The 57,671-nt window shown below is 44.3% G+C and carries 43 protein-coding genes, 1 other RNA gene and 1 pseudogene (1 of these 45 running past the window's edge); 13 read left to right on the top strand and 32 right to left on the bottom strand.

Going from position 1 to position 57,671, the window contains the following annotated elements; genetic code table 11:
- Positions 1-312, top strand: the end of a protein-coding gene (locus ACE1CD_RS06555; RefSeq protein ID WP_374822537.1) for an AAA family ATPase. It extends 1,299 nt beyond the left edge of the window; the window shows 312 of its 1,611 coding nt (coding positions 1,300-1,611); its start codon lies beyond the left edge, outside the window; the stop codon is at positions 310-312.
- An 80-nt stretch (positions 313-392) separates the two neighbouring features.
- On the opposite strand, the gene cbiE is transcribed toward ACE1CD_RS06555, so the two are convergent.
- The 4 genes and pseudogenes from cbiE to ACE1CD_RS06535 form a co-directional block, all read right to left on the bottom strand.
- Positions 393-1,634: a precorrin-6y C5,15-methyltransferase (decarboxylating) subunit CbiE gene (gene cbiE, locus ACE1CD_RS06550; RefSeq protein WP_374822535.1), complete on the bottom strand. Its 1,242-nt coding sequence runs from the start codon at positions 1,632-1,634 to the stop codon at positions 393-395.
- Between the two features lie 58 nt (positions 1,635-1,692).
- Positions 1,693-2,343, bottom strand: coding sequence for a cobalt-precorrin-8X methylmutase (locus ACE1CD_RS06545; protein ID WP_374822532.1), 651 nt, complete (start codon positions 2,341-2,343; stop codon positions 1,693-1,695).
- 31 nt (positions 2,344-2,374) lie between these two features.
- Positions 2,375-2,827, bottom strand: a pseudogene (locus tag ACE1CD_RS06540) (RNA-guided endonuclease InsQ/TnpB family protein); the annotation flags it as partial.
- A gap of 157 nt (positions 2,828-2,984) precedes the next feature.
- Entirely contained in the window at positions 2,985-3,767 is a 783-nt protein-coding gene (locus ACE1CD_RS06535; RefSeq protein WP_374795249.1) for a DUF1868 domain-containing protein, read from the bottom strand.
- 185 nt (positions 3,768-3,952) lie between these two features.
- On the opposite strand from ACE1CD_RS06535, the gene holA reads away from it, so the two are divergent.
- Together holA and ACE1CD_RS06525 are read left to right on the top strand one after the other, a co-directional pair.
- Positions 3,953-4,933, top strand: coding sequence for a DNA polymerase III subunit delta (holA, locus tag ACE1CD_RS06530; RefSeq protein ID WP_374822529.1), 981 nt, complete (start codon positions 3,953-3,955; stop codon positions 4,931-4,933).
- Positions 4,934-5,026: 93 nt separating this feature from the next.
- Positions 5,027-5,512 carry a DUF4168 domain-containing protein gene (locus ACE1CD_RS06525; RefSeq protein ID WP_374822527.1) on the top strand — a complete coding sequence of 162 codons (486 nt, stop codon included), beginning with the start codon at positions 5,027-5,029 and terminating at the stop codon, positions 5,510-5,512.
- A 22-nt stretch (positions 5,513-5,534) separates the two neighbouring features.
- Here ACE1CD_RS06525 and ACE1CD_RS06520 read toward each other — a convergent pair whose 3' ends face one another.
- Positions 5,535-6,149, bottom strand: coding sequence for a helix-turn-helix transcriptional regulator (locus ACE1CD_RS06520; protein WP_374822524.1), 615 nt, complete (start codon positions 6,147-6,149; stop codon positions 5,535-5,537).
- Positions 6,150-6,690: 541 nt separating this feature from the next.
- On the opposite strand from ACE1CD_RS06520, the gene psb32 reads away from it, so the two are divergent.
- A complete protein-coding gene (psb32, locus tag ACE1CD_RS06515; protein WP_374795245.1) occupies positions 6,691-7,416 on the top strand; it encodes a photosystem II repair protein Psb32 in 726 nt (241 codons plus the stop codon).
- Here psb32 and ACE1CD_RS06510 read toward each other — a convergent pair.
- The 4 genes from ACE1CD_RS06510 to ACE1CD_RS06495 form a co-directional block, all read right to left on the bottom strand.
- The gene (locus ACE1CD_RS06510; RefSeq protein ID WP_374795244.1) at positions 7,413-7,796 is read right to left on the bottom strand and encodes a DUF4346 domain-containing protein; all 384 of its coding nucleotides are present in this window, start codon (positions 7,794-7,796) and stop codon (positions 7,413-7,415) included. The two genes, psb32 and ACE1CD_RS06510, sit on opposite strands and share 4 nt — an antisense overlap.
- A 155-nt stretch (positions 7,797-7,951) precedes the next feature.
- On the bottom strand, positions 7,952-9,163 hold the full coding sequence (locus ACE1CD_RS06505; RefSeq protein WP_374822522.1) for a GNAT family N-acetyltransferase: 1,212 nt from the start codon (positions 9,161-9,163) through the stop codon (positions 7,952-7,954).
- A gap of 41 nt (positions 9,164-9,204) precedes the next feature.
- A complete protein-coding gene (locus ACE1CD_RS06500) occupies positions 9,205-9,909 on the bottom strand; it encodes a RibD family protein (protein WP_374822519.1) in 705 nt (234 codons plus the stop codon).
- Positions 9,891-12,110, bottom strand: a complete 2,220-nt coding sequence (locus ACE1CD_RS06495) for a Piwi domain-containing protein (RefSeq protein ID WP_374822516.1) — start codon at positions 12,108-12,110, stop codon at positions 9,891-9,893. Before ACE1CD_RS06495 ends, ACE1CD_RS06500 begins: the two co-directional genes overlap by 19 nt.
- 105 nt (positions 12,111-12,215) lie before the next feature.
- On the opposite strand from ACE1CD_RS06495, the gene ACE1CD_RS06490 reads away from it, so the two are divergent.
- The 4 genes from ACE1CD_RS06490 to ACE1CD_RS06475 all read left to right on the top strand — a co-directional run bounded on the left by ACE1CD_RS06490 (position 12,216) and on the right by ACE1CD_RS06475 (position 21,042).
- On the top strand, positions 12,216-12,401 hold the full coding sequence (locus ACE1CD_RS06490) for a hypothetical protein (RefSeq protein ID WP_374822513.1): 186 nt from the start codon (positions 12,216-12,218) through the stop codon (positions 12,399-12,401).
- Between the two features lie 116 nt (positions 12,402-12,517).
- A complete protein-coding gene (locus ACE1CD_RS06485) occupies positions 12,518-14,527 on the top strand; it encodes an ATP-binding protein (protein ID WP_374822509.1) in 2,010 nt (669 codons plus the stop codon).
- 472 nt (positions 14,528-14,999) lie between these two features.
- A complete protein-coding gene (locus ACE1CD_RS06480; RefSeq protein ID WP_374795238.1) occupies positions 15,000-17,135 on the top strand; it encodes an AAA-like domain-containing protein in 2,136 nt (711 codons plus the stop codon).
- Positions 17,136-17,190: 55 nt separating this feature from the next.
- Positions 17,191-21,042: an AAA-like domain-containing protein gene (locus ACE1CD_RS06475; protein ID WP_374822507.1), complete on the top strand. Its 3,852-nt coding sequence runs from the start codon at positions 17,191-17,193 to the stop codon at positions 21,040-21,042.
- 131 nt (positions 21,043-21,173) lie between these two features.
- Here the strand turns inward: ACE1CD_RS06475 and ACE1CD_RS06470 are convergent, their stop codons facing one another.
- The 9 genes from ACE1CD_RS06470 to ACE1CD_RS06430 form a co-directional block, all read right to left on the bottom strand.
- Positions 21,174-22,832, bottom strand: coding sequence for an adenylate/guanylate cyclase domain-containing protein (locus ACE1CD_RS06470; RefSeq protein WP_374822504.1), 1,659 nt, complete (start codon positions 22,830-22,832; stop codon positions 21,174-21,176).
- 39 nt (positions 22,833-22,871) lie between these two features.
- Entirely contained in the window at positions 22,872-26,651 is a 3,780-nt protein-coding gene (locus tag ACE1CD_RS06465) for an adenylate/guanylate cyclase domain-containing protein (RefSeq protein WP_374795235.1), read from the bottom strand.
- Positions 26,648-29,506 carry a response regulator gene (locus ACE1CD_RS06460; RefSeq protein ID WP_374822500.1) on the bottom strand — a complete coding sequence of 953 codons (2,859 nt, stop codon included), beginning with the start codon at positions 29,504-29,506 and terminating at the stop codon, positions 26,648-26,650. The genes ACE1CD_RS06465 and ACE1CD_RS06460 overlap by 4 nt, the downstream gene beginning before the upstream one ends.
- A gap of 127 nt (positions 29,507-29,633) precedes the next feature.
- Positions 29,634-35,213 carry an AAA family ATPase gene (locus ACE1CD_RS06455; protein ID WP_374822497.1) on the bottom strand — a complete coding sequence of 1,860 codons (5,580 nt, stop codon included), beginning with the start codon at positions 35,211-35,213 and terminating at the stop codon, positions 29,634-29,636.
- A 341-nt stretch (positions 35,214-35,554) separates the two neighbouring features.
- A complete protein-coding gene (locus tag ACE1CD_RS06450; RefSeq protein ID WP_374795231.1) occupies positions 35,555-35,986 on the bottom strand; it encodes an archease in 432 nt (143 codons plus the stop codon).
- 3 nt (positions 35,987-35,989) lie between these two features.
- Positions 35,990-36,874 (bottom strand): CobW family GTP-binding protein, encoded by an 885-nt coding sequence (locus ACE1CD_RS06445; protein ID WP_374795230.1) that lies wholly within the window; start codon positions 36,872-36,874, stop codon positions 35,990-35,992.
- Between the two features lie 47 nt (positions 36,875-36,921).
- Positions 36,922-37,284 (bottom strand): hypothetical protein, encoded by a 363-nt coding sequence (locus ACE1CD_RS06440; RefSeq protein ID WP_374822495.1) that lies wholly within the window; start codon positions 37,282-37,284, stop codon positions 36,922-36,924.
- Positions 37,278-37,661 (bottom strand): hypothetical protein, encoded by a 384-nt coding sequence (locus ACE1CD_RS06435; RefSeq protein ID WP_374795228.1) that lies wholly within the window; start codon positions 37,659-37,661, stop codon positions 37,278-37,280. The genes ACE1CD_RS06440 and ACE1CD_RS06435 overlap by 7 nt, the downstream gene beginning before the upstream one ends.
- Before the next feature lie 38 nt (positions 37,662-37,699).
- On the bottom strand, positions 37,700-39,160 hold the full coding sequence (locus tag ACE1CD_RS06430; protein ID WP_374822493.1) for an RtcB family protein: 1,461 nt from the start codon (positions 39,158-39,160) through the stop codon (positions 37,700-37,702).
- A gap of 148 nt (positions 39,161-39,308) precedes the next feature.
- On the opposite strand from ACE1CD_RS06430, the gene ACE1CD_RS06425 reads away from it, so the two are divergent.
- The gene (locus ACE1CD_RS06425; protein ID WP_374822490.1) at positions 39,309-39,860 is read left to right on the top strand and encodes a GAF domain-containing protein; all 552 of its coding nucleotides are present in this window, start codon (positions 39,309-39,311) and stop codon (positions 39,858-39,860) included.
- Positions 39,861-39,930: 70 nt separating this feature from the next.
- Here the strand turns inward: ACE1CD_RS06425 and ACE1CD_RS06420 are convergent, their stop codons facing one another.
- From ACE1CD_RS06420 to corA, 6 genes are all read right to left on the bottom strand, one after another.
- On the bottom strand, positions 39,931-40,194 hold the full coding sequence (locus tag ACE1CD_RS06420) for a SemiSWEET family sugar transporter (RefSeq protein ID WP_374795225.1): 264 nt from the start codon (positions 40,192-40,194) through the stop codon (positions 39,931-39,933).
- A 66-nt stretch (positions 40,195-40,260) separates the two neighbouring features.
- Entirely contained in the window at positions 40,261-40,695 is a 435-nt protein-coding gene (locus ACE1CD_RS06415) for a KTSC domain-containing protein (protein WP_374795224.1), read from the bottom strand.
- Between the two features lie 400 nt (positions 40,696-41,095).
- On the bottom strand, positions 41,096-42,109 hold the full coding sequence (locus tag ACE1CD_RS06410) for a Gfo/Idh/MocA family protein (protein ID WP_374822488.1): 1,014 nt from the start codon (positions 42,107-42,109) through the stop codon (positions 41,096-41,098).
- Between the two features lie 253 nt (positions 42,110-42,362).
- The gene (rnc, locus tag ACE1CD_RS06405) at positions 42,363-43,094 is read right to left on the bottom strand and encodes a ribonuclease III (protein WP_374795222.1); all 732 of its coding nucleotides are present in this window, start codon (positions 43,092-43,094) and stop codon (positions 42,363-42,365) included.
- 119 nt (positions 43,095-43,213) lie between these two features.
- An RNA gene (rnpB, locus tag ACE1CD_RS06400) (RNase P RNA component class A) lies at positions 43,214-43,632 on the bottom strand.
- 264 nt (positions 43,633-43,896) lie between these two features.
- Entirely contained in the window at positions 43,897-45,063 is a 1,167-nt protein-coding gene (gene corA, locus ACE1CD_RS06395; RefSeq protein WP_374795221.1) for a magnesium/cobalt transporter CorA, read from the bottom strand.
- 112 nt (positions 45,064-45,175) lie between these two features.
- Here corA and ACE1CD_RS06390 point away from each other — a divergent pair, with 112 nt between their 5' ends.
- Entirely contained in the window at positions 45,176-46,282 is a 1,107-nt protein-coding gene (locus tag ACE1CD_RS06390; protein ID WP_374795220.1) for a class I SAM-dependent methyltransferase, read from the top strand.
- A gap of 187 nt (positions 46,283-46,469) precedes the next feature.
- Here the strand turns inward: ACE1CD_RS06390 and groL are convergent, their stop codons facing one another.
- The 4 genes from groL to fabG all read right to left on the bottom strand — a co-directional run bounded on the left by groL (position 46,470) and on the right by fabG (position 51,001).
- Positions 46,470-48,125, bottom strand: a complete 1,656-nt coding sequence (gene groL / locus ACE1CD_RS06385) for a chaperonin GroEL (protein ID WP_374795219.1) — start codon at positions 48,123-48,125, stop codon at positions 46,470-46,472.
- 307 nt (positions 48,126-48,432) lie between these two features.
- Positions 48,433-48,813 carry a hypothetical protein gene (locus ACE1CD_RS06380; protein WP_374822485.1) on the bottom strand — a complete coding sequence of 127 codons (381 nt, stop codon included), beginning with the start codon at positions 48,811-48,813 and terminating at the stop codon, positions 48,433-48,435.
- A 184-nt stretch (positions 48,814-48,997) separates the two neighbouring features.
- Positions 48,998-50,068: a pentapeptide repeat-containing protein gene (locus tag ACE1CD_RS06375; RefSeq protein ID WP_374822482.1), complete on the bottom strand. Its 1,071-nt coding sequence runs from the start codon at positions 50,066-50,068 to the stop codon at positions 48,998-49,000.
- A 168-nt stretch (positions 50,069-50,236) separates the two neighbouring features.
- Entirely contained in the window at positions 50,237-51,001 is a 765-nt protein-coding gene (gene fabG / locus ACE1CD_RS06370) for a 3-oxoacyl-[acyl-carrier-protein] reductase (protein ID WP_374795216.1), read from the bottom strand.
- A gap of 124 nt (positions 51,002-51,125) precedes the next feature.
- On the opposite strand from fabG, the gene trxA reads away from it, so the two are divergent.
- The gene (trxA, locus tag ACE1CD_RS06365; protein WP_374795215.1) at positions 51,126-51,443 is read left to right on the top strand and encodes a thioredoxin; all 318 of its coding nucleotides are present in this window, start codon (positions 51,126-51,128) and stop codon (positions 51,441-51,443) included.
- Between the two features lie 244 nt (positions 51,444-51,687).
- Here the strand turns inward: trxA and ndk are convergent, their stop codons facing one another.
- On the bottom strand, positions 51,688-52,137 hold the full coding sequence (gene ndk / locus ACE1CD_RS06360) for a nucleoside-diphosphate kinase (protein ID WP_374795264.1): 450 nt from the start codon (positions 52,135-52,137) through the stop codon (positions 51,688-51,690).
- A 158-nt stretch (positions 52,138-52,295) separates the two neighbouring features.
- Between ndk and speA the strand changes: the two genes are divergently transcribed.
- Positions 52,296-54,305 (top strand): biosynthetic arginine decarboxylase, encoded by a 2,010-nt coding sequence (gene speA, locus ACE1CD_RS06355; RefSeq protein WP_374822480.1) that lies wholly within the window; start codon positions 52,296-52,298, stop codon positions 54,303-54,305.
- Positions 54,306-54,419: 114 nt separating this feature from the next.
- Here speA and ACE1CD_RS06350 read toward each other — a convergent pair whose 3' ends face one another.
- Entirely contained in the window at positions 54,420-54,872 is a 453-nt protein-coding gene (locus ACE1CD_RS06350; RefSeq protein WP_374822477.1) for a hypothetical protein, read from the bottom strand.
- Positions 54,873-55,411: 539 nt separating this feature from the next.
- Here ACE1CD_RS06350 and cobS point away from each other — a divergent pair.
- The gene (cobS, locus tag ACE1CD_RS06345) at positions 55,412-56,203 is read left to right on the top strand and encodes an adenosylcobinamide-GDP ribazoletransferase (protein WP_374822474.1); all 792 of its coding nucleotides are present in this window, start codon (positions 55,412-55,414) and stop codon (positions 56,201-56,203) included.
- Positions 56,204-56,231: 28 nt separating this feature from the next.
- Here cobS and ACE1CD_RS06340 read toward each other — a convergent pair whose 3' ends face one another.
- Complete coding sequence (locus tag ACE1CD_RS06340; RefSeq protein WP_374822471.1) at positions 56,232-56,720, bottom strand: PPC domain-containing protein; 489 nt, start codon at positions 56,718-56,720, stop codon at positions 56,232-56,234.
- A gap of 77 nt (positions 56,721-56,797) precedes the next feature.
- Complete coding sequence (locus ACE1CD_RS06335; RefSeq protein WP_374795209.1) at positions 56,798-57,502, bottom strand: ComF family protein; 705 nt, start codon at positions 57,500-57,502, stop codon at positions 56,798-56,800.
- Between the last annotated feature and the right edge of the window lie 169 nt (positions 57,503-57,671).

Genomic DNA, 57,671 nt, shown 5'->3' with positions numbered 1-57,671 from the left:
AAACGCGCTGCTGCCTACAAACTGCCACCTATACCTGCAAATATAGTAACATTTTTAGTAGAAAATAGCAAGGGATTTTCTGGTGCAGAATTGGATAAACTGGTAAAAGAAGCCAAATATTTAGCTGGTTTTGGTAAACCACCCACAGATAGTCACTGGCGACAAGCTTTAAAACAAATATCTCCTCAATATCGCACTCAGAAAATGCAGGAATTATTGCAAAATTATCGCCAACATTTAGAAGCAGGAGGTGGAAAAGCTGCTTCGGTAATAGAAGTAGGTTTCTGGGAAAGTTTGATGGTTAATAGTTGATTGTCGATCGTTCGTGGGTTAAACCGATCGCACCAAGTACCAACGCGGCGTCGAACGCTTGGATAGAATTATAGAATACTTCATTTCTTCCTAGCCGTTATAATCGTGACGGGATTTAAAGGCGCAAACCGAGTCAAAGATCCTACAGACACCGATCGCGATAGCTGCACTTGCAATAACTGGTAATTCCAACCAGTCTCGCTCAGCCACTTGACAGCCATATTCAAATGTTCTATAGTAGCTAAAGCCAACACCAAAACTCCACCTGGATTTAGTTGACCCCCGCAAATACCCAAAATTTCAATTAAATTACCGCCACTACCACCAATAAAAATGCGATCGGGCTGTGCTAAGCGATACAAAATATCGGGAGCTTTGCCGTGGATAGAAATGACATTGCTGACTTGAAACCGGCGACAATTTTCTTCAATAAGCGCGGTGCCAGCAGATGTCTTTTCAATAGCATATACTGAAGAAGTGGGAAATAAGCGAGCAATCTCAATCGATACAGAGCCAGTACCCGCTCCTACATCCCAAACTGTTTGCCCCGGTTGTAATGCTAGTTCTGCTAAAATGAGAATGCGAATTTCTCGCTTGGTCATCAACCCCGGACGATCGCTAAAACTGGCAAAACTAGAGTCCGGCAATCCCAGCATCGGTAAGCTTTGTAAATTCAATTGTCCGGCAGTTAATTCCTTTTGACGAAGTAAAACCACCACATTCAGCGGTGCAAATGTTTCCTCCAGCACATCTGCGATCGGCAAACACCGCACTCGTTCATCAGCACCGCCCAAATTTTCGCAGATCCAAAATTCGGATTGGCTGGGTAAATCTAAAGATAGCAAAAGACGAGCGATCGCACTAGGACTGTGAGAATCATCCGTCAGCACCGCAATTTTGTCTGCACCTTGCTGCAACGCCAGGATAAGCTCGTCAAAAGCGCGTCCGTGAACGCTGATGGCGATCGCATCTTGCCAAGGAACTTTAATGCGATTGAAAGCTAATTGAATAGAACTGAGATGAGGATGAAAAATCAGCACCTCTGAGGGAAGTTCCATCAGCAGCAGACGCCCCAAACCAAAAAATAAAGGATCGCCTGTAACCAAAACTACAATAACTTCATCAGTAGACAGGCGCTGGCGAATTTGACGAATTGTGACCGTAAAATCGCCCAATGGGATGCGATCGGCCCAATGATCGGGAAAATAACTGAGGTGGCGATCGCTTCCCACCAGCACCGTCGCCCGATCTACAATTTGTCGTACCGCATCTGTTAATCCAGTTGCTCCATCCAAGCCAATTCCGACAATATGCACCGTCATTTGGATTTTAGATTTTAGATTTTAGATTTTGGATTTTGGATTTTTTGGCTCTCCCGTTTCAATCTGAAATCTGCAATTGAAAATTTTCAATTCCTCTGCTGTCTTGCTCCCAAGCTAATACGATTAAAGCATTCAGGATGGCGGCGGCAACAGTCGAGCCGCCCTTACGACCCTCTACGCAAATTTGAGGAACGGGAGAACTAGCAAGTGCCGCTTTTGACTCTACCACGGAGATGAAGCCGACGGGGGCTCCAATTACCAAAGCTGGTTGTATCGATGTCGATCGCAACTCAGTACAAAGAGCCAATAAAGCCGTCGGCGCATTTCCAATTACAAAAATCGCTTCTGGAAATTCCTGCCGGCATTGCAGCAAACCCGTTTCCGTGCGGGTTTTTCCCGGCAGAGCTTCCTCTGCCTTTTCCACCGCACTAATAACAAGGTTGCCAAAGGTTTGCGCCACCAACCCGGCAATCCCTTGTTTGACCATCCCGACATCTGTAACGATCGGCACGCGATTGTGGATAGCGGCAATTCCCCCTGCAATTGCTCCCGGACTGAAGCGGATGAGATGCTTGAACTCAAAGTCAGCCGTGCTGTGGATTACCCGCCGCACGATCGCGTATTCAGCCGGATTAAAGTTGTGGGAGCCGATTTCGCGGTCAATTACCGCAAAACTTTGCTCCATGATGGGATGGATAGGCAAACTCATCGGAATTTTAGATTTTGGATTGTAAAGTGAACTACCGACACTGATCTGACGGTACAGTGTGGGCTTCCTGCCCAACAGAAAGCGCAGTAGTGGATTTCTTGCGTCCTCCCCTACTACGACTTACATCTGGACAACAGGCTTTATCCCCCGTTCCAGAGGTCAAAATTCGTAGTCCCTCATCTCTGAGGTTAATACTTGCATTGATATCCCTGTCGTGTTTAGTTTGGCAGTTTTCACAAGTCCAAAATCTTACATCAAGAGGTAAACTACCAATTTGGTTAAGACACACATGACAGGTTTTTGAACTAGGGAAAAATCTATCAACTTCTAGATAAATCTTCCCTGACCTTTCTGCCTTGTATTTAAGCATTGTGCAAAACATTCCCCATCCTACTTGATGAATGGATTTAGCCAAACAATGATTTTGCATCATGCCCTTCACATTAAGATTTTCAACCACAATCACTTGGTTTTCGTTAACTATCACACAATATTATTCGTTTCCGACCTGTTCTCCTCCCTCGCCTGTCGGCATTGGTCGGAGAACCGTCGTCAACTCACCCGCCATTCATCCCACGCTGCCGTACCCGTGTCAGACGTGGGGCTTCTGTCGGTTTAAGCTAAAATCTCAAATTTAAAATCTAAAATTCGAGTACTGGCCAGTCAGCTTCGCGGTAGTAGCGCGTCATATCATCGAACTTCCGCAGTTCAGCTCTTTTGACGACCAGTTCTGGGGGATTTTCCAGCCATCGCTGATTGAATTGGGAGAGGGTGGTGCTGAGGCGATCGCGGTCTAGATCGGGCGATACCTCGCCAAAATACGCCAGAGTGACGTGAGCTGTAAAATGGTACTGCTGTTCGATTCCCAAAGCAATCAAATCGCGATTTTGATACATCGCTTGGCGCAGTTTGACAATGCGATCGTAAGATGACTCATCTGCCGGCAACAAATAAACTGCCAGGGCTCTCGGCATCAACATCAACCCCAGCAACTGCCATCGAATCGGAATTCCTCCGCCCACCAGGGGTTGGGAGTGCTGAAAGATTTGTCCGATCGTATGCCGCAACTGCACCTGAAAGTCAGGATTTTCGTTGGCGTCCCGGTAAGCGCCGTCCCATATTAAGTCTGCTAAAGTTAAATGAAAGCTTGCGGGCGGCACTGCGACCAACAGACCTGGGTCTAATTCGTGCAAAAGTTGCTCTTGGCAATCCTTTAAGTGTGTATAAAAAGCAATATTTTCCGAATCTTCCTCTGAAGGCGGGGTGATCGTCGTATAACCGGGAAACGAAACAGCCTGGAATCCACCCTCTGGAAGCGGCTTAAACTTTGGCGATTCCTGAATGTATTGTACTTGGGTTCTGTAAGTTTCCGGTAGCATCATCCGTGCCACCCGATTTAAGTAAGTTTGATAATTCTCGTCCAACCTTGATAGCCTCGCGTATTAACTGGGATAGATTTTAGGTAGCTGTCAGAGTTATTGTCAGTTGTCAGTTGTCAGTTGTCAGTTGTCAGTTGTCAGTTGTTAGTTGTTTTTTTACGACCGCTGATTGATGACAAGACCGATGACCGATGACCGATGACCGATGACCAAGGATCAACGTACTCTTTATGCCAATTTACCTCTACTGGGGCGAAAATGATTTCGCGCTCGAACAAGCTGTTACCAAGTTACGGAAATCTGTACTCGATCCGCAATGGGCTAGTTTTAACTATGACAAAATATCTCCCGAACAACCAGATGCAGCGATCCAGGCTTTAAATCTAGCCATGACGCCGACTTTTGGGGCGGGTCGGCGTTTAGTCTGGTTGGTAGATCCTACCCTGTTCCAGCACTGTTCGGAAGACTTGTTGGCAGAACTGGAGCGCACTTTGCCCGTTATACCGGAATCTTCCGTTCTCTTGATCACAAGCCGCAACAAACCGGATGGCAGACTTAAGTCTACCAAGCTAGTCCAAAAATATGCCGATAGCCGCGAGTTTTCGCCGATTCCGCCTTGGAAGACAGACCAAATCGTACAGCAAGTCAGAGAAGCTGCACAAGAGGTTGGGGTGAAGCTAACTGAAGATGCGATCGAATTGTTGGCTGACTCAGTTGGTAACGATACGCGGCTACTATTTGGCGAATTGAAAAAATTGCAGATGTTCGGAGCCGGTGTCGCACAAGCGCTCAATGCCGATGCTATAGCGGGACTGGTGACCGCTAACACCCAAAATAGCTTGAAATTAGTCGCTGCTATTCGTAGTGGCGATACAGCCAAAGCGTTGGGGTCAGTCGCCGATTTGATTAATCGCAACGAGCCAGCTTTAAGAATTGTGGCGACGGCGATCGGACAATTTCGCACTTGGTTATGGGTGAAGCTGATGATGGATGCAGGAGTGCGCGATGAGAAAGCGATCGCCGCCGCCGCAGAAGTCAGCAACCCCAAACGCATTCACTTTCTGCAACAAGAGGTCAGATCTGTTAGCTTGCAAAAACTTTCTGAGACTTTACCCGTACTGCTAGAGTTGGAAGTCAGCCTCAAGCAAGGGGCAGAGCCAACGGCTGCCCTGCAAACCGCAGTGGTACAACTCTGTCACATCTGCAAATAGTCGGTCATCACCCGAATGGTGGAACTTCACAGCCCTAAAATAATTCAAAACAATTGAACCCATCAGTGCGCTAGTTCTCGAACTCATCCAACCATGACGAACTCTTCTGTTGAAATTTCTCGACTTTACCGAAACCGGATGCTATCCAAATCGATCGTTGTGGCTTTGCTCTCCACGGTGGGTTTGCTCTGCTCAGTAACTCCCGATCTGTCTGCCAGTACCCCGACTCTGATGTTCAGTTCTGCGGCTACAGCGCAAGCGGTAAGCGATGATGAAGTGAGCAGGTTTGCTCGTGCTGGCTTTGCAATAGAAAAAAGGCGTCAAGCTGTTGTTGAAGAAATAAAAAACAGAACGGGTGGAAGCGTTCCCGATATTACCTGCTATCCGCCAGAAAGACTGGAATCTCTCGATCCCAACATCCGGGATGAAGTGAAAAAGTTCTGCGATTTTTCCAGACAGACTATCCAAGCAAATCAATTTTCTGTTGGGCGCTTCCTTGAGATTCGCGATAGCCAAAATTCCGATTCGACGCTCAAGCAACGCATCGATCTCGAATTGCTGCGACTGCAATCTCGCTAATAGCATATAACTCGTCAAATGTCTACATTTCCAAATCAGAGAAAGCCTTTCGCTTGGCATGAATATTCTTCATGTGCTTCTTGACGGTATTGAGCGTAATATACAGTTTATCTGCAATCTCCTTATAGGAGTAATTAGATCGATAAAGTAACCAAACCTCGCCTTCGCGCGGCGTTAAATTGTATAGGTAGGCATCGTTAATTACTATCCTCTGGAGGGACTGCTGCCGATCCTCCAGAGTTACCAACAAGCAAGGACGCTCGATTTGCTCTAACTTCAGCCATCGCACCCGTACTCGAAAATTTACTGAGTCTCCCTTGGAGATTTCCGACTCGATTGTCAATTTGCGATCCGGAAATAAATCGCGACTCTCGATGAGGGATTGGCAAACACGCCAAATTTCCTCTGGCACCAAGTTGTGTTTGTCGCTGACTTTGCCAAGTCGATCGCAAATCTTTGTGGCAGTTTGATTTGCGTGTAGCAATTCCCCTTGCTCTGTTAAAATCAAAATACCGTCAATAAACCCTTCCAAAACGCCTTTTAAAAAGTAAGAAGTCTCGATATTCTGTAAAAAAGCAATTTTTGACTGTTTTGCTGGAATATTTGGTATTGCTGGGGCAGTTGTCAAAGCTTTCATTGCTAACCTCATCAATTTCCTTCAGACACATAGGACAGATGGTCGTTTGAGAAATGCACCCCAGTGTTACTACTTACCCGTTATTCCTTGATAATGGATTTATTTAAATTACAAATCACCCGGACTCGTGAATATACTTACCCTATGACACTTTCATATCCGCTCCCAGACTGACTGCCGATCTCTGGAACTTCTGGCTTGTTTTTGCTCGGGCTGACAACCAATTTTGCAACTGTCTATCTAGGTGGGTGTACGTCGCAATTCTAGTCTACGTAAATTTACTTATAGGGTTTGAGATAGTCCGCGAAGTTTTGGTTAACCTCATTCTTAACGATGTTAGAGACTTCATTGCGGAAATTGAGAATTTTATTGTCTAAGTTGACATGGATGCGGTTATGCAGATCTTTCACCACATTATTAACCAATAAAGCTAAAAAGCTAGACCGCCTCACCGAGAACCGGGAATTTGTTAAGGCATACTGCGAAAGTCTGCCCCCTTTCTATAGTATTTTTTGGAAAAGCCAGATTTTGATTTCGTGCTATGACACAGCTCTCATACCAAATTTCCAACTGGAGAAAATCTCTCCTGGGTCTGATATTATCGGTGATGTTGATATTGGCGGCGGACGTGCTGCTGGCAACACCCGCTTTTGCCACAAGTCTGTATGAAATGCCGACGCTCACAGCAGGCTCGAACACTTGGGCGATCGACAAAGCAGAAGTTTTGAGTCGCCTCACTGAAGGTGAGCTTAGCACTTCTCTGGAGGATTTAGCCAAGAAAAGCGGGTATGAAGTGCGGATGGTAACGATTCGCCACCTTGATTATGATGTAACCATCGAAAGTTTTACAAATCAGCTGTTTGAAAAATGGTTTCCGACTCCAGAGGCGCAAGCCAATCAAATTTTGCTGGCGATCGATGCCGTTACCAACAACACGGCAATTCGTACCGGAGACAAGGTAAAATCCGTCATGTCCGATGAAATTGCCCAAAGTATAGCTTCCGAAACCGTAGGAGTGCCGCTGCGACAAGGCGACAAGTACAATCAAGCTTTGGAGGACGCGACAGTTCGCCTGGTTGCCGTATTGTCCGGTCAACCCGATCCCGGCCCACCGCAGGTAATCGAAAACGTGCAGGCAGAACGTACATTTAAAACCGCAGAAGAAACTGACAAAGGCAGTTCTACTGTCTGGGTAATTGGGTTATTAATTGTCGCCACTGTCATCCCAATGGCAACTTACTACTGGTATCAGTCGATGGGTTCTTAATCCTGAACGTACTCTTTAGCGGTAATTAACGCCATCTCAGCCCGAAGAAATTCTCGCCCCAGATAGGCGGCGTGATCCAGAAGCGTAACTGGAGTGGGCTGAGTTTCCTCAAAAATTGTGACGCAAATTTCCTTTGCGGTTCTGCCAGTATACAAGGTGGTCTTAGTGCGTTCCACCTTACCGCGTGCGGGAATAACTTTCCCGGTTTCCGGGTCAACGGCTAAACCGCGATCGTCAATGACATTGGTATAATGCTTAGCACAAATTAGTCCCGCATCCCGATCCAAATAGATGATGAAATATCCGCCCGGATCGAGCTTGATATCGCGCTTAGAAAGATTGTCATCAATTGCAGCAAGAGATTCAGCAGTTTTATTCATTTGCACTCAAAAATTCGATCGATCCCTTAAGAATTAATTGTTATTCACTTTCGAGCAGTTAAACCAGTCTATTTCTAGTTTAGAATCCCAGGCGACCGAACACTCTCTCTTTGTGAGTAAAACGAATGGTTACCGGAGTACAAAAATCAGCCAAATTATCGCGTTTCTAAGTCCGCGTTAAGTTGAGGCTCGCGACGGCTAAAAGGTATATCCTGGTTAACGGCGTCGATTTCCTGCTGCTCCATTTCATTGACTTGGCTGATGTAAGAGCGCAGAATTTGACTCAGACGAGGATGATAAAAGCGGTGCAAACTGTGGTTGGCGGTAGCAGGAAAGCCACGGCGTTTTTTGTGGCGTCCGCCCGCACCTGGGTCAAAAGTTTGGATGCCGTGGGCGATCGCCCATTCAATTGGGGTATAGTAGCAAGCATCGAAATGCAGGCAGTCAATTTCTTGGGAAGAACCCCAGTAGCGTCCGAACAGGCGATCGCCTTTGGTGATACAAAAAGACATACCGATCGGATGATGGGGATTTTGTGCTTCGTTGTAAGCGGCTACAAGTAATACTCGGTGTCGGTATTTGGGATAAAGTTGTTCAAAAAATCGCTTTGTGAGGTACTTGCTTCCCCACCAACCAAACTTGTCGCAATGGTCGCTGTAAAAGTGGTACATCTGGCTGAGTAGCGACTTGGAAATTTCTTCGCCCGTGACTGTGTGAAGTTGCAAACCCCCTTCTGTGACAGCTTTGCGTTCCCTTTTGATGTTGCGGCGCTGATTGGCGTTAAAAACGGCCAAATAATCGTCAAAAGTCTTAAAACCTTTGTTTTGCCAAATATAGCTGTGGTGCAGCCAGCTGGTGAAACCGTGCCGTTCCATTACGGGTCGCCATTCCGGGTCAACATAGAGGAAATTGCAGCCGGAGATGCGGTTGCGATCGCAAAAATGGTCGATCGCCGCTACCATTAATTCCGTTAGCTCATCTTCATCCTCGCCGGGAGCGATTAAAAAGCGATATCCTTCCGCAGGGGTAAACGGCGTCATTCCCAGGAGTTTCGGGTAATACTGCACCCCCAATCGCTGAGCTAAATCTGCCCACTGGTGATCGAAGACAAACTCTCCGTAGCTGTGACCTTTGATGTAAAGTGGAGCGGCGGCAACCAGCTGTCTATCTCGCCATACCGTCAAATGTTGGGGAAGCCATCCAGTTTGCGCCTTTGTACTGCCAGAAGTTTCCATATTGTTGAGCCATTCCCATTCCAGAAATGGGGTATTCAGCGGCATTGCCAAGGCGTCCCACTCTTGTTGGGGAATTTCGTCGATGCGGTTAATCCAGTTTACGGAATAGCGGGGCTTGAGTTGTTCTACCATTGCGATCGGCCCTGATCGAGCATTGCAACATTTAACGTAATCTAATTTTTCGATCTTTGCAGGCGATAGTGCAAAAATACCTCCCCCTCAACCTGTTCGACGGCTAAAAGTTGGAGGCGAGGAGCCAAATCCTGTGAAAATCCCGCCCCTTCTACTGGTGTCGGTGCAGTTGCTCCTCCTAATATTAACGGACAAACCGTCAGCCACAATTCATCAATTAAATTTGCCGCCAGCAACGATGCTACCAGTTCGCCGCCACCCAAAACGGCCAATCTTGCCAAACCCAACTCTGCCATTTGCCCAAAAGCTGCCACAAAGTCAATTCCGCCTTCTGATGTTTCCATAACCAAAATCCGCTCAAATTCCGGGCGTTCCTGCCAAAACTGAGCGCTGCTAGCCGTGGTGAGCAACCAGCGAGGTACTGGCTGACGAAAGAAACGAATTTGCGGGTCAATCTTTCCAGAACGAGAACAAACAATTTGTAATGGTTGTGGCGGTTTGTTTTGCTGTTCTCGTTGTATGAGTAGCTGAGGGTTGGAAACGCTCAGTGTTGTTCCGTAGGCGCGTAGCGTACTGGCACCAAATATTACCGCATCAGCTAGAGCGATTTGTTTTTCTAAATGTGCTTTATCGGCTGGTGAACCAAAGCGTGCGGGAGATGCCTTGGCATCAGTAATTTTGCCATCGGCAGTCATAGCTAGAACAACAGTAGTGTAAGGGCGATCGATCACAAAAACCACAGACATTTGTCTTGCTGAATCCCCACTGGTATCAATCCCTCCAACGCAAATTCAGCTGCTCGATCGGCATAATACGTAGTAATCGGTAAACGAATAGTTTGAGTAGTACCAACCTGCATTTCGCTCAACCAATAAACTTGCTCTGCTAAAGTGAGTAAATCCGTTTCACCCAGTCGGCGACGAATTCGCAGGGGACGGGGAGAACTGTTGGGACTAACTTTAGCTTCGCGATCGCCTGTGGTCAAAATTACTGCTTCATGGCGACAATGTTCCCATCCCCAACCTTTTTGGGGATTCGTGTAGGGATTTTCAACACTCTCCGGATTCCATAAAACAGCTCTGCACGTTCCTGATTTTATCACTTCCACGACATCCAGATATTTTAGACCTTCATCTGCCAGTTGCGTTTTCAACTCAGAAATTGCTTGAAATTCTTCATCTTGTACTTTACCGTCGCGGTGAATTACTAAATGTTGGAGAGGCAGATGAAACTGATGGCGATATAAACTTACCAAGTCCATTAATAGATTTTTCAGTTTTTCGCGATCGAATGTTTCTCTAAAAGCTTGAAACTGTGCATTTGACCAACCTATCATCTGACCGCTGGCGTCTATAAAAAAAGCTGAAGCGCCTACCGCCACATTATCTTTTCTGCCAATATCCAATCCGATAAAGGCTTGGGCTGTTCCTGGCATTTCGTTCAGTCGCCAACTAAGATATCCCAATTTTGCATTTATTCCCAAGATAATATTCCGAACGATAAAGTCATTCCATCTTCTATTAAGAGTAGATTTTGTAATCATCTGAGAAGGTAACTTACGAAGCACCAACTGCCGTTTGATCAGTTTATATGGGTTAACTTCTCGCGTAAAATATTCCTCCCCAGGCTTGGGAACATAGGCAATGACAAACTCGCACTCTTTTTTAAGATTTTGACAAATTTCTCGAATTTGGATTTGATTATGAGGATCGTAGGGTTGGCTAAAACGTTTCAGGTTAATTCCAAATCTATCCATTTCCTTTTTTAAGGCTTCGGTGTAGCTTAAAGCCTGAGACTCCCAAGGCTGGGGATAGAGAATAGCTGCTTTGATTTCTGCTGGTTTTTCCAACAAGTGATAATTGCCAACACCCGCAGTAGGATAAGCGACTAAAATCCGTTGGCTTTTGCCTGCGATCGCACGCTGCCCAAAGTCTAGATTTTTTGACCTTTTTCCCTCTGTAAAATGTTGCAAATTTTGGATTTCCCGTAACGACGTTGAGAAGTTAACTGGAAGATAGTTCGACAAATTAAATCTATTTTTTGTGTTGAGGAATTGAACGCTTTGAATTGCCTTAGTGACCTTTTCGGCAATTGGCCATATTTGCTCGTTAAATAAATCATTATCTACGTCTTCTCGGTCATAAAGTTGACGCAGGAGTTGAGGCATATGGGGGGCATCAAAATCTTTGTTACCGCTGGAATAGCGAACCATAAGCACAGGCGTGGATAAATTTAATAAATTGACTAATTGCTCAGTTAGGTTGTCTTTTTGTAAATGGTATTGAACAAGGCTGTTATTTCCTAATTCTACCAATGGTGTATTGATTGTTGCTTGTCCTATTGCTAAGAATTCACAGACTTTACCATCATAAGTGTGAACTAATCTGTCGCCAGGTTTGAGGTTTTCAATACCTAATTCTTCAAGGGTTAAACGCGAGTAAAACTGGCTGGCAAAATCAAGAATTAAAACTAGATGTTGATGCCAGTCTCGGATAAAGTCGAAGGTCAGATATCGCTGCCCTTCAATCAGGTTTGATGTTTGATTTGCGGATAGATTAGCAGAAGGTGCTGGGGAATAAATTCGTTTAAGTATGCGGTCAATTCTGGGAGGATTTTTAGCATTTTCAAAAGCTTTAAAAAGGGCAAAGTTACAAACTTGAAATAAAAAGTGTTCGTAGTGTTGGCTAGCTAAGTCAATTTGCTCTTGTGCCAGAATGGTGTAGCGATCGTCTTGGCTGGACAAAGGAACCGGGCTGAGAATCGCTGCATTTGAAGGGTCTGAAAGAATAGCAACTTTGTGTTTCCATTTGAGACTGCTAGTTAATTTGCCCAGTTCTCCGGGTAGCGAAGCAGCGTCAACTGCTGCGTTGAGTCTGACTCGATAGCGAAAATACGGTAGGGAAGTGATGGGTTGGGTACTGACAAAGCTTAATTCCCGAAGTGGCATACAGAAATTGCTATGCTGTGCTAAGAAATGCGGATAGTTTAGCAGACTTTCCAGTATCTAGAGTGTGGAATTTGAGGTCAGTTTACGGATTGCTCGGTTTTGCCAATGAAGATATCGAGTGCATTGCTAGGTCGAATTCTGCGGGGTGTGGCTATGTCGAGATCGCATCAAATACCCAGCCGCATCGATCGAGTTGCTTATCTGAGTATTAATACTTATGCGATCGGTAAAACTTTCCCCACACTTGTCCCACCCTTGCCGACGTTGCCAACGCCATGTGTGGCGGCTTGAAGCAAGCATTCTACGGCAAGCTCAAATAATTGTTTATACTCCAAATAGATCGAGTCTGTGTATTCTTCCTGATTTTTGCGGTTCGCATCTAAAGCATCTTGAGTTAGAGACTATCTATGGCTAAGCCAGGTAAATTATCTGTTCCTTCCATTCTGCGAATGTCCATAATGCAGTTTATGGCTAAGCCACGTCAAACTTCTTTTCGTCGCATCCTGCTATTCCGCATTTTGCTGCTGAGCATACCGGTTTTACTGTTGGGGCAATATGTGATATATAAGAAAGCACGCTCCAGTCTGTTGGAAACCGCTCGTCGAAACTTAACTGAAAGCGCGGTTAGAAAAGGTGAGAGAATTGAGGAGTCAATTCAAGCGCTAGAGGCCAACTTACTTACAGCTAGCGAAACAGTTGTTTTAAAGTCTGGATCGGCTCAGGAAGTGGCAAAATTTTTCACTTTGCTAACAAAACAACTGCCGACGAATATAGAGTGCATTCAACTTACGAACGTTTCCACGGGTCAAGTGGTAGTGAGTACCTGTGGAAATAGAGCGATCGCTTCAATTCAAGCTAATTTATGGCCGCAGCAGCAAAGTCAAATGCTGGCAGATCGATCGATCGTTCGCGTTGCTACTCCACTGCGATCGAGAAAATCCCCAACAGATGCCTCTCAGGATACACAAATAAATTCAAATGGGGAAGTGGAATTGGTTCTTACAGCACCTGTTTATGACAGCACGGGGGCACTTCGCAACGCTTTAACTATTCACTCAACTTTGTATCAGCAACAGCTGGATAAGCCGGGTTCTCTTGCAGGCTATACTGTAATAATTGATGATTCCGGAACGATTTTAGAACATCCGGTTGCCAATTTGGTTGGACGTAATGTTGAGCAACTGGAAGATGCGAATCGACTGAAAATTCTCATTAAAAATGCCTTGTCTGGCGAACCGAATTTTCTGCATCTATTTGCTTTTGAAAAACGAGGGGGCGAATCAGTGGCTGGGTACACGGCTATCCCCAGTCCGTTAAGCAATAACCAAAATAAAAAATGGGTTATTCTGGCAGTTGCCAGTTTGGATAATGCACTTTTTGGACTTGCAGAAATTAATAATGTTCTGTTCAATTTGGTTCTGTGGTTATTAGGGGCTAACCTGATCGCAACCCTGTATGTAGCTCGCGATTTAGCCCGTCCGCTAGAGAAACTGGGAGACTATGCCTTGAATGTGCGGGGCCGAGGGTTCCCGTCCAAGATGCCCCACGACTTCAAAATCAAGGAGTTTAATCAATTAGTGGAAGCTCTTGATAGCATGGTGGAACGACTGACAGCGTGGGCAGAGGAGCTAGAAACTGCTTGGAAAGAAGCGCAAGCAGCTAACCAATTAAAAAGCGAGTTTTTAGCTAATACTTCCCACGAATTGAGAACGCCATTAAATGGTATCATTGGCTGTATTCGTTTGGTAAGAGATGGTTACTGCGACGATCGGGAAGAAGAATTGGAGTTTTTACAGCGGGCGGATGATGCGGCTATTCACCTGCTCAATATTATCAATGACATATTAGATTTGTCAAAGATAGAAGCCGGTACGCTCTCGGTGGTGATGGAGTCGGTAGATTTGCGATCGATCGTCAAAGAAGCAATCGATCTACAAAAAGTTCACATTCAACAAAAAAAACTACAGTTGCTTTGGTCTGAGCCTGTCGATTCGATCGCAATTCAAGCAGATCCAGCCAAGTTGAAACAAGTTTTCCTAAATGTGATCGGTAACGCTATTAAGTTTACCGAAGCAGGCAGCATTACTATTACTATGCGCCAGGAAGCAACCCCAGGTAAAGACGGTAACAATAACAGTTCTTCAGTTGTTGTCAGCGTTAAAGATACGGGAATTGGCATTCCACTAGACGAGCAGAAAAAACTGTTTCGGCCTTTTGTAATGGCTGATGGTACGAGAACTCGCAAGTATGGGGGAACGGGACTTGGACTTGCCATCTCGCGTAAATTAATGGAACTGATGGGGGGCACTATTAGTTTACACAGTGCTGGTGTAGACTTGGGCACAACAGTTGAGATCGGGATACCGATAATTAATTCTTCCCGATCGATCGCACCAGCAGATGCAGCCTCAAATTGACATTTTTACTTATTCATATTAACAAAAATAGGGGGGTATTTAAAGACTATATATAAATAGTAGTAAATTCCAATTGGTAATAAATAAAAAAATATTGAATCGTAGGGTAAGTTAGTCACTGGCGATAAATTCAGGGTGTTCAACCAATAATTTAAATACTGTGCCGTAACCCACATCACCCTCATTTTATCCATAAATCCGAAGGCTCTATTTTTGATTTTGGGTTAATTATAAGGTAATATAAATACTCTAAATACCTAGCTTGTTAACTAATATTTAGTATCAAGATGATAATAGAGTATGGCAAGTCAATTTCGTCAACCTAAATACACCGTTCATAACGGCTTTTTCACTGCTGTAAGTTGTATTGTGGGAACATATCGGTTGAGCGTGGCACAAAAATCAGCTAAAACCTGCGTTAATCTAGTGCAATACACTCTCATCAAACCGTCAGCTTCCCAGAAGGCGAATTATGCTTTCCTCAGCTCTGCCGCCCAATTTTGCAGGACAGCGCATTCTAGCCACCATCGTGTTCACAGATGTGGTGAACTTTAGTGCGCGGATGGTACTCGACGAAGAGCATACCCTCAATTTAATCGACCGGGACTTCCGGCTGATGAGAGAGCTGTGCCGAGAATACGAAGGCCAGGTTATGAAAACCTTGGGTGATGGAATGCTGATGTACTTTGCCAGCGCCGTCCAAGCCGTTACCTGCGCTGTAGAAATTCAGAAAGAACTTCAGAAAGCTGCTTGCAATTTGCATCCAATTGATGTATTGAACCATCGAATTGGCATTCATTTGGGAGATGTATTTTTTCGGGAAGCAGATGTTTTGGGAAATGGAGTTAATATTGCAGCTCGCCTACAAAACGAGGCGGAACCGGGGGGTATTTGTATATCGCAAACTGTTTACGATGTCGTCAAAAATTATATCCAGATGCCGGCCATTTACTGGGGGCCGAGAAAGTTAAAGGGAATTAATGATGCGATACCACTTTACCAAATTCGCACGACGGCGAATACCAGAGTTTTGCTTTCGCACTGCGAACAAGAACCGGAACTTAGCCTTGCTATGCAGATTTATGTGGAATTAAAAGCGGCTGGACACGAAATATTTCTGGCGGGAGAGACGCTTAGCTTGCTAGAAGAAACAGGCAGACATTCTCGCTACAATTTAAAGCAGGGTGATTGTTGGCTACTGTTGCATTTGGAAGAAGAATTAAGGCGAAGCGATTATTTATTGCTGCTCCTATCCGAGAAATCTGCCACGAGCGAGTTGATTGCAGAAAAAGTACGTCGAGCTAGAGAATTACGCAATTATCGTCCCGACAACAAACCGGCTATTCTGCCAATTCGGGTGGGTTGTTCTGTTAATTGGATGCCCAGTTACGATCTATATTCTTACCTACAACCATTTCATCAGCAAGATTGGCGATCGCCTGACGATACCCCCATTGTTCTGCAAGAAGTTTTGAGCTTTTTATCAGAAGGAAAACTAACAGATATTGATGTTTTTACAGAGCAATTACCTCCACCAAACTTGCCAGCTTTATCGGCAGATGAAAACTCTCAATTACCGCCTGTACCCGTAGCTGCGCCGGAATTACCAGAAGGTTCGGTAGCTCTCGATTCTGCCTTTTATGTAGAGCGCCTTCCCATCGAAGAGCGCTGTTACGAAACAATTTTGCAGCCGGGAGCTTTAATCAGAATTAAAGCTCCCAGACAAATGGGTAAAACATCGTTAATGGCGAGGATTCTAAATAACAGCGCTCAAAAAGGCTACCGAGTAGTTTCTTTGAGCTTTCAACTTGCAGATAATGCCATTTTTGAAGATTTGGCTAAATTTTTGCGGTGGTTTTGCTTAAATGTGGGGCGGGGTTTGCAGTTGCCGAATAAGTTGGCTGAATACTGGGATGAGGAATTTGGTAGCAAAATTAGTTGCAAAGATTACTTTGAAAATTATCTGTTAACCAACGTTACAAGTCCGCTTGTATTGGGATTGGATGAAGTAGATCGCATTTTTCAATATCCGCAAATTGCCGACGAATTTTTTAGCTTGTTGCGTGCTTGGCACGAGGAGGCAAAGTTTCGCGAAATTTGGAAAAATTTCCGCATGGTGGTTGTACATTCCACAGAAGTTTATATTCCTTTGAATGTGAATCAATCGCCATTTAATGTGGGGTTGCCGATCGAATTGCCGGAGTTTAATCGACCACAGGTATACGAACTGGTGCAGCGCCACGGATTGAATTGGAATTTTGCTCAAGTGGAACAATTGATGGCAATGGTAGGAGGACATCCTTATTTAGTGCGACTGGCTCTTTATCACTTGGCGCGTCACGATATGACACTATCGCAACTTTTAGAAACTGCTGCTACGGAAGCGGGACTTTATGGCGATCACTTGCGGCGGCATTTGTGGATTTTGGGACAGCATCCGGAATTGGCGGCGGCGATGAAGGAAATGGTGGTGAAAGATGGGGCGGTGCAATTAGAATCAATGCAGGCGTTTAAGTTACACGGTTTGGGACTGGTGCATCTGCAAGGAAATGAGTCTACTCCCAGGTGTAATTTGTATCGGCAGTATTTTCGCGATCGCCTCAGCTAATTTTAGATTTTAGATTTTAGATTTCAGATTTTAGCTTGAAATGGAGAATCAAAAATTGGAAAACTCGGCATATCAATATCAAGTCGGTGGCAGTTTGCCAATTAACGCTCCCAGCTATGTGTTGCGACAGGCTGACTCCGATCTTTATGAAGGTGTAAAAGCGGGAGAATTTTGTTACGTTCTCAATTCTCGACAGATGGGTAAGTCTTCCCTAAGAGTGCAAATAATGCAAAAGCTGATTCGGGAGGGTGTTGCCTGTGCTGCTATTGATTTAACAGCGATCGGCAGTCAAGATGTTCCTCAAAATCAGTGGTATGCAGGTATTACTTACACATTAGCCAGCAATTTAAATTTATTGGGTAAAGTTAATATCAGGAGTTGGTGGCGAGAGCGGGATTTTCTGGCTCCGGTGCAGAGATTGGGGGAGTTTATTGAAGAGGTATTGCTTAAAGAAATTAGCCAAAATATTGCGGTTTTTGTGGATGAAATCGATAGCGTTCTCGGTTTGAATTTTCCCACAGACGATTTTTTTGCATTTATTCGTTCCTGTTACAACAAACGCGCCGACGAGCCGCAATATCAACGGCTTACTTTTGTGTTGCTGGGAGTGGCGACTCCTTCGGATTTAATTCAAGACAAAAATCGCACGCCTTTTAATATCGGGCGAGCGATCGAACTGCGCGGATTTGAATTGCACGAAGTTTGGCCTTTGGCGCAGGGATTGGTAGGAAAAGTTAGCAATCCTTTGCTAGTTCTTAAAGAGGTATTAGCTTGGACAGGCGGACAGCCTTTTCTTACGCAAAAGCTGTGTCAAATTATTTTGAATTCCGAGCGAGTAGCGGTAGATGATGAGGCAGAATGGGTGGAAAATTTGGTGCGATCGCGTGCGATCGAAAATTGGGAAATCCAAGATGAACCCGAACATTTAAAAACGATACGCGATCGCGTTTTGAAGAATAAACAAAATACAGGGCGGTTGCTAAGGCTTTATCAGCAAATATTGCAACAAAAAAAGCAGTTGGCAGAAGAAACTCCCCAAGAAATGCAGCTGCGGCTTTTTGGTTTAGTTGTCAAACAGGATGGCAATTTAAGAGTTTATAATCCTATCTACGCTTCTGTATTCAATTCTCATTGGGTAGAACAAATGTTAGCTTCCCTGCGACCTTATGCAGAAGCGCTTGCCTCTTGGTTAGCTTCCGATGGCAAAGATGAATCTTATTTGTTGCGCGGACAAGCTTTACAAGAAGGGCTGAGATGGGCAGCCGATAGCCTGGGAAATCAAGACTATCAATTTTTAATGGCCAGTCAGGAACTGGAAAAAAGAGAACTTCAAAGGGCATTAAAGTCGGCGTTAGAATCGGCTCAAAAAGCTTTAAAAATCAAAAAACAAGCGAAGGAAGATTTGGCATCATCTGGTGGAATAGCCACAAGCGGAAGTACTTTTTCTGCATTTCTAAGTCCGTTAAATAAAGAAAGATTTCAACAAGTAATCGCCGATGTAGAAGATAAATTAAAAATAGTCAAACAAACCCTGTTAATGTTGATGGAATCTCAGGGTTTTGATAGTGTACTTAACGAAATGTTGCAGGCGATCGCGTTGAAAACAAGAGAGCTTTTGAGGGCCGATAGTACTGGAATTTATTTATTCGATCGAGAAAAGAATGAATTATGGTCAATTGTGGCTAACGAAGAGGAGAGCGGTACTCTAGAAATTCGCTTGCCAGCAGATATAGGAATCGCAGGAGAAGTTGCTACTTTGAAAAAAGCGGTCAATATTCCTTATGATTTTTATGACGATCCCCGCTCATTTTATGGCAAAAATGCGGATAAAGAAAGCAATTATCGCACATACACTATGCTAGCGCTACCGCTATTAAATGAGCAAGGAGATTTAGTTGCAGTTGTGCAATTAGTTAATAAATTAAAAGACCAAAATAATACAGAAAATTCTTTAGAAGAGCGCATCGATTTAGCAGGTTTTACGCGAGAAGATGAAGAACTTTTTACTGAGTTCGCACCTTCCATCCGGCTGATTTTGGAAGCTTCACAGTCATTTTATATAGCCGCTCAAAAACAACGGGCAGGGGATGCACTAATCAAAGCAACGCAAGCGCTCAGCCAAAGCAGTTTGGACTTAGAAGAAACGCTCAAGCGCGTTATGAACGAAGCTAAAAGATTGATGAATGCAGATCGGAGTACGCTATGGTTGATAGATGAAGAACGCGATCGCTTGTGGACAAAAATTCCTATCGGTGGCGAATTAAAAGAAATTTCCATTCCCAAAACAGCGGGCTTTCCTGGCAGAGTTGTGGAATCGGGTCAGCCGCTAGTGATTCCGTTTGACATTTATGACTCTCCCCTTTCCGAGACTAGCAAACAAATCGATCGCAAAAGCGGTTATCGCACTTGTAGCTTACTTTGTATGCCCGTTTTTAACACGGACGGTCAATTGATCGGCGTAACTCAATTAATCAATAAACGCCGACAAGGTGATTTCCCAGACTACAATCCTGAAGATTGGCCTAAAGCACCTGAATGCTGGAAGGCAAGTTTTTCTCGCACGGATCTAGAATTCATGCAGGCATTTAATGTGCAAGCGGGAGTAGTGTTGCAAAATGCCCAATTGTTTGCCACTGTTAAACAACAGGAACAAATTCAAAGAGATATTCTGCGTAGCTTGAATAATGGCATTATTTCTACTGATAAAGCCGGGAATATTATCGCTGCCAATAAAAGTGCGAAGCGGCTTTTGGGCTTGTACAGCGAAGACAAATTGGAAGGACGATCGGTTGTCGATTTAATCCAGATAGAAGAAGGCAATTTTACTAAATGGTTCCAGATAGCTTTGACACCAAAAGAAGAAAAAGAACGCCAGCAATATTATCCTGATAAAACCTTAATTGCGGCGGGAGGTGAAGAACATAGCGTTAACTTATCGATTAATTCTATCACCGATGCCAGCGATGAAACTAAGGTTTACGGTGTTTTAGTACTCATAGAAGATATCAGCGATGAGAAGCGGCTCAAGAGTACTATGTATCGCTACATGACTCAGGAATTGGCAGAAGAATTGCTCAAAGCTGGTGATGCAAAATTGGGTGGCGATCGCAAAGAAGTTTCGATTCTTTTTTCCAATATTCTCAGCTACACTACCTTAGCTGAAAGGATGGAAGCAGAAAAGGTAGTCTGCTTGCTCAACGAATATTTTGAGACGATGGTAGATGCTATTTACGATTATAAAGGTACGCTAGATAAATATATCGGCGACATGATTATGGCGGTTTTTGGTGCGCCCCTACCGTTGCCAGATCACGCTTGGATGGCTGTACAAACAGCAGTGGATATGCGCCGTCGCTTAAAGGAATTCAATTCGCGTCGCGTGCAAATGAATCAGTCAAAAATTAAGATCGGTATTGGCATTAATTCCGACAATGCGATTAGCGGCAATATTGGTTCCAGTAAACGAATTGAGTTTACAGTAATTGGCGATGGTGTGAATTTGGCTTCTCGCCTGCAAGGTGTCAGCAAACAGTATGGTTGCGATATTGTCTTGAGCGAAAATACTTACCGATACTGTGCCGATCGCATTTGGTTTAGAGAACTGGATTACGTTCGCGTGCAGGGTAAAACTCAACCAGTGGCGATATACGAACTGGTGGGATTGCGTGACGATTCAATTTCTGAGGAAAAGCAGAGATTAATCGATATTTATCGCCGAGGACGCGAGTATTATCTGCAAAAGAAATTTAGAAAAGCAATCAATGAATTTGGCATAATTCTGGAAGATATGAATATTCCCGACAAAGCAACTTCCTTATATCTAAAACGCTGTCAATATTGGCTGGACAACCCCGAAGTTGTCGAGACAGAATGGGATGATGGCGTCTGGACTCTCACAGAAAAATAAGGCAAGAGTGGGGGAGCGGGAAGAAATTCTTAATTTTGACTTTTAACTTTTGACTTTTGACTTTTGACTTTTGACTTTTGACTTTTGACTTTTAACTTTTGACTTTTGACTCCCGCTCTCCCGTTCACCGTTTATCCTAAAAAAGGGGAGGTAGTTTGACTGCGATCGATTCCGGGCGGTTTTATACGCTCCCAGAGTACGCGATAAAGCTGGAGCGGTCGGTCTTTTCCTTTTACCGAGACGGGTGGTAATTTTTCCATAGGTAAAGTGCGATCGCTCAACTTGTTCAAAGTAGTTTGGGAAATCAAAATTTCAGCTGCGTTAGCTGCACTACAGATGCGGCTGGTAACATTTGTGGTGTCGCCAATTGTCGCGTATTGAATTAAGCGAGGCGAGCCAATATTTCCCGCCGCAACTTTCCCGGTATTCAGTCCGATATGAATTTGAATTTCTAAATTGCGCTGCTTTATCCACTGCACATTTAAGCGAGTAACTGCCCACTGCATAGCGATTGCTGCTCGTAAAGCGCGATCGGCATCGTCGGGTTGTTGGTAAGGAGCGCCCCAAACTGCTAAAAGAGCATCGCCAATATATTTTTCTAATGTTCCCTCGTATTCAAACACAATATCCTCTACCATTACCTTGAAATATTCGTTGAGCATTTCAATTACTTGGCGCGGCGACATTCTAGAGGACATTTCCGTAAAACCGGTGATGTCGCAAAAAAGCGCTGTTACTTCGGTATCAACTATCTCTAAGTTACCTTCTTCTTTGAGCTTTTTACTCACAGCTATAGGAAAGAAACTTTCCAGTTTAGCTCGCATTACCGCTTCTGCTTGCATCTTTTTGTAGAGTTGGGCGTTTTCGATCGCGATCGCAGCTTGGTTGACCAGCGCAGTCAGAAACTCCAAATCTTCCTGAGAATAAACATTCGTCATAGAAAGATTATCAGCGTACAACACACCAATTACTTTCTCTCTTGGTTTCATCGGGACGCACATGGAAGCGTGGATTGATTGCATGACAATTGATTCCGAATCGTGGAAACGATTGTCTGCGCGAGCATCGGCAGTTAAGACAGCATCGCCATTTTTGCAAACGAAATGGGCAATTTTTTTGCTGTAAAAATGGTCGTCTTTCGGGATGCCAGCGCGACGCTTGGCTGCTTTTTGTTCTAACTGTCCTGTTTCTTCATTAACTAGCAGGATGATCGCTCTATCTACCCGCACGATCTTAAACAAGAGGTCGAGAATTTTTTCTAAAAGTATGTCAGTCTCCTCTGGAGAAGAAAGCTGCTTGCTCACTTCCAGCAAAATTTTTAATTTATCTACTGCCCGCTGTTCGGCATTTTTTTGTCGTAACATCAAGACCGAACCCGGATTTTCCACACCGCTTTGGTTCAATAAATCCTGGATTGCTACTTGGTTGTCATTGGGGGATAATCTTTTGACGATCGACAAACCCAAATTGTCATCATCTCCCGCAGTTGGCGAGCCAACGTCAAAGCAACTTACAAATTTAAAAATTACATGGCCACAATGGATTAAATCTTCATCTTTGAGTTCGTAGCGCTCGATTTTAGTGCCGTTAATAAAAGTATTGTTGCGACTGTTTAAATCCTCGATAATAACGGTATCATCAGTGACCGTAATCTTGGCATGGTGACGGGATAAACTAGGATCGGTCACAACTATACTGTTGCCCTTCTCTCGTCCAATGGTATTTTCACCGAACTTTAACTCATACATTTCCTGATTCACTGAGTCTGGGTCTTTGATTAAGTAAGGCACGATTCACCCCCTTTTGCACTTGCTAATTTAATTATTTAATCAGATTTTATTTTTGAGGAAATAGGTAACCATTTGTCCTTTACCTTTGACAGAAATACTTCCCCTTTTTTCAAACACATACTTATCTTTTAAAAGTATGTAAGTTGCTTCAGTGACTTGTATGCTTCCCGGTATACCTGATGATTCCATCCGGGAGGCAACGTTAACTGCATCGCCCCACAAATCGTAGATAAACTTTTTCATGCCAATTACTCCAGCTATCACTTGTCCTGTATTGATGCCGATGCGGATTTGAAATTGCTCGCCTTTTTCAATTTGAAAGCGATTAATTGCCGCTTGCATATCCAGAGCCATGTTTGCGATCGCTTCTGCGTGGTCGTTTCTTTCGATCGGCATCCCACCTACAACCATGTAGGCATCTCCAATAGTTTTAATTTTTTCTAAACCGTGTTTTTCGGCAAGTTCGTCAAAAGTCGAAAAAATTTCATTAAGTAAATTGACTAATTCGATGGGAGGCATTTTAGCCGAAAGGGGAGTAAAACCAACAATATCGGCAAACAAAATTGTGACTTCGTTGAAATGTTCTGCGATGGGACGCTGTTCGCGTTTCAATTTTTCGGCGATCGCTTCCGGTAAAATATTCAGCAATAAGTCTTCCGACTTTTGCTGTTCTAAGCGCAAAGCTTCTTCTGCTCGTTTGCGATCGCGAGCTTCTATTGCCAAAGCAACCAAATCGGCAATAGAGCGGGCAAAAATTTCCTCTTCCGGCGTCCAATGATGGACTTTTCCCACTTGTTCCAAACACACTATACCCAGAGTTTTACCACTCTGGCTAATCGAAACATCCAGCAAAGATTGAACGCCAAAGGGAATCAGGTAAAATTCTACCAGTTCCTGAAGTCTCGGATCGGTTAGAGCATCAACGCTAACGACGGAACCGGAGGATTGTAAAGCTTTGAAATAAATGGGATAATCTTCGATAGTAATTTCCCATCCTTCAAAGTAGCGATTGCGATCGGCTTCAAACAGATTCACGCATTGAATTTTAGATCCAGTTTCGTCATACAACCATACGCTCACCATTCCGATGCCCAACATTTTGGCACTTGCTTTGGTAATTGCTTTTAGCGCTGCTGATAGATTCCCCTGTGCGATCGCTTTATTTTTTGTCAGTTTCACCAATACTTTGTTGTGTTTTCGCAATTGTCTTTCGCTCTCTCGCAAAGCATCTTCCGCAAGTTTGCGTCTGGTAATATCGGTAAGAATTCCTTCATAGTGGCATAACTTCCCTTGCTCGTCGCAAACCGCATGGGCATTTTCAGAAATCCAGATAATGCTGCCATCTTTACGATAAATTTGAGATTCAAAATTAGATATAGCGCCATTCTGTGCCAGCATTCCGACAAAAACTTCCCGACGATTTGGGTCTACATAAACTTCTTTTCCTAAATTAGCGATACTCTCGGTCAATTCCTCCGGCGAGTCGTAGCCATAAATTCGCGCTAAGGCTAAATTCGCACTCAAAAAGCGTCCATCGGGGGCTGTTTGGAAAATGCCTTCCGTGGCGTTCTCAAAAATACTGCGATATTTCTCCTCAGCTTCTCGGAGAGCTTCTTCTGCTCGCTTGCGATCGGTGATGTCCCGGACAAGAATTAAAGTTTGATTATCATCGATCGGGACAACGCGGACTTCTTCATCTAATTTTTCACCATTAACCTCTATTTGCTGTTCGTAAATTTGCACTTCTCCCGTTGACAGAGCTGCGTGAATATAAAACATCCTCCGGCTGTATAATTCTGGCGGAAATCCTTCCGATAAATGTTGGCCGATCGGATTAATGTTTATCGCCGACATTTGGGAGAATTTCGGTTGGATAAAGTCTAAATAGTAGCCATTGCGATCGATCCGCATCATGATATCCGGAATCGCCAAAAGAATAGCTTGTTTCTGCGCCTCGCTCTCCCGCAGTGCTTGTTCCGATCGCTTGCGTTCCGTAATGTCAAAAATCACTCCATCCAGCCAGAGCATTTGCCCGTTGCTATCGAAAATTCCCTGACCTTTCTCGTAAATCCAGCGAATGCTGCCATCGGCATGAATTATCTTGTATTCTAGAATATAAGGAAGTCTTGCAGTTAGTGCCCGCTCGACATTTATCTGCACCATCTCTGCATCTTCAGGATGAATAATACTTGCAAATGTTCGCACTTGATTATGAATAAATTCACTGGCAGGATAACCAGAAATTTCCTCGATTACATTGCTGATGAAATCCATTGTCCAGTCAGAGTCCCACTTACCCCGATAGATAGCTCCGGCAATATTAGAAACCAAACTTCTAAATCGCTGCTCGCTCTCCCGCAGTGCTTCCATAGCCAGTTTGCGTTCGGTGATATCTTCGGAAATGCAAAGCAGGTGCGTAACTTCAGAGCGATCGTTAATCACAGGAACTTTTAGAGTTCGCAACCATTTTGTTTGACCGGATTTTGTATTGATGGCTTCGGAGGGAATATCAACTAATTTACCCGTCTTGACCACCTCTAAGTCTTTTTCTAGGAAGAAATCTGCTTGCTCTTGGGGATATAAGTCGCGGACGTTGCGCCCTAATGCTTCTTCTTTGGAATTGCCAAACATCTTTTCACTAGCTTTGTTCCACAGCACAAAGCGAAAGTCATCGGCAACATCTTTGGCAAATACTGCTAAAGGGATGTGTTGGACGATCGTATCTAGGAAGCGCTGCTGTTGCGACACTTCTTCTTCTAATCGCTTGCGTTCGCACGCTTCCAAGGCTAAAGACGCTAAATCTGCCAGGGAAGCTGCAAAATTTTGCTCTTCCGGTGTCCAATGACGATAGAGGCGGGATGACCCCGCCTCTATTCCTATGTGTTCCAGACACAAAACTCCCACTGTTTGTCCCCCCAGTCGAATGGGGATATCCAGCATAGAAGTGATACCTAATGGAGTTAGGTAGGAATCTGTAAATTCTTTCGTGCGCGGATCGTTGCGAGCATCTTCAGCTGCGATCGTCCAATCTTCTGCCAAAGCTTTGAAATAGGCAGGATAACTTGGCTCAGCTAATTCCAATCCCTGTGAATGTTGGTTGCCAGTCAGCTCGAATAAGTCCAGACATCGGATCGCTTTTTTTGTATCGTTATACAGCCAAACACTGGCTCGTTCGAGCTCCAGTGTATGAGCAGCCGTTTCGGTAATTTCTGTGAGGGCAGTTTTCAAGTCGCCTCGGTAGAGGGCGTTATTTCTTGATAGTTTTACCAGCACGGCGTTCTGATGGCGCAATCTTATTTCGTTTTCCCGCAGGGCTGTTTCCGCTGAAATGCGATCGCTAATTTCTTGTTGCAGCCGCCCATTTTGTTCTTGCAATTGCTTTTGCAGTTTCCGCAGCGTCAGGTGATTCTCCACGCGAGCTAAAACTTCCGCACTCTGAAACGGTTTGGTGATATAATCTATTCCACCTACAGCAAAAGCCTTTACTTTATCCAAAACATCGTCTAGGGCGCTGATAAAAATGATCGGCACATCGCGAGTTGGCTCGTTTGCTTTCAGATATTCGCAAACTTCATAGCCATTCATTTCTGGCATATTAATATCGAGTAATATCAAATTGGGTAGAGATGCCCGACACGCAGTTATCGCCATTTGACCGTTCAACGCTTTGCGTACTTCATACCCCCGCTCGCCTAGTATAGTCGCCAAAAGGCGGAGATTATCCGGTTTGTCGTCAACAATAAGAATATTTCCTTTGCTGTTGAGGATAATCTCTTTTGCACTCTCGATTTTATTTGTTAATAGTTGGTTGTTATTCATTTTCTTGACTGCTCAATTAAATCTATAACTTTATCAAAACGAAAGTCATCTGCCCATTCTTTCAAGGTGTTGACCAAGGGGGGAATGCTGGTGGGAATTTGCTCGATTAGCTCAAAAATCAGACTATCGCTGCATTGGGCTGCGGCGTTGTATAGCTGGTCTACCCACTCGGCAGGCATTTGGGACAAGTAGGTATCGAGGGGGAGATTTGAGTTACCGTCCGAATCTGGAGAAGCCATACCCCTCAAAAGTTCTTCTTTTTTTGGTTGAACTTCCGACTCGATCGCGATCGGCTCGTCGTAGATATATCGCACCCCTAAATAGCGAGCCATTTTTTCTAAGATTAGCTCGACCGAGAAGGGCTTGCTGACGAAATCATCGCAGCCTGCCGACAAAATAGCAATGCGGTCTTCCTCAAAGGCGCTGGCAGTCAGAGCGACGATCGCAGTTGCTTTACCGAGAGGATGCTCTTTGATGCGTTTGGTGGCTTCGTACCCATCCATCACCGGCATTTGTATATCCATGAAAATTACCTGCGGTTGCCAGTTCTCCCACTGGACAATTGCTTCTTTACCGTTGGCAGCCGAATGCACCTCAAAGCCAATGGCTGTAAGCAATTTAACCAACAGGAGGCGGCTGACTTTGACATCTTCAACCACCAAGATGCGATACTTCGGTTGATTGGGTGCTAGGCCAATTATCTTGCGAGTTTGTCGTACAGCGGGAACTTTGAGATCGTCAACTACAGAAACGGGAATATCAAATTTAAAAGTTGTTCCTCTAGCCAGAGTACTGCTCACGGCAATTTCCCCTCCCATCAGCTGTACAAATTGTCGGCTAATGGGTAAACCCAATCCAGTTCCTTGCTCGGATTTTCGACCGCTTTCCGTTTGTCCGAAAGGTGCAAATAGGAGCGTCATTTCTTCAGGAGCAATACCTGGGCCGGTGTCTTCTACTTCAAACAACAGTCGAGAATTGTTCGTCGTCGCTCTCGATAAACCATCCACTTTCACGCGCAGGATGACACTGCCTTTTTCTGTAAATTTGATGGCATTTCCCAGTAAATTAATTAAGACTTGGCGTAACTTGTTATCGTCCGTTTTGACGTATTTGGGAACCTCTGGAGTGAGTTGGAAGATTAACGCTAAACCTTTAGATTTAGCTTTGAGTTGGAACATCTCTTCGAGATTGGTTAGCAAGCGACACAGGTCAAAGCTATTTTCATTCAGCGTTACCCGGCCCGATTCGATTTTAGACATTTCTAAAATGTCGTTGATCAATGCTAGCAAATGCTCGCCGCTGCGATTGATGATTCCCAATTGTTGCTTCTGCTCAGCCGAGAGGGAGGCATCGCGGTTCATTACTTGAGTAAACCCCAAGATGGCGTTTAGTGGAGTTCTCAGTTCGTGACTCATCTTGGACAAAAATTGACTTTTGGCACGGTTGGCCGCATCTGCGGCATATACAGATTCTTGGAGTGCTTCTTCTGCTTTTTTTCGTTCCAATTCAGCAGCGGCTCTGGCAGCGAAAATTTTTAAAATTAACTCTCTTGTTTGGTCATCTGCCATCGGATTGATATCCATGACTGCCAAGTGGCCTAATACATTTCCGCTGGAGTTAACTAGAGGCATTCCCGCATAACTTTGTATGCCCAGTCTAGAGATTAATTTATTGTTAGGAAAAGTATCGATTAATTTATTAGAATAAAAGCAAATATTCGCTTTTGAAATTGTTTCGCCGCAGGGGGTATTACCGATTTCAAACTCGATGTTTTCGTTGAAATCAAAGCCAGTCCAAAACGCCAGTGTACGCACTTTTGTTTTTTCTCGATCGGCCCACTCCGTTACCAAGGCATAACGAACTTGCAGTACTTCAGCCAGATATCGGACGCAGGAACGCATAAAGCTATCACCTGTTGTTGAGGCTGTCCCTTCGACTATTAATTGTAATGCTTCTTCTCTATGCTTGCGATCGGTTATATCTCGCGCTACTACAATTACCGCCTCTGGAGAAAGAGGTGAAATATTTGCTCCCAGCCAAACTTCTCGCTCCTGAATTGTTACGTTGTATTCAACATAAACCGTCTGCTGAGTTAAGAGAGCTTGTTGAATCCCGCTAAAAATCAGGTCAGCTTGCTGTTTTGGCAGAACATCGTGCAGCGTCTTGCCAATCATTTCAGTCGGCGTTTTGTACAAGTTTTCCGTATGTGTGGGGGCAATTTTAAGGCAGCGTCCTTCGGCATCTCTGACCAGCACAACATCGGTCATCGCCGCAAAAATGGCACGCAGTTCCACCTCAGATGCTTGCAGTGCCGTCTCTACTTGTTGGCGTTCCCTAATCTCTTGTTCTAGTTGCAGATTTTTTTGTTCTAATTCTGCTGTGCGGATTCTTACTAACTCTTCTAACTTATGATTGTAAACTTCCAATTTCGCATTTTGTTCCGCTAATATTTTGTCTTGAAAGTAACTGCGTATGGCTTCTTTTACCGTAAGTTTTAAATCTTCCGATTCCCAAGGTTTGCTGATGTAACGATATAAATTAGCATAATTTATTGCATTGGCCACCGCTTCAATATCTGCTTGCCCTGTCAGCATTATTTTAATAGTTTTGGGCGAAATTGCATGGACGCGCTTTAATAATTCATCCCCTTTGATATCGGGCATTATATAATCAGAAATTATCAAAGCAATTTCATATTCATCTTCTTGCAACTCTCTTAATAATTCGATAGCGTCTTCACCGCCTTCCGCAGTTTCTATAATATATATATCGCCGACGGCTTTTTTTAATTCTATTTTCAAACTATCAAGTATTGTCTGTTCGTCATCAACACATATAATTACCGGATTTTTCATATTTTTTCCAAGCCATCCTTTATGGTTTCAATAAGTTCTTTTTCCAGCCAGGTTTTCGATTTAAAACAACGCTTTCATCATCAAGGCATAAAATTACTGGTTTAGGCATAAATGGATTATTCCTGATTTAGTTAATTGGTAATGACACGGTAAATTTAGTTTTACCCGGCACCGAATCTACCCAAATTTTACCCTCGTGTTTATCAATAATTTTCTGCACAATATTCAATCCCAAACCGCTGCCTTCGCCGGCTGGTTTTGTAGTAAAAAATGGTTCAAATATTCGCGGCATAATCTCCGGTGGTATACCCGTACCGCTATCGGTTATGCTTATATTTAAGCAACTATCTTGTGCAGTCACATTAATGGTTAAGGTTCCATTATTGTGCATTGCTTGTAAAGCATTGTGAATCAAATTTGTCCAGACTTGATTGAGTTCGTCGGGATAGCACAAAACAGTCGGCAAAGAGGCATCGTAGTTTCTCACTACTTCCACACCATGCTTGAGTTGGTTGTGATAAAGGGTTAACACAGTTTCAATCCCATCTGTGATATTTGTCCGTAACTTTTGTCCGGAATGGTCATAACGAGCGTAGCTTTTTAAGGCAAACACTATTTTGGCGGCACGGTTTGTTGCTGTGGTAATGGTTTGGGTGCTTTTTTGGACGCTGGCAAGTTGATAGGCGGTGTTTAATACTTTTTGGCTTTCCGGGTCTTTCAGCAATGGCAAAAACGGTTCGAGATTTTCGTAAATGCCCAGGTCTACTAAAGTATCGGCAACGGTATCGGCATTGGCAACGTTATAAGAATTTAGTTGACTGACTAAAGCGCGTTTGAATGAGCGTCTTTCTTTGCTAGACAAGGCAGTTGTTTGTTGGGTTGAATTTTGCAGCAAGGCGAAGAAGTCTCGCTGGCGTTCTGGAGAAAGTTGTTGAAAAAATTCTGGTAATTTTTGGAGCGATGAATTCATGAATTCGGCAATATTTTCAACTGACGATCGAATTGCCCCCAGCGGAGTATTAACTTCATGGGCAACGCCAGCAACCAGTTGTCCTAAAGCTGCCATTTTTTCAGATTGGATGAGTTCTTCTTGGGTAGCTTTGAGGTTTTCTAGCGCTTGCGAAAGTTCCTGAGTGCGTTCGGCAACTTGGATTTCTAAAGTACGATTGTATTCTGCTAACAACTTTTCGGCTTGCTTGACTTCAGCGTAAAGTTTGGCATTGGCAATCGCGATCGCCGCTTGTCCGGATAACAGTTGCAAAACTTCCAAACTGTTAGGAGTAAAAGCTGCTGCGGTCAGATTATTTTCCAGATACACAATGCCCCAAAGCTTACCTTGATTCATTAACGGCGCACACAAGATAGATTTAGGTTTATTTTTTTTGATGTAGGGGTCATCTGGATTTTGGATTTTAGATTTTGGATTTTGCATTTCGCTAACCGCATCGTTGAGGACGATCGTTTCCTTTGTGCGGGCAACATAGTTGACGATCGATACGGGTAGGCGGTTTTCAATAGGTACTGACTGCAACACCGCGACGTTATCAGAATCCACCACACCGCTGGCTTCTATTAACAGTTGACCCTCTTCTTTCCCTTGTTCTGTGTGGGAATGCAAAACTAGGTAGCCAATTTGTGCCCCAGCATTTTCGATGATAATTTTCATCAACTTGGAAAGTAACTTTTCCAGTAAAATTTCACCGGAAATCGCTTGCGATGCTTTTATTAATGTGCCAAAATCGAGAGATGCAATCGAGCTACTGGTAGTTGAGACGCTTATATTTGTCGTATTAATGTTACTAACGGTATTTGTCGATAATTTAGTAATTAAATGCGGATATTTTGACTCCAAATACTTCACCTTCGCCTGCGCTCCCCAACGCAAATAGCAGTAGTAGGCATCAGTCATATAAACTTGGGCAATTTTTTGTTTCCCTTTGCTTAACCAGAATTTAGCGGCTAATTCATGGGCTAAAGCTTCATTCTGAATATATTTATTTTCGCTGGCCGATTCAATTGCGCGATCGTAGTAGTCGATCGCCTCTAAATCTTGACCGGAAAGGCGAGCGATTTCTGCCTCGATCAACAGATACTTATGCAAATAATTTACCGGACAGTTATCTGCCCATATCTTCATTTTTGCTTCATTATCTGCCAGAATTTTCCTGTATTCTTGCTGCTCTTTTTCAGACGCTACAGGATAATGGGCAGCTAGACACAAAGAAGAGTAAAAATAATGTTCGATTATATTATAAAAACCCGCACAACTTGCCACTGTTTTTTCATTTTCTATGGCGAGTTGAGCGCCTTTGGCAAATTCACCTTGAATCAATAAAACTTGTAACTTACGAGTGCCGTGCCAGTGAATGCCAATATTAAAACCGCTCTCTTGCCATGCCTTTAAAATTAGTGCTTCATCAAACAATTCATCTGGTGCGACAACTTCATTATCATCCAGCAAAGTGCGGAGCGTGTCTCGCAAACTAAGATAGGAATAAAATATATTCATATCGTTAATTTTTTGCACTCTAAGCAAATATTTTTTGCTATCTTCATAAACTTCTGCTAATTCATCGCCGACTATCAACCTTGCCCATATTCTATAATATATAGCCCAGACTCCGTAAATTAAATCGCCGCATTCCAAACAGGCGATCGTCGATAAAGCATAAAGATCCACATTGTTTCTCAGGTGAACTTGATATGGCCCGATCGTATGAGCAAAAATGTTGGTAACCTTACCAAACAAAGTCCGTATGTTGAGCTTATTAATGAGCCGAAAACCTAGTTGCCCAAACTGATAAGCTAGTGGGTATTGACACCGCGCAGCTAATATGAATCCATAGAGTATATATCCAAATGCAGAAGCACCTACAACGCCATATGTCAGGGTAAAATTAACTATTTTAAAACTGCACCAATCCGACCAGTTTCGGTCTCCCATTAAATAAGCTGCTGCCCATAAATCCACTATCAAATTCATGCAAAGTCTCTTTTCGTCGTCTTGACATTCTCGGTCGTCAAGCAAGCTTTCCATGTTACGTTTCTGAAGTTTGGCGGCAACTTGTTCTGATTCTGCTGAAATAACATTTAACAATTCTGCTTGGGAATTGGGTACGTCAATTCCCACACTACGCAATCCATCTAGGCCCAAAGAAACGGCTTGAATAAATTTTCCTTGGGTCATGCACAAATTCATGTATATTCTGTAAATTTCCAACTTGTTAAAGTTAGATTTTGCCCGCTTCAAAGTAATCGTAAACAATTTTTCCGAGCGCTCAAAGTTTCCGCTTAAATACTCAACTTCTGCTCGTTCCTTATGGAGGGCTAAACTTAATTCATACTGGTCTGCCCAGCGATTTTTATCCAAAATATCCATACCTACTGTCAGATACTTTAGCCCTGCTTCATAAGCTGTCGCCGCTTTAGCTTTCTCACCAGCAATCAGATTTAATCGAGCAATTTCATTCCGTTCTGTTTGGGTGCTAACAAGTGCAACTCCCAGGTCGAGATGATCGACGATCTCGAAGATTTTCTCGCCTAAATCTTGCGGTTGAGTATTTTGCAAAAGCAGGCGACCTATTTGTAAGTGAACGGCTTGTTTTTGTTCGTCATTAATCAAGGCATAAGCTGCTTGTTGCACGCGATCGTGCAAAAATTGATAATTTTGAATTAACAATTGATAATCCCATTCAGATGCAGCGAGAATTAAGGCGGACTGAACTGCCGGAATTAAATTTTGGAAAACTTCAGCAGGTGATTTTTCGCAGATTATAGATAGAGTATTTAGATCGAAAGATGCGCCTACACAAGCAGCCAAGCGCAACACCTGCTGCGTTGCATCTGGCAATTTCTTCAACTTCCCTATCATCAATTCCACGACATTATCAGTTATATCTACTGCCTCAATTTGATTGATATTCCATTGCCAACTTCGAGAACGCAAATTAAAATTGAGCAGATTTTCTGCGTGCAAAGTTTTGAGAAATTCATTCACAAAGAAAGGATTGCCCTCTGTTTTCCGATCTACCAATTTTGCTAATGGTTTGACCGACTGAGTATCGCTGTGTAAAGTATCGGCAATCAATTCACCGATCTGCTGCATATTTAAAGGAGTTAAACTTATAAAATTGACCGTTGCTCCTTTTTTCTGCAACTCATCAATAGTTATCATCAACGGATGGGATGGATTCACTTCATTATCGCGATACGCTCCGATCGAGAACAAATATTGTAATTCCACTTCCGTCATCATCAGTTCTATAAACTTCAGAGAAGCTGCATCTGCCCATTGCAAATCGTCTAAAAAAATGACTAACGGATGCTCCTTTAAGCAAAATGTTCGGATGAAGTTTTGGAAGACAAGGTTAAACCGATTTTGCGACTCTTGTGGCCCTAACTCTGGTACCGCTGGTTGTTTGCCAACAATCAATTCTACTTCGGGAATTACATCAATAATTACCTGACCGTTCGAGCCAAGTGCTGCCTCTAGTTTTTGTCGCCAAAGTTTTAGCCGATCATCGCTTTCGGTTAAAATTTGCCGCACTAATCCTTCCAAAGCGCTCACAACCGCAGAGTAGGGGACGTTGCGTTGAAACTGATCGAATTTGCCAGAAATAAAATAGCCGCGCTTTTCTGTAATAGGTTTGTGAATTTCTTGCACTAAAACTGACTTCCCGATGCCGGAATAACCTGTCACCAGCATCATTTCAATTTTGTTACTTGTTCGTTGTCCGTTGTCCGTTGTTAGTTGTTCCGTACCGCTGACTCGCTCAAATGCTGCCAGTAAGGTTTCCACTTCTCTCTCGCGTCCGTAGAGTTTTTGAGGAATTTGAAACTTATCAGAAATATCTTGCGAAGCGAGGGGGAAAGAAGATATAAATCCATTTGTCTGTAGTTGCGACAAACATTCCTCTAAGTCGGCTTTAATTCCCCAGGCAGTCTGATAGCGATCTTCTGCATTCTTCGCCATTAATTTCATTATAATATCTGAAATAACCTGTGGAATTTCTTCACTTTTGACTTCATTTGGCTGTTTGGCAATGTGGCAATGCAGCAACTCTAAAGCATCGGTGGTCTCAAACGGCAGTTTTCCTGTGAGGAGTTCGTAAAAAGTGACACCGAGAGAGTAAAAGTCCGTGCGGTAATCCAGGAAGCGGTTCATTCTCCCTGTTTGTTCCGGAGATATATATGCCAAAGTACCTTCTAAAACATTGGGATTTTTTAGGGTGGGATTTTCGCGGGTAAAAATGCTGGAAATACCAAAGTCGATGATTTTTAGTTGCTGGGTTTCTGGGTTAAAAACTATATTAGATGGATTGATATCTTTGTGAATAATATTGGCTGCGTGAATATGACCTAAGCTATCGGCAATAGCCACACCAATTCGGATAACTTCAGCTAATGTAAATTTTCGCTCCTTCATCAACTTTTTTAGCGATTCCCCGCCAAAATCTTCAAAAATGATGAACATCGTCCTTTGATAGCTTTCTAATCCATAAGCTTTGCAGACACCATCAATATTAAGTTTGCAGCTGATTTCATATTCTTGCTTGTATCTGCGAAGCTCATCTGGCGTGGGATAGTCTTGCTTCAGCACCTTGACGATCGCAGGTTGGTTATCCTCGACTCGGATGCCTCGGTAAACTTCGGAGTTGACGCTTTCATAGATGGGAGCTTTGATGGCAATGCCAGGAAGGTCTATCATAGTTTGGTTGTGTGACTTTAGGGATTAAGCTGCATACAATCTGGCACCCAGAGTAGATGAGAAGGATCGTAGCCTCTTTGTCGATATCTAGCGGTGGTATTTTACAACCCGGATTGACGATCGACTGCTATTTGAGGCACTATTATTTTGGGTCAACCGCGTCTAACACCGCTTTTCTGCAAGGTAGGCAATACACTCTACTAAAAAAAGTATAGACTAATCGCGTCGCCGGCACAGTTAGCCTATACTCGTGTGAGAATAAACCTGAAGTTATTTGGCACATAGGATGGCTTAAAAATATTGCCAACCGACAAGCGGGTTGACGGCTCTTTCCGAGCGGACTATATATCAAGGATTACCATAGCCGTCCAACCGCGATCGCTTTTTCGCAATTCAAATTGATGTAATGTCACAGCTTTGACATCTACGCGCTGTTCGTGTCGGTTTGGATCGAGCTTTTCTCCCGCAGTAACCGCACTCAAATGATATAAGTTATCTTTCTCTTCAATCTGAACTTCCTGCGCTCTCAATAAAAGTAATTCGCTGTCTTTATAATAAATTAGTTCTTGCAAAAAATTGAAAAGCAACAAATCTAAGGCATCATTTTCTAAGGTGAAACTGCGCGTTTCCCTTGGTTTTATTTCTTCCAAATTATCGATCATGGTGTTGACAGTCGCATCGCCTGCGGCTTGGAAAAGTTCTGGTAAATCTTTTCCATTAGCGCGAAAAGCAATATCCGCAGTGGCAACATCTTCCAGAAACTCATAATCCATAAGCTATTGCTCGCACAATTTTAATTGACTGATAATTTGCTCTTGGCGATCGCACACTTTTTTGCCGATGAAAACCAGTTCGGTTCCCTCTTGTTCAAACGGCTCCAAATCCCAACGTCCAGCTACAAAATTAAACAGATAATTTCCATCCGAAAATTTTACAAAACCTTTGGATCGATAAACATCTGTTTGTAGTAAGTTGGCAAATTCCCCAAAACGTTCGCTATTTAAAATGGCAGCAGTTTTGTAGCCGAAAGATTCAAATTCCGGTTGATGAACGTGGTGGGGTGGCGGTTGCATTCGCTCTCTACCAATACCGAATAGCAAATCTACATCTACCTGACACCGTTTCGTTCGCAAAATTGAGGCAATTTCGTTGAAGGAATTGAGCTTTTTTTCTATAGCTTCTAACTCAATTTCCGACACCAAATCCACTTTATTTAAAAGGATGGTATCTGCCGCTTCAATTTGCATCCTGCTGGTATGACCGACTTGCGGATATTTTACCATTGCATCCGCATCGATGACGGTGACAACTCCATCCAAACGCACTCTAGTGAGACTTTCTTGAATATCGAAAACCAGTGCATCCGGTTCCGCAACTCCGGTTGTTTCCACTACAATATTATCGGGATCGACTGTATCGACAATTTCGTTGACAGCAGCTTCAAATTCGCCCAGCAGCGAACAGCAGACACACCCCCCGCCAAGGTCGGCCATTTCCACATTTTTACCTTGAATAATTTTGGTGTCGATCGCAATTTCGCCAAATTCATTCATCAGAATGGCGATTTTTTTGGGAAAACTATCGAGGATGTGACGAAGCAGAGTTGTTTTGCCGCTTCCGAGTGGCCCAGTAATCACTGTTAGTGGTGTCCGTACTTGCATAAATTATCCTTTTTATGCTAACTATTGCGGGCGATCGCATATCTTTGTTAACGTTTGACAATAACAAAAGGAGAATCGATATCTATTTGCCAATTCTCATCAACAAATTCCATATTTTTATCATAAATCAGAATCACTTCGCCAATCTTTTTTTCTGTCCGTCCGTGACTAAGTTTATCTTCTGAAGCAAGCCTATCAGCTTTGAGGACAAATTTCAGTTGTATCCATTCTTCTCTGTCTGTAACACCAATAGAACTGCTGATTAACTCAGCCGACAGGGAAGGAGGCAACGTAATTTCTTCATAAAATTCATCTTTTTGATCCCAGTAGCCCGACACTTTATAATTGCATAATTCGAGATGTTCTTTAACGAGTGCATTGGCATCACTACTCTCCACAAAATTTACCATTCTCCCTCAAATACAAACTCTTCTAGGTTGGGATGCTTAATCATAAAGTCCCTAATTGCTTGAATCATTCCTATGTACCATCGATCGTTGCTTTCAGCTTCCAAAATTGCCAGTTTCTCGTCTAACTTAACGATGTCACTGCGCGTTAATATTAGTACGTCGCAATCAGCTTCCCTCCAATCGTCAGTATATTCATAGATTCTGTTGGTAATCTTTTCTAAATTATTCTCTTGGTAATCTACATCTTTTACTAGCTTGTATTCACCAATTCCAAGCTCGTCATAAATTCTGTGCATCTCCGATTTTTGTACGCCAAATCCGTACTTCCAAACGATCTTACCCTCCCCTCCCACGAAGCAATTGATGTATCTGCCCATGTTTCAATTCTCCAATTATTCTAAAATCTGAACATGAGCTATCCCTTAATATTCCCAATCGGAGTCAAGCGCACCACCCTTTTACTAATCCCAGCTAATTCAGCCGCTTCAATCACATCATCAATGTCTTTGTAAGCGCCTCCCGCTTCTTCTGCCAGTCCCGGCATTGAAGTACTGCGAACATAAATTCCCCGGCTTTCCATATTCTTCAAAAGTTTATCTCCACGCCAAGTTTTTCGCGCCTTGGTACGACTCATTGTGCGTCCGCTACCGTGTGCGGTGCTGAAAAAAGTTTGGTCGCCGCTGGGTACTCCAACTAATAAATAAGATCCCGTTTCCATACTGCCGCCAATAATAATTGGCTGACCGATATCTTTATACCTTTCCGGAACATCTCCCATACCTGGGCCAAAAGCGCGAGTTGCGCCTTTGCGGTGTACGAGAAGCGATCGCTCTTTACCATCAATAATATGACGCTCTAGCTTAGCGGTATTGTGCGCGACATCGTAAACCATGTGCATACCGAGCTTTTCTGGCGATTTTTTAAATATGTCCGAAAACACTTCTCGAATGCGGTGCAGGATCACTTGGCGATTGGCAAAAGACATATTAATGCCGCACTTCATCGCCGCAAAATAAGCTTGTCCTTCCGGAGAGTTGAAAGGCGCACAAGCTAATTCGCGATCCAGTATTTTAATACCATACTTACTCTCCATTACTTTCAGAAAAATTTGCAAGTAATCAGTCGCTACTTGATGACCGAATCCCCGACTGCCGCAGTGGAACATTACCACTACTTGATTCGGCATGAAAATTCCCAATCTTGCCGCTAACTCTGCGTCGAAAATATTTGACTCTTTCGCAACTTGAATTTCCAAATAGTGATTGCCAGAACCCAAAGTACCGATTTGATTGAAACCGCGATCGATCGCCTTATCGCTAATTTTTCCAGAGTCCGCACCCTGAAGGCAACCGTTTTCTTCCATCAATTCTAAATCTTCTTCCCAACCATAACCGTTGCGAACGCACCATTGCGCCCCTTCCTCAACAACTTCCCGAAAATCATTCCGCGAAAGCTTCACAAAACCCCTGCTTCCCACTCCCGCAGGAACTCTTTCGTAAAGCCTATCTACTATATTTTTAATATGCGGTTTAACTTCATCGTAGGTTAGATTTGTGACAACCAGGCGCATTCCGCAATTGATATCAAAACCGATGCCGCCAGGAGAAATAACCCCTCCCTGTTCCACATCCATTGCCGCCACGCCACCGATAGGAAATCCATAGCCAAAGTGTCCGTCTGGCATACACAAGGCGTACTTAGTTATTCCCGGCAGCGTCGCTACGTTGGTAACTTGGTCATAAACCGCTTCGTCTAATTCTGCAATTATCTTTTCTGTACCGTAAATCCGGGCGGGTACGCGCATTCCTTCCTTGTAGGATATGGGAATTTCCCATACAGTATCGGAAATTCGTTCCAAAAATTCCTTTATAGCCATCTGTGTTTTAAATTGTTCTATTCTTATTTATTATGACTTGTCTGCTGTCTATGTTCAATAACCCGCTCTTTGACCACCTCTTTCTTTAGAACTATCTTAAGGTAGATGTACTTCTGCCAAAAGAGTTACGTCCGTGTAAAGCAAACCTGTGATTATCAATACATTCATGACGCACCAAACTTTACCCCCAGTTCTGGATACAATTTTGAGCAAAAGCACTACGCCAGATGCTGTTTTTTCTGATTTACTGCCAGCTTTGGGCGAGGTGTTAAAGTGCGATCGCATTTTCCTTTACTTGTACAATCCCTACCAGGATATTGGCAAAGTAGCTTACTGTTGGCGTCGCTTTTCTGAATATCCCGATGTCACTGAATACCACTGGAAAAAAGAACCCGCATCTTTACCCGATGAAGACCCTTTGTATGCCGCAGCATTGCGTACAGAACCATCTATTTTTGTGGAAGATATAGAAACAGCTAACCCCGAAGTCGTCAACCAAGATTTTGAACGAAAAAACTTCGGTCATCGCGCATTAGTTCACGCTCATTTATGTCAGGATGGTTTATTGTGGGGAATTTTGCAACCCTGTGTTTTCGGTCAACCTAGAGTGTGGAGTGAGTTCGATCGCTTTGTTATTTCCACAGTTACAGAAAAAATCGCACCCCTAGCAGTTGCTTATATCAAATCTACTCAGGGTTAAGGTAATTTTTTCTTCTCCAGCTACCCCATTCCCTCCAAAAATAATGAGGGTAATCGCAGCAGATTTGGGATTAATTGTGACGATAAACTATTGCTAAACAGGTTACAGTACCACAACTTAGCAAACTTATCAAATTTCCATACATTAAAATCCAGTCGTTTTGGTAATAGCCATATAATACCCCGTTTAGCTGGATAAAATTAAAACCCATAAAAGTTATTAATGATACGTTCTTAGCACTTTTGTTTTTTGTAATTTTTAATGCTTGTGGAATAAATAAACTGGCATTGAAAACAAATCCTAATCCGAAAAAGAACGTAACTATTTCTTTCATGGTATTTACCGCTCACTCAATAAATAGGGGAATGTCACCGTAGCCAACAATCCCCCATTATACTCGCTAATTTTCTACCCTATTCTTATCTACGCGCAGGGAAGCATATTGGCCTTTAATCTCTTGGTTAAAAAACTTACCTTTTGAGCTAGAATCTCGGAAACTTTCCCAAATTTCCCTCTCCACACCAAGGTATTGGTAGATTGTCCCGCTTAAAAATTCTATTTGCAAGATTTGGCGGGATTCATCGTAGCCAATCGCGGATGCCATAGTCGATCGCACCGATAGCATCGCGATCGGTTTCTCTCCCTTAATAGTCGAAAAGTAAGCGACTTCATTATTAGCGATATAGGCAATTTTTTGGAGTCCTTTATAAACCGTACTCGGTGCTGGAATCTCGACATATTCCTTTTCGCCTTCCCGGTCTAACAACAGTCCCAAATAGCCTTCTGCATGACCGATCGCCACTATATTTTTCAGGTCAATACTGACTAACCGCATCGGATTATCCTGAATTTCTATAAAAACTTGTTTTGGGGAAACTTGCCTATTAAAATTATAGCACTTTCCTGTATAATCCTACGCTCTCGAATCCGCTAACATCCGATGCCTAAAACATTTGCGATCTTATCTGCGTTCATCTGCGTTCATCTGCCTACATCTGCGGTTAAATTTTAACCAACGATGCCAACAGACAATCGAGTCTAGAGGGTTTATGGTGGAAAATATTTGTTATGTTACAGATAGGTGGGATGGTGGGTTACGGCACGCTCTCAAAGGGAGAGGGAGGAGGGTAAATTTTGACTTTTGACTTTTGACTTTTGACTTTTAGATTGCCCGTGCCTAACCCACCCTACAATTAAATAAGTTTTTACGATCGCCACAACAATGGGAGAACCCACTACAAAAGCTGAGTCACACTAATCGGCACACCACCTTTTTCCAAAGATTCCGTCAAAGCACGCAGAATTTGCACTAAATTAGCGCCAACCAAACCCGAAGAAACCGTTGAAGGCGCGTTCTGACTAACGCAGCTAAGAAAGTGTTCGCAAACTCGCTTTAAAGGTTCTCCCGATTCCAGATTCACCACTTCGCGGCTTTGATTTATAGGATCGAATTTATTGCCATTTCGATCAAAAGTTCCGTGCTGTATAATCAGGGGTGATTCTGTCGATAATTCATCAAAAATTAAAGTTCCTTGACTGCCTACAACTGCCAAACGCCGCTGCTTATCTGGATTCAACCAACACAGATGAATGTATGCTTGAAATCCGCTGGGATAAGTCAGCGTCACCCATACCAAATCGGCTAATCCATTTTGCAGCCAAACGTTGCCAGTAGCTTGTACTTGAGACGGAGTTTCGCCCAGCCAGCTATTGAAAATGGCGATATCGTGAATAGCTAAATCCCACATTGCATCAACATCCTGACGCACTGGGCCAAGGTGGGTTCTAGCGGCGTAGCCATACCGCAATTCTCCCAATGTTCCCTTTTGCATCACCGCTTGTCCGCCAATGACTGCGGAATGAAATAGATAGGTGTGGTCTACCACAAGTTGACGTTGCTGTTGTTCTGCAAGGCGACAAAGTTCGTAGCACTCATCTGGGTAGAGAGTTAAAGGTTTTTCTGCCAGAACGTGATAGCCTTGCTGGAGGGCATCAGCGATTAAGGTATAGTGGGTTGAAGCTGGGGTGACGATCGCCACAGCCTCCAATTCCGGCAATGCTCGCACCTGTTGCCAATCCGTTGCCAGAACTACACTCTCATCTAATTGATAGCGCGATCGCAAAGCTGCCAACCGATCCAAGTTCGGGTCTACCACCGCCATCAAACGCGCTTGGGGATTTTCTAAGAAGTTTCGTACCAAGTGAACGCCCCAACGCCCAGCCCCCAATACAGCAACTTTAATCGTCATTTGTCACTCGATTTTGGATTTTAGATTTTGGATTTTGGATTAGCTCCGCAATGACCGGGCGGAGCTTGAAATTCGGTATAATTTTTTGAGCGTTCCCTTTGAAATGGGAGGTTTGAAACCCATTTTTTTCGGTCAGTAGTCATTGGTTAATTGTCTCCCCAGTGTATTATTTATTTTAACTTTTGACTTTTGACTTTTGACTTTTGACTTTTGACTTTTAACTTTTGACTTTTAACTTTTAACTTTTGATTTTCTACTGACTGTTGACTATTGACATTTTAATTTTTATCTGCTCAAAAGCTTGTTTCGCAGCAGCTTGTTCCGCTGCTTTTTTCGATCCTCCCTTACCTATTCCCCATGTCTCTCCCAACACTTTGACAACGGCGGTGAACATCTGGGTATTACCCCGAACTTGCTTCATTTCCCTAATTTCATACTCTGGCAAAATCTTGTATGCCGCCTGGGTAAATTCCTGAAAAGCTGCTTTATAATTACGACGAGCCGGATCGGAGAGAATTTCTGCCGTTATCTCTTTAAAGTGCCGATCTAACCAAGGGCGCACCAATTGCAGGCTGTGAGTGCTGAGGTAAAGAGCGCCCAAAACGGCTTCTAAGGCGTCCGCTAACCTAGTTTCTCGTCCCGCCGTATCTCCCGCCGCGCTCTTATCCATAAGCAAATAGTCTTCAAATCCATAACTATCGGCTATTTGCGCCAAGATGCGATCGCTCACCAATTCTGCCCGCAGAGCCGAAAAATCGCCCACACTGCTCTGAGGATAAGTTTCCCACAAAAACTCCGCCGCCGCGACGCGCACAACCGAATCTCCCACAAACTCCAGCCGATCGTAGTTATCCTCTGCCGAAAAAGTAGGATGAGTTAGCGCCAAGTCAAGTAACTGCCACTTAACTGGCGTTTTTTCAGGAAGTCCGAGCTTTTGAATCAAGGTTTGGAGTTGTTTTTGACGGCGTGGGTAGCTGAGATTCATGGTGTAAAGGCAGACTTCTATGAGCCCCTATCATTTTAGCTACATCGATGAACAGCTCCTCTACCTCCACTATGAGTTCTTTTTGCACCGACAAAAATAGCTAGAAAAAAAATCAGAGGGAAGAGAGTCGGACATAAGCCGGGTTCTGTTTTCTGACTGACGTGCAGCACAGAAGGCAGTTATCTATCTGGGACGCCTGTTACCAGACGCCTCTAGCGGTACCTAAGCAGCGGAACCGGTAAAAGACCAACCGTAGTTCCTCCGACCTTGCTCCCAACCGGGGTTTACCGAGCCAGCGCCTCTCGACGCTGCTGGTGCGCTCTTACCGCACCTTTGCACCCTTACCAACCGATTTTAAATTTTAGATTTGAATCTAAAATCCTGGCATCTAAAATCCAAAATTGGCTGGCGGTATCTTTCTGTGGCACTATCCTCGCGATCGCTCGCACTGGGCGTTACCCAGCAAGTCTGGTCCTTCGGGAGCCCGGACTTTCCTCAGACTGGCTTTCGCCAATCCGCAACCGCCTGCGCCTACTCTCTTCTTTTTTATTTTAGATTTTAGATTTTGGATTTTCGATTAAATGAGGGAATAGGGCATTGAGCATAGTTATTCCCCCTCTCCCAGCAGGGCTACTTCATTGTCGTCAAAGAAAATTTAAAGGCAGGGGAGCGGGGGAGTGGGGGAGTGGGGGAGTGGGCAGAGCTAATTCATGTTCGCGGAAGAAAATTATTTTATGTTGGTGGGGTGTAGAAAAATCGTCAAACTTTCCTGCCCCCCTGCCCCCCTGCCCCCCTGCCCCCCTCAATCTTCCTTAACTACGGAAATATTATCAAACCAGCCGCGACGCCAGAAAAAGTATACCAGACTGCCAGCAGTCGCAATCATCACAGCCAAACACAGGGGATAGCCCCAGTACCAATTCAGTTCTGGCATATTCCAAGGCGATTTTTCTGTGTTGAAGTTCATTCCATATACACCAGCAATAAAAGTTAGGGGAATAAAAATTGAGGAAATCACCGTCAGCAGCTTCATAATTTCATTCATTTTGTTACCGACACTGGATAGATAGACATCCATCAAACCAGAAGACAGTTCCCGGTAAGTCTCCACAATATCCATCACCTGAACCGCGTGATCGTAACAATCCCGCAAGTAAATTCGCACATCGGGGCCAATCAAATCGCTGCCATCTCGGATCAGCGAATTAATAGCATCTCGTTGCGGCCAAATAGCGCGGCGGAGGGCCAGTAATTCCCGTTTGATTTGATAAATTTTTTCTAAAGTGCGCCGCGTTGGGTTAACGACTACTTCATCTTCTAGTTCTTCGATGCGCTCGCCGTAGGTTTCCAGCACAGGGAAAAATCCATCGATAATTGCATCTAAAAGCGTGTAAGCTAGATAATCGGCTCCGCGCTGACGGATAGTGCCTTTGTTAGCGCGAATGCGATCGCGCACCGGTTGGAAGCAATCCCGCTCTGGTTCTTCCTGCACCGTCAGCAGGTAATACTTACCCAACACAAAACTAACCTGCTCGCTGTAAAAACCAAATCCACTTTCCTTGGGCATCACCATACGAGCAATAATCACTAACTGGGAATCCACATCCTCCACTTTAGGCCGCTGGGGTACATTCACCACATCTTCCAGCACCAGGGGATGCAAATTAAACACTTGACCCATTCTCCGCCAAATATCTTCATTTCCCAAGCCCAGCACATCAACCCAAGAAACCGACTCGGTATCCAAATAGGGAAGGCAAGCTTCCGGTGTCTGGACTTCAACGCGGGTCGCTTTGGCTTCGTTATAGTCAATCAACACAATAGTTGGTGGAGGGGCGTCTGCCTCAAGGTCGAGAGTTCCAGGTAGACTCCCAGGTTCGTCGTAGTTGAAATCAACATAAGATTCATCTTCATCTTCCACAACGGCTTGTGCAGCTAATCCTGAAGGTGAGAAATGTTTTTCTGCCATGCTATTTTTAGACGATACTCAAGCGCGATTCTATTAAATCCTGGGCGACAAAAGTGACATCTTTTGCGCTCCAGCCCCGATTCCTTACCATAACATTGTCCAATACACGCAAATGATGACGATCGCACCAACTAAACTGATTCGCACCTGGGGCAGCTTGGATAAAGTATTTATCCAAAACAAAGTCTTACAAATATCAGGCTGGGCAGCTTCAATTAACGCAGGCTCTCTGGAAAGCTTTAAGGTTACCTGTGCAGGTAAAGAGTTTACCGAGTTCGAGATGGCTTTGGAGATCAAAAGCCCTGACGTCGTGCAGGTTTATCCAAATCTAGAATACGCTCAAAAGGCTCGCTTCCGCATTCGCGTGCCTTTAGGAAAAGACGACCCACAAGAAATTCGGGATTGCTTGATCGCTGTAACTCCCTTGTTTAAAGAGGGATGGGGAGGAAGTCTACTCCGTCTTGTCGAACCTTCTCTACCAATTCCCAGTTTAGAGCAGGGCGAATTGCTTGCCTGGATCGGCGCAGGCGCAGACGAATACTTTACCATTACATCCCTTGAGTTTCTCGGCTACTTTTTACATAGAGCCAATCTCCTACCGACAGACTCCGTACTCGATATTGGCTGCGGTATGGGTCGCATGGCCTACAGCCTAGCTTACTACTTGGCTCCCACCGCCCGATACGAAGGCTTCGATATTATGGAGGAATTGATTGAATGGGCTAAAACAAATATCAGTTCTCGGTTTCCCAACTTCAATTTCCAACAGGTAGACATTTACAATCAACTTTATAATCCGAAAGGAACTTTGCAAGCGATCGAATTTGTTTTCCCCTACGATGACGAAAGTTTCGACTTAGCTTTTCTGGGGTCGGTCTTTACTCACATACCTGCTTGCGAAGTTCGCCATTACCTAGAAGAAATCTATCGAGTTCTCAAGCGTGGCGGTCGTTGTTTTTGTACTGTCTTTATCTACAACGAAGAGTCGGCAAAGTTGATTGCCCAAGGGAAAAGTTCTGCCGAACTTGTTTACCAAATTGATGATTACTTTGCTACCAGCGTGGATATGCCGGAGTATTTCACTGGCTTCCAGGAAGATTTGCTGATGGAGTGGATTCGCGATCGCGGCTTCACCGTCCAGGGTAAATATTACGGCTCTTGGTGCGGTCGCAGCGAACATACCAGCTACCAGGATATCCTAATTCTCCACAAAGATTGAACTTATTGCTATGGAGAGTGGGGGAGTGGGAGAAACAATAATATTCAGGTAGAAAAACTAGGGTAATCTTCGCCGCTAAAAAACCCGGTTTCTTGAAGAAACCGGGTTTTTCTGTGTCTAAAAGGGCTGTATTAACGAGCGCTCATCATTTATCGCCAAAATTGTCCTAATGACTGATGAGATATCCCTACATCATGCCGCCCATACCGCCCATACCGCCCATGCCGCCCATACCACCCATATCGGGCGCACCGCCAGCAGGTTTCTTCTCTGGTTTTTCGACAACCAAAGCTTCGGTTGTTAATACCATACTGGCGATCGAACCGGCGTTTTGCAAAGCCGATCGCACAACTTTGGCTGGGTCGATAATTCCAGCGGCAATCATATCTTCAAATTTTTCTGCCAGCGCGTTGTAGCCGATATTGAATTCGGTGTCTCGCACTTTTTCGACGATTACAGAACCTTCTACGCCTGCATTATCGGCAATTTGACGCAAAGGTGCTTCCAGCGATCGTCCAATAATATCCGCACCGATCTTTTCTTCTTCGCCCAAGCTATTTTTAATTTCGTTAATTTTCTTGGACAGGTGAATCAAAGTAGTGCCGCCACCTGGTACAATCCCTTCTTCCACAGCAGCTTTGGTGGCGTTGAGAGCGTCTTCAATTCGCAGCTTGCGGTTTTTGAGTTCGGTTTCGGTAGCTGCGCCTACTTTAATCACAGCTACACCACCGGCAAGTTTGGCAATCCGTTCTTGGAATTTCTCTCTGTCGTATTCCGAGTCGGTTTCTTGCAGTTGTTTGCGAATTTGACCGATCCGCTTTTCTACATCTGCTTTCGTTTCGCCACCGGCAACAATAGTGGTGCTTTCTTTGTCAATGGTGACTTTGCGTGCGACTCCCAGCATTTCTAGGCTGACAGCATCCAAGCTGAGTCCGACTTCTTCGGAAATCATCTGACCGCCGGTGAGGACGGCGATGTCTTGCAGCATGGCTTTGCGGCGTTCGCCAAAACCAGGTGCTTTAATGGCAGCAGCACTTAACACGCCTCTGGCTTTGTTCACTACCAAAGTTGCCAAAGCTTCCCCTTCTACATCTTCGGCAATTATCAGTAAGGGTTTACCCAACCGCGCAACTCGTTCTAAAACGGGAATTAAATCCTGGATGGCGTTAATTTTTTTGTCGGTAATCAAGATGCGAACATCTTCGTATTCCACCGTCATCCGTTCGTTGTTGGTAACGAAGTAGGGGGAAATGTAACCGCGATCGATCTGCATTCCCTCGACTACTTCCAGTTCCGTTGTCAGCGATTTGGATTCTTCAACGGTAATTACGCCGTCTTTGGTGACTTTCTCCATCGCTTCGGAAATCATTTGTCCGACTTCCTCGTCGTTACCGGCGGAAACGGTTGCTACTTGGTTAATGGCAGCACCTTCGACCGGCTTGGCAATTGCTTCGATTTCCTTCACCAAGGCGGCGATCGTTTTTTCGATGCCATGTCGCAAGGAAACTGGATTGGCACCAGCAGCGACGTTCTTCAAGCCTTCCCGAATCATCGCTTGGGCTAGAACGGTGGCAGTAGTAGTACCATCGCCAGCAACATCTTTGGTTTTAGAGGCTACTTCCCGAATTAGCTGGGCACCCGTGTTTTCTAATGGGTCTTCCAGTTCAATTTCTTTGGCAATGGTAATCCCGTCGTTGACAATCTCCGGTGCGCCAAATTTCTTTTCCAGTACGACGTTGCGACCTTTTGGCCCCAAGGTAATCTTAACGGCGTCGGCCAGGGCGTTGACGCCCCGTTCTAATGCCCGCCGAGAGTCTTCATCGAATGCAACTATTTTTGCCATCTTTCGTTTTCTCGCGCTTCCATTAGCCAATTTAGCACTCTGAGGCTTCGAGTGCTAATCAAAATTTGCAGACCCAGGCTAGAGCGCCAGTCCAGTAGTTCCTTTCCACCCAGTTTTTGCGATCGAGAAGACAGATATCTTATTGCTTCAACGCAAAAAAACCGGGTTTTTGAGCAAAGATGCGTCAATACTGCACTGGCGCTCTAGAGATTACAGTCTGATTTTGAAGCACAAGCTATTTTTTGGAAATAGCCCCGACTTGCCAGGATTTGTCGGGTTTCTGTGTATCTCACTCTACGATCGTGGTTTAATGTGGAGCAACTAATTGACGACAACCATCTACACAATTCTTAAGACATTCTTTATATTCTGGGGTGCCAGGGCGATGTTGTTGCCGACAGATGTTACGACATGAAGAAACACAATCAGTAGGCGCGAGAAAATCCTCTATTCGCACCGCATTTGTTGGCGCGTCTTCCGGACTGACAAGTTCAAATTCCTTGCTTAAATTATCCTCATTTATTAACTCTCTTAAATTATCCTCATTTATTAACTCTCTCGTCCTCAAAAAATTCATCCGTTCCCCCGAAGCCATTCTGTTTGTTTTTTCTGGCGATTGGGTGTTGCTGGTAGGTGCAAATAACAAATCGTCATTTATTTCACTCACAGTAATTAATGCTGTTAGCATTTTTTTTATGATTGACTGTTGCTCAGTTGATAAACTATTCCAACCAGGAAATGAAATTTTTTGCTTTGTCATCTTACTCAAGAGGATAATGAATAATTAATAAATTTTACATTACGAACAAGCAAACTCAACAATATTAGGAAGAAACTTAAAGTAAAGATTTGTAAATGCGATCGCCTGCTTCTCAAGGCTTACCCTTTGTGTTTTTGCTGGCTGGCGGTTTCTCTGGCTGTGAATTCAGCTGTTTGCGAAACTCTTGGTCGTAGTCGGCTTTTTGCCAATCTTTAGCTGCTTTAACTTGTGAGGGGGTTAAATTCTTAGCTCCCCGAAAATCTGCACATCCCTCTCTTTCCACAATCCGATTACTTTTGCCAGCCGTGTCGAAAACAGTTCCACATAGCTCAGCACCCTGGAGATTAGCTTTATCCAAATCAGCACCCCGGAAGATAGCTCCGTAGAGCGTGGTTTTACTGAGGTTGGCTTTTTTGAGCAAAGCTCCAGTGAGATTAGCTTCTTCCAGGTCAGCTTCACTTAAGTTAACTTCGTTTAGGCTGGCTTGATAGAGTTTCGCCTGAGAGAGGTCGGTTCTATCGAGTTTAGCTCGAAAAAGGTTAGCTTTAATCAGATTGGCTTGGCTGAGGGAAGCATTAGTCAGGCTAGCTCCAATAAGATTCGCTTTAGCAAGGTTGGCTCGATCGAGATAAGCTTCACTAAGTTCAGCTTTATATAAGTCAGCACCTTCCAAGTTTATCTTCGCTAAAAATACTCCTTTTGCATTCAATCCGGCCAAAGAAACACCATCATCATTCAAATCTTGCAAAGCTTCAATTCTTCCCCCGCTAGTTCTCTCTTTTGCTGAATTAATTATCTGCCAAGCTTGATAGTGTACTTGCTTCTGTCTTTTTGGTGCTTCCCAAATGTAGCTACCAAATGCACATACAACGGTGATTACTACCCCACTTTGCACTAACTTAAATACGCCCTTACGAAGTAAAGCTAACTTCTTTTTTTTAGGCAGATGTATCAACCACTTCGCCCAAGTACTGCCAATCTCCCGCCAATTCTTTGGTTTGGGGTAAGGGTCAATCGGTTCTTCTCCTCTCAATTCATAAAAGCGGCGATAGGTATCCAGCGGCATATTCAACCGCTCTGCTTCCCGCGCTAAATCATACTCTCGTTGCAATCGGTCTGGGCCATCATAGACTTTCGTAAAACTTTCTCGTAACTCGTCAATGCTGGGCACGTTATTTACCATAAACGGAAGTGAAATACCTCTATCTTAAGCTTAGCTCTCAAAGCTTCAGTCTCGGTAAACTAACAGCAGTAATACTATATATATGTCAGGTTGTTCGTGGTTCCTTGTACGTGGAAATACTGATGAACAATGAACCATGAACAAACAAAGTCCATCTGACGCAATTACTTATGCCATAACCATGCCACCATCGACATTAAATACTTGTCCGGTGATGTAGGAAGCCGCTGCGTCAGCAGCGAGAAAGCGAATCATACCCGCAACTTCTTCTGGTTGACCGTAGCGTCCCAGCGGGATATATTTCAAAATCTCGTCTGATTTGAGATTGCTGGTCATATCTGTGGCAATAAATCCAGGTGCAACCGCATTCACCGTAATACCGCGACTGGCAAGTTCTTTGGCAATGGTTTTGGTAAATCCAATCACACCAGCTTTAGCAGCGCTGTAGTTAGCTTGACCGGGATTTCCCATTTGACCGGCCACAGAAGTAATATTAACAATGCGACCGGAGCGTTGTTTCAGCATTACTTTACTGACGGCGCGAGTACAGAGAAATACGCCAGTAAGGTTGAGGTCGATTACTGCTTGCCAATCTTCTGGTTTCATCCTTAATAAAAGAGTGTCGCGGGTGATACCAGCATTATTGACAAGTACATCGACGCGACCCCACTTGTCCATTGTGGCGTTGAGAAGCGTGTCCACTTGGTCAGCTTTGGAAACGTCGGCTTGGAGTGCGATCGCATTACCTCCGCTGTTAGTAATTTCTGCTACTACCTGTTCGGCTGCACCACTGGAACTGGCATAGTTGACCACCACGTTGGCTCCCTCAGCTGCTAAGGCTAAGGCTGTAGCGCGACCGATTCCCCGCGATGCACCTGTAACAATTGCAACTTGTCCGCGCAACCGCCGATCGTTCTCTGGCAATACTTCCATGTATGTCGCTGATTTGAATAACTGCGCTAACTATATTAAGTTGATTCGTACCTGAGACTCACAAAATTCTTTCGATCGATAATCTACGATTGAGTTAGCGTTAAGCAAATATAGGTTTTGGCTTATGGCTACCAAACAACAGTTCAACAGTTTTCCAGAGTTGCTATCTAGTTCGGACGTGCCAGTGTTGGTAGATTTTTTCGCTACCTGGTGCGGCCCGTGTCAGATGATGGCTCCCATTCTAGAGCAAGTGAACGCACAGATGCAGGGGCGGGTAAAGATTGTCAAAATTGACACCGATAAATATCCTCGCTTGGCTTCTGAGTATGGCATTCAAGCTCTGCCGACGCTGGTACTCTTTAAAAACGGTAAACCAGTCAATCGCATTGAGGGTGTGCTATCGGGGCCACAATTGGTTCAACACTTACGAACTTTAGTTTAATTGGCTCTGAAATTAGAATTCCCACCCGATAGATTGAGTTGGGTGGGTGTGTTTTTTTGAGCGAGAAATGAGTCTATTTGTTTGTGCGATCGCCTCGCCAAACAACTTTCCAATCGAAATTACTCATTGCTTATAGTCATTTTCTTACATCACGAATTATTAAAAAAAATGCCATCGATTCACCAATGGCATCATGTATATATGCAAGAAAAAAAGGAAAGAAAACAAATCTTTTCCCTTTAAATTATTCGTAGAGCCAAGAAGTCAAAGTGGGCTGCCAACTTACCAACTCTTCTTCTTTGAACCAAAGAGCAATTTCGCGCCGTCCCGTTTCCACAGCATCCGAACCGTGGATGAGGTTACGACCGACACTGACACCAAAATCCCCGCGAATGGTTCCCGGTTCGGCTGTCAGCGGGTTGGTCGCGCCGATGAGTTTCCGTGCTGATGCTACGACGCCTTCACCTTCCCAAACCATAGCCACAACGGGGCCAGAGGTGATAAATTCAACCAAACCGGGGAAAAAGGACTTTTCTCGATGCACGTCGTAGTGCTGTTCGGCGAGTTCGCGGCTGACTTTCATCAGTTTGAGTCCGACGAGGGTAAAACCTTTGGCTTCTAGACGACGGATGATTTCGCCGACCAGTCCGCGCTGTACGCCGTCCGGTTTGACTGCTAGAAATGTGCGTTCCACTACAACACTTGCTCCCAAAATTCCTTCACAGGGTATGGTAAAGCAATTGCCGTCTACTTTTGCCAAATTCTGCCGATCGCTTCCCAAAAATCGGTCAGCTACTTTTTTGCAAATACGCTAGATTTATTATTCGGTAGTCGTTGCAAGGGGGGAAAAGTATGGCAATGCAGCCAATGGCAGATGGAACAGTATTCCAAGAAAAACTCGGAAAATCGGCGTTAGCGGAAGTAAAATCAAAAGGGCTTCTGCCAGTAACTAGAGAAGTTTCCCGGCAATGGACTATTGAGGATAGCGAAGCGCTTTACCGAATACAGGGATGGGGTGAGCCGTATTTTTCGATTAATGCTGCCGGTCGGGTTACAGTTTCTCCCAAAGGCGAACGCGGCGGTTCGCTGGATTTGTTTGAACTGGTAAATGCGCTTAAGGATAGAAACCTGAAGTTGCCGTTGTTGATTCGCTTCTCAGATATTTTAGAAGACCGGATTGAGCGGTTGAATGCTTGCTTTGCTAAAGCGATCGCACGCTACAACTATCCTGGTGTCTACCGTGGTGTCTACCCGGTCAAGTGCAACCAGCAAAAGCATCTCCTTGAAGATTTAGTCAGATTTGGCAAACCTCATCAATTTGGCTTGGAAGCAGGTTCCAAACCAGAACTGATGATCGCTTTGGCAATGTTGGATACGCTAGGAGCTCTTCTGATTTGCAACGGCTACAAAGATCGAGAATACATCGAAACGGCAATGTTGGCGCAGCGACTGGGACAAACACCTATAGTTGTCCTAGAGCAGGTGGAAGAAGTAGATTTGGTGATTAACGCCGCCAAACAACTGGGTATTAAACCAATTGTGGGCGTCCGCGCTAAGCTGAGTACTCAGGGTATGGGACGCTGGGGAAGCTCTAGTGGCGATCGGGCTAAATTTGGCCTCACTATTCCCGAAATTATCCAAGCTGTTGATAAGTTGCGGTCAGCTAATTTATTAGATTCTTTGCAACTGTTACATTTCCACATTGGCTCTCAAATTTCTGCTATTCACGTTATCAAAGATGCGATCCAGGAAGCGAGCAAAATCTACGTGGAATTAGCCAAGCTGGGAGCTGACATGAAGTATCTCGATGTCGGCGGCGGTTTGGGTGTGGACTACGACGGTTCCCAAACGAATTTCTACGCTTCCAAGAATTACAATATGCAGAACTATGCCAACGATATCGTGGCAGAGTTGAAGGATGCCTGCGCCGAACAACAAGTACAAGTACCGACGTTAATTAGCGAGAGTGGTAGAGCGATCGCTTCTCATCAATCTGTACTCATTTTTGACGTTCTCAGTACTTCTGATGTCCCCTTCGGAGAGCCAGAACCTCCCAAAGATGGAGAACCTCCCATTGTCTGGAATCTTTGGGAAACCTACCAATCAATTAACACTGAGAATTATCAGGAAGCCTATCACGACGCTACTCAGTTTAAAGAAGAAGCGATCAGTCGCTTTAATTTGGGGATTTTGCGCCTCACGGAACGTGCCAGGGTAGAGCGGATCTACTGGGCTTGTTGTGAAAAGATTCTCGCCATTACCAGACTGCAAGATTACGTTCCCGATGAGTTGGAAGACCTGGAAAAAATCATGGCTTCCATCTATTACATCAATCTGTCGGTGTTTCAATCTGCACCGGATTGTTGGGCGATCGACCAGCTATTCCCTATTATGCCTATTCATCGTCTAGATGAAGAACCTACGCGGCGAGGTATTCTGGCAGATCTCACCTGTGACAGCGATGGTAAAATCGATCGATTTATCGATTTGCGGGATGTTAAATCAGTTTTAGAACTGCATACCATTAAACCGGGAGAACCTTATTACCTGGGCATATTCCTAAGTGGAGCCTATCAAGAAATCATGGGTAGCCTTCACAATTTATTCGGCGATACAAACGCTGTCCATATACAGCTAACGCCCAAGGGATACCAAATCGAACACGTTGTCAAAGGTGACACGATGAGCGAAGTTGTCAGCTATGTTCAATACGATGCTGAAGACCTTGTAGAAAGTATTCGTCAACGTTGCGAACAAGCACTTCAAGAAAAACGAATTACCTTGCAAGAATCTCAATTGTTGCTGCAAAATTACGAACGCAGCCTCGGTCGTTATACCTATCTTTCTCCTCAAAGCGAGTAAGGTTGAAAGCATCAAGGGAGAGAATACGGGAGTTAAACTCTCTTATTCTCTCTCCCATTCATAAAAGTAGACAGAAAGCTCAGAGTATGGTTCTGGCAATTTACGGGGAATAGTTCAAAAAGAGTAATCGTTATCATCGTCAATATTAAGATCCCATTTTGCCGAAAGGACTCGATCGACCACCGCTTCCAAGTCAGCTTCATTGAAATTGTCACCCACGACCTCTTGCAGTGGATTCGATAGGGGAATCAGCCGCAATCGACGGCTATCTTGCACTAGATCGAAATAACATTCGCACTGGGGAGACTGCTTCAGATCCAGGCAATCAAAACTGTAGACATTAAGATAGAGGGCATGGTTAGCAACTAAGGTTGCTCGACTGGGATCGCCAAAAACTTCCAGCACAAAACCTTCTCCCTCGCTTTGTAATTTACCGTCCTGAATGTGGAGGTAACGGACATGGCGCAAATCCGTTAAAATTCTCCGCATATCTAACTTGTTAACGATAGTGCCGGTATCTATAATGCAAGGGGCAGGCAGCTGGGTAGGGAATTGATCTTGACTCATAAGGAAAATACCTCTAGTCTCAATGAGCCTTCATATTTGCAGAAAATGGTTAAATGTAACAGCAGGGTCAAGCCCTACAGACCAACTTAATCCTTGAGAGAGAAAGCGTACACCTATCCCTGGGATAAATAATTGCCAGCGGGAATACAAGGTTAGGGGCAGCGCGAGTTAGAAATCTGACGGCGAAAATAAAATCTGCTGGCAATCTCAACAAATATGTTGTGAATGCTTATCAGACAAATCTTATTAACGAGATCATCTTATCCTAGATTTTTTAGCCAACCCATCATTAAATTTACGTAATTCACTGCGCCAAATGCCGGAAGTGGGGTCTCAAAAGGTATAAGTTGGCGCATATGCGAGTCTGAGAAAGATAAAGCTGTTTAACAAGCGATAGGATGAGTATATGAGCAATTTACAATCTATAATCCTTTATTACCGCTCAAAAGCCTATGCAAGGAGCTTTTAATTTTTTGACAAAATGGCTAAATTTTTCAGAATTCCCGTTGTACCTTTAGGTAAACGAGAGTAGTTCCGATATGAGTCATCGACACTGGGTTAGATGGGTTCGTCAGTTTTGGCATCAGCAGACAAGTACGCTGGCTGCGGCGATCGCCTTTTACACCTGTCTGCCCGTCCCCATTAGTTGGACGCTAGCTTTCCGGGGTATCGCCCGCCTCGCCCCACTCGTCGGAGTGGCGATCGGCGGAATTTTAGGACTGCTGGATGCTGGGCTGCATCTGCTGGGTATGCCGATACTTACCCGGTCTGCCCTTGCGATCGTGGCTTGGGTTGCTGTCACGGGCGGGCTGCATCTGGATGGTGCAATGGATACGGCAGATGGGCTGGCAGTACCAGATCCCCAACGTCGCCTAGAGGTGATGTCTGACAGCGTGACGGGGGCGTTTGGCGCGATGGCGGCGATCGCAATTTTGTTATTGAAAACAGTAGCTTTAAGAGATATTGATTCTTACCGCTGGTTGGCTTTGATGGCGGCGGCTGGTTGGGGACGTTGGGGGCAATTGGTGGCTATCATCTGCTATCCCTACCTCAAACCTACGGGTAAAGGCGCAATTCATAAGGAATCCAACCCTTCAGCTTCCGATCTCATCCCTGGTTTTGTCCTGCTGCTGGGACTGAGCGGGTTTTTAGTTATTGTAGATGAGCGCAGCTGGCTGATGGCAGCAGGTATGGTTTTTGGTGGCAGTGCGATCGCCGTTCTCACCGGTGCGTGGTTCAATCACAAATTAGGCGGTCATACCGGCGATACCTATGGCGCTGTCGTGGAGTGGACAGAAGCTTTACTACTCTGTCTCCTCACCGGACTCTAGAATGGGATGAAAGCTATTTCCCGATTCGCTAAATCTCTCGCAAGCGCCTTACTTTCAGCTTAAATTCACCACCCGCCGTTTCGCCAAACGCCCGCACTCTAATAATGTAAGCGCCTTTCTCTTTAATGCGAGTGAACAGCAAAGAGTTGGTGCTGCCGTCGGCTCCGTCATCATTTTCCGCCACTGTCGCGCCGTTTTTTAGCAAGGTGACGATCGTGTCAAAGTTTTCCGATGTGAGATCGATCGCCACGTTGTCTCCGGCATCCAAATTTACCACATAGTCGCGGGCAAAGCCGCCCTGCCCCGTGGGAATATCCTTGTCCGATAGGGAATCGGTAATTTCATTATTAGCTGGTAAGGAAATAGGGTCATACAACCGAGTTTGAGCCCGAACTGTCAGTGTACTTAAGCAAACTGCCAGCAGGGTTGCAGGAACGAGCAGGGCTGGGCTAAAACGAGCAGTAAAAGCTTTAATCATCATGAAGGGCAATATTTTGGCAAAAAGCAAATTGTTCAATTATAAAGTTAATTTACCGGACTAGATCTATTTTTGGCGATTTGCTTGGGTCGCATCTCAGAATAGCTGCAACTAACTTAGGTTTCCAGTTTAGTGCGATCGAAGGAATTATTTGGCCCAGGAGTAGCGATCGCTGCTATGCCATAGATTCGTATTCTATGCTGGTGCAGCGTATGGGCAGCAGACCTTGCAGTATCTCCAGTCGTATAAATGTCGTCTAACAACAGAATTGCTGAAGCAGGACGACGCTGCGAAAATCCTTTTCCCAATTCAAACGCCCCGGCCACATTTTGTTTTCGCTCTACCGCAGACAAGCCAAACTGTGGTTTTGTATCCCGCACCCGTTCCAAACCATATCGTTCTATGGGCAACCCAGCTACCTCGCAAAAACTTTCTGCCAGTAACTCTGCCTGATTGTAACCTCTTTGGCGCTGCTTGTTTGCATGAAGTGGAATAGGTACTACTGTCAGTTTTGTACTACCAGCCAAGGCAGATTTCAGCCAAGCTTCGCCAAGCCAGTGTCCCAAAGGCTCTGCTATTTCTAGTTTTTTTTCGTATTTCAGTACTTTGAGCGCCCTTTTGAGCGCCCCGCCGTACACTCCCCAAGCAAAAATCGGCAGTTCTCCGCGCCAAAATTTGTCAGGTTTGGACATTTGGCAGCGTTCCAGTTGCCTGTGGCAGTCTTGACAAAATTGTTTGGGCGTCGGACGCTGGCATATGGGACAGGTGGATTGCAAAAACAAATTTAGCAATCCCTTTACTTTTGCAGTCCAGTTACTCATCTAATTTTTTCTTATACTTTCTAAACACTTATTCATCTGTCTTCCCCCGTGGAGACCCTCGCCATAGCTGTACCCAGCTTGGCGACGGGAGGAAACGGGGGGCAGGGTCTATGCCACATACGAATAACCGTCCTTTTTGTGAATAGATTTACAGTATTTGTGACTGATT

This window comes from Aerosakkonema sp. BLCC-F183 (assembly GCF_041929145.1).
Taxonomy (GTDB): Bacteria; Cyanobacteriota; Cyanobacteriia; order Cyanobacteriales; family Aerosakkonemataceae; genus Aerosakkonema.
The sequence above is the reverse complement of the archived record's forward strand: the minus strand, read 5'-3'. Positions and strand labels throughout refer to the sequence as shown.

Bases quoted from the DNA above. Each gene is read 5' to 3' on its own strand.
- cbiE (WP_374822535.1), bottom strand. From the start codon at position 1,634: ATGACGGTGCATATTGTCGGAATTGGCTTGGATGGAGCAACTGGATTA.
- ACE1CD_RS06545 (WP_374822532.1), bottom strand. From the start codon at position 2,343: ATGAGTTTGCCTATCCATCCCATCATGGAGCAAAGTTTTGCGGTAATT.
- holA (WP_374822529.1), top strand. From the start codon at position 3,953: ATGCCAATTTACCTCTACTGGGGCGAAAATGATTTCGCGCTCGAACAA.
- ACE1CD_RS06525 (WP_374822527.1), top strand. From the start codon at position 5,027: ATGACGAACTCTTCTGTTGAAATTTCTCGACTTTACCGAAACCGGATG.
- ACE1CD_RS06520 (WP_374822524.1), bottom strand. From the start codon at position 6,149: ATGAAAGCTTTGACAACTGCCCCAGCAATACCAAATATTCCAGCAAAA.
- psb32 (WP_374795245.1), top strand. From the start codon at position 6,691: ATGACACAGCTCTCATACCAAATTTCCAACTGGAGAAAATCTCTCCTG.
- ACE1CD_RS06510 (WP_374795244.1), bottom strand. From the start codon at position 7,796: ATGAATAAAACTGCTGAATCTCTTGCTGCAATTGATGACAATCTTTCT.
- ACE1CD_RS06505 (WP_374822522.1), bottom strand. From the start codon at position 9,163: ATGGTAGAACAACTCAAGCCCCGCTATTCCGTAAACTGGATTAACCGC.
- ACE1CD_RS06500 (WP_374822519.1), bottom strand. From the start codon at position 9,909: ATGTCTGTGGTTTTTGTGATCGATCGCCCTTACACTACTGTTGTTCTA.
- ACE1CD_RS06495 (WP_374822516.1), bottom strand. From the start codon at position 12,110: ATGCCACTTCGGGAATTAAGCTTTGTCAGTACCCAACCCATCACTTCC.
- ACE1CD_RS06490 (WP_374822513.1), top strand. From the start codon at position 12,216: ATGAAGATATCGAGTGCATTGCTAGGTCGAATTCTGCGGGGTGTGGCT.
- ACE1CD_RS06485 (WP_374822509.1), top strand. From the start codon at position 12,518: ATGGCTAAGCCAGGTAAATTATCTGTTCCTTCCATTCTGCGAATGTCC.
- ACE1CD_RS06480 (WP_374795238.1), top strand. From the start codon at position 15,000: ATGCTTTCCTCAGCTCTGCCGCCCAATTTTGCAGGACAGCGCATTCTA.
- ACE1CD_RS06465 (WP_374795235.1), bottom strand. From the start codon at position 26,651: ATGAATAACAACCAACTATTAACAAATAAAATCGAGAGTGCAAAAGAG.
- ACE1CD_RS06460 (WP_374822500.1), bottom strand. From the start codon at position 29,506: ATGAAAAATCCGGTAATTATATGTGTTGATGACGAACAGACAATACTT.
- ACE1CD_RS06455 (WP_374822497.1), bottom strand. From the start codon at position 35,213: ATGATAGACCTTCCTGGCATTGCCATCAAAGCTCCCATCTATGAAAGC.
- ACE1CD_RS06450 (WP_374795231.1), bottom strand. From the start codon at position 35,986: ATGGATTATGAGTTTCTGGAAGATGTTGCCACTGCGGATATTGCTTTT.
- ACE1CD_RS06445 (WP_374795230.1), bottom strand. From the start codon at position 36,874: ATGCAAGTACGGACACCACTAACAGTGATTACTGGGCCACTCGGAAGC.
- ACE1CD_RS06440 (WP_374822495.1), bottom strand. From the start codon at position 37,284: ATGGTAAATTTTGTGGAGAGTAGTGATGCCAATGCACTCGTTAAAGAA.
- ACE1CD_RS06435 (WP_374795228.1), bottom strand. From the start codon at position 37,661: ATGGGCAGATACATCAATTGCTTCGTGGGAGGGGAGGGTAAGATCGTT.
- ACE1CD_RS06430 (WP_374822493.1), bottom strand. From the start codon at position 39,160: ATGGCTATAAAGGAATTTTTGGAACGAATTTCCGATACTGTATGGGAA.
- ACE1CD_RS06420 (WP_374795225.1), bottom strand. From the start codon at position 40,194: ATGAAAGAAATAGTTACGTTCTTTTTCGGATTAGGATTTGTTTTCAAT.
- ACE1CD_RS06415 (WP_374795224.1), bottom strand. From the start codon at position 40,695: ATGCGGTTAGTCAGTATTGACCTGAAAAATATAGTGGCGATCGGTCAT.
- ACE1CD_RS06410 (WP_374822488.1), bottom strand. From the start codon at position 42,109: ATGACGATTAAAGTTGCTGTATTGGGGGCTGGGCGTTGGGGCGTTCAC.
- rnc (WP_374795222.1), bottom strand. From the start codon at position 43,094: ATGAATCTCAGCTACCCACGCCGTCAAAAACAACTCCAAACCTTGATT.
- corA (WP_374795221.1), bottom strand. From the start codon at position 45,063: ATGGCAGAAAAACATTTCTCACCTTCAGGATTAGCTGCACAAGCCGTT.
- ACE1CD_RS06390 (WP_374795220.1), top strand. From the start codon at position 45,176: ATGATGACGATCGCACCAACTAAACTGATTCGCACCTGGGGCAGCTTG.
- groL (WP_374795219.1), bottom strand. From the start codon at position 48,125: ATGGCAAAAATAGTTGCATTCGATGAAGACTCTCGGCGGGCATTAGAA.
- ACE1CD_RS06380 (WP_374822485.1), bottom strand. From the start codon at position 48,813: ATGCTAACAGCATTAATTACTGTGAGTGAAATAAATGACGATTTGTTA.
- ACE1CD_RS06375 (WP_374822482.1), bottom strand. From the start codon at position 50,068: ATGGTAAATAACGTGCCCAGCATTGACGAGTTACGAGAAAGTTTTACG.
- fabG (WP_374795216.1), bottom strand. From the start codon at position 51,001: ATGGAAGTATTGCCAGAGAACGATCGGCGGTTGCGCGGACAAGTTGCA.
- trxA (WP_374795215.1), top strand. From the start codon at position 51,126: ATGGCTACCAAACAACAGTTCAACAGTTTTCCAGAGTTGCTATCTAGT.
- speA (WP_374822480.1), top strand. From the start codon at position 52,296: ATGGCAATGCAGCCAATGGCAGATGGAACAGTATTCCAAGAAAAACTC.
- ACE1CD_RS06350 (WP_374822477.1), bottom strand. From the start codon at position 54,872: ATGAGTCAAGATCAATTCCCTACCCAGCTGCCTGCCCCTTGCATTATA.
- cobS (WP_374822474.1), top strand. From the start codon at position 55,412: ATGAGTCATCGACACTGGGTTAGATGGGTTCGTCAGTTTTGGCATCAG.
- ACE1CD_RS06335 (WP_374795209.1), bottom strand. From the start codon at position 57,502: ATGAGTAACTGGACTGCAAAAGTAAAGGGATTGCTAAATTTGTTTTTG.